Source organism: Mycobacterium sp. D16R24 (assembly GCF_002013385.1).
Classification (GTDB): Bacteria; Actinomycetota; Actinomycetes; order Mycobacteriales; family Mycobacteriaceae; genus Mycobacterium.
In genome coordinates, this window is the sequence record NZ_MAEV01000032.1 from 1 (window position 1) to 47,602 (window position 47,602).

General features: G+C 63.4%; 46 protein-coding genes and 4 pseudogenes. 35 read left to right on the forward strand and 15 right to left on the reverse strand.

Annotated features, from left to right (window positions below):
• On the reverse strand, positions 1-942 hold a 942-nt coding region (locus B4383_RS23265), incomplete at its 3' end, for an acyltransferase family protein (protein ID WP_176138500.1).
• Positions 943-1,141: 199 nt separating this feature from the next.
• Entirely contained in the window at positions 1,142-3,181 is a 2,040-nt protein-coding gene (locus B4383_RS23270) for an NAD(+) synthase (RefSeq protein ID WP_078293864.1), read from the reverse strand.
• A gap of 209 nt (positions 3,182-3,390) precedes the next feature.
• Here B4383_RS23270 and B4383_RS23275 point away from each other — a divergent pair, with 209 nt between their 5' ends.
• Positions 3,391-4,191, forward strand: coding sequence for a slipin family protein (locus tag B4383_RS23275; RefSeq protein ID WP_217697288.1), 801 nt, complete (start codon positions 3,391-3,393; stop codon positions 4,189-4,191).
• 220 nt (positions 4,192-4,411) lie between these two features.
• Positions 4,412-4,972 (forward strand): annotated as a pseudogene (locus tag B4383_RS23280) (nitronate monooxygenase); the annotation flags it as partial.
• Between the two features lie 1,572 nt (positions 4,973-6,544).
• Here B4383_RS23280 and B4383_RS23285 read toward each other — a convergent pair.
• Positions 6,545-7,342, reverse strand: a complete 798-nt coding sequence (locus B4383_RS23285; protein ID WP_078293862.1) for an AraC family transcriptional regulator — start codon at positions 7,340-7,342, stop codon at positions 6,545-6,547.
• Between the two features lie 488 nt (positions 7,343-7,830).
• Here B4383_RS23285 and B4383_RS26490 point away from each other — a divergent pair.
• The 4 genes and pseudogenes from B4383_RS26490 to B4383_RS23300 form a co-directional block, all read left to right on the forward strand.
• Positions 7,831-7,953: pseudogene (locus B4383_RS26490) on the forward strand (alpha/beta hydrolase); the annotation flags it as partial.
• A gap of 91 nt (positions 7,954-8,044) precedes the next feature.
• The gene (locus B4383_RS23290; protein ID WP_078293860.1) at positions 8,045-8,857 is read left to right on the forward strand and encodes an SDR family oxidoreductase; all 813 of its coding nucleotides are present in this window, start codon (positions 8,045-8,047) and stop codon (positions 8,855-8,857) included.
• Between the two features lie 62 nt (positions 8,858-8,919).
• Positions 8,920-10,305 carry a DUF2252 domain-containing protein gene (locus tag B4383_RS23295; protein ID WP_078293858.1) on the forward strand — a complete coding sequence of 462 codons (1,386 nt, stop codon included), beginning with the start codon at positions 8,920-8,922 and terminating at the stop codon, positions 10,303-10,305.
• 315 nt (positions 10,306-10,620) lie between these two features.
• Positions 10,621-11,568: a TIGR03620 family F420-dependent LLM class oxidoreductase gene (locus B4383_RS23300; protein WP_078293856.1), complete on the forward strand. Its 948-nt coding sequence runs from the start codon at positions 10,621-10,623 to the stop codon at positions 11,566-11,568.
• Between the two features lie 231 nt (positions 11,569-11,799).
• Here the strand turns inward: B4383_RS23300 and B4383_RS23305 are convergent, their stop codons facing one another.
• Positions 11,800-12,120 carry a hypothetical protein gene (locus B4383_RS23305; protein WP_078293854.1) on the reverse strand — a complete coding sequence of 107 codons (321 nt, stop codon included), beginning with the start codon at positions 12,118-12,120 and terminating at the stop codon, positions 11,800-11,802.
• Between the two features lie 539 nt (positions 12,121-12,659).
• Here B4383_RS23305 and B4383_RS23310 point away from each other — a divergent pair.
• On the forward strand, positions 12,660-12,935 hold the full coding sequence (locus B4383_RS23310; RefSeq protein ID WP_078293851.1) for a MerR family transcriptional regulator: 276 nt from the start codon (positions 12,660-12,662) through the stop codon (positions 12,933-12,935).
• A 430-nt stretch (positions 12,936-13,365) separates the two neighbouring features.
• Here the strand turns inward: B4383_RS23310 and B4383_RS23315 are convergent, their stop codons facing one another.
• Positions 13,366-14,433: an NAD(P)-dependent alcohol dehydrogenase gene (locus B4383_RS23315; RefSeq protein ID WP_078293849.1), complete on the reverse strand. Its 1,068-nt coding sequence runs from the start codon at positions 14,431-14,433 to the stop codon at positions 13,366-13,368.
• A gap of 838 nt (positions 14,434-15,271) precedes the next feature.
• Here B4383_RS23315 and B4383_RS23325 point away from each other — a divergent pair.
• From B4383_RS23325 to B4383_RS23335, 3 genes and pseudogenes are all read left to right on the forward strand, one after another.
• Positions 15,272-15,637: pseudogene (locus B4383_RS23325) on the forward strand (nitronate monooxygenase); the annotation flags it as partial.
• Positions 15,638-16,040: 403 nt separating this feature from the next.
• Entirely contained in the window at positions 16,041-16,643 is a 603-nt protein-coding gene (locus B4383_RS23330; protein WP_078293846.1) for a DUF4352 domain-containing protein, read from the forward strand.
• Between the two features lie 78 nt (positions 16,644-16,721).
• Complete coding sequence (locus B4383_RS23335) at positions 16,722-16,946, forward strand: hypothetical protein (protein WP_234802546.1); 225 nt, start codon at positions 16,722-16,724, stop codon at positions 16,944-16,946.
• Here B4383_RS23335 and B4383_RS23340 read toward each other — a convergent pair.
• The 3 genes from B4383_RS23340 to B4383_RS23350 are packed head-to-tail and all read right to left on the reverse strand — an operon-like array spanning position 16,943 to position 18,995.
• The gene (locus B4383_RS23340; RefSeq protein WP_078293844.1) at positions 16,943-17,230 is read right to left on the reverse strand and encodes a hypothetical protein; all 288 of its coding nucleotides are present in this window, start codon (positions 17,228-17,230) and stop codon (positions 16,943-16,945) included. The genes B4383_RS23335 and B4383_RS23340 overlap by 4 nt on opposite strands.
• Positions 17,227-17,577: a heme-binding protein gene (locus B4383_RS23345; RefSeq protein ID WP_078293842.1), complete on the reverse strand. Its 351-nt coding sequence runs from the start codon at positions 17,575-17,577 to the stop codon at positions 17,227-17,229. The genes B4383_RS23340 and B4383_RS23345 overlap by 4 nt, the downstream gene beginning before the upstream one ends.
• 17 nt (positions 17,578-17,594) lie before the next feature.
• Positions 17,595-18,995: a DUF1254 domain-containing protein gene (locus B4383_RS23350; RefSeq protein ID WP_353615637.1), complete on the reverse strand. Its 1,401-nt coding sequence runs from the start codon at positions 18,993-18,995 to the stop codon at positions 17,595-17,597.
• Between the two features lie 131 nt (positions 18,996-19,126).
• Between B4383_RS23350 and B4383_RS23355 the strand changes: the two genes are divergently transcribed.
• A complete protein-coding gene (locus tag B4383_RS23355; RefSeq protein ID WP_139361003.1) occupies positions 19,127-20,134 on the forward strand; it encodes an AraC family transcriptional regulator in 1,008 nt (335 codons plus the stop codon).
• On the opposite strand, the gene B4383_RS23360 is transcribed toward B4383_RS23355, so the two are convergent.
• Positions 20,131-20,598: a MaoC family dehydratase N-terminal domain-containing protein gene (locus B4383_RS23360; protein WP_078293838.1), complete on the reverse strand. Its 468-nt coding sequence runs from the start codon at positions 20,596-20,598 to the stop codon at positions 20,131-20,133. The two genes, B4383_RS23355 and B4383_RS23360, sit on opposite strands and share 4 nt — an antisense overlap.
• Positions 20,599-20,683: 85 nt before the next feature.
• Positions 20,684-21,472: an HAD-IB family hydrolase gene (locus B4383_RS23365; RefSeq protein ID WP_353615635.1), complete on the reverse strand. Its 789-nt coding sequence runs from the start codon at positions 21,470-21,472 to the stop codon at positions 20,684-20,686.
• On the opposite strand from B4383_RS23365, the gene B4383_RS27490 reads away from it, so the two are divergent.
• The 12 genes from B4383_RS27490 (at position 21,411) to B4383_RS23420 (ending at position 31,907) form a co-directional block, all read left to right on the forward strand.
• Positions 21,411-21,821 (forward strand): MYXO-CTERM sorting domain-containing protein, encoded by a 411-nt coding sequence (locus B4383_RS27490; RefSeq protein WP_353615636.1) that lies wholly within the window; start codon positions 21,411-21,413, stop codon positions 21,819-21,821. The genes B4383_RS23365 and B4383_RS27490 overlap by 62 nt on opposite strands.
• A complete protein-coding gene (locus tag B4383_RS23370) occupies positions 21,703-21,957 on the forward strand; it encodes a glutaredoxin family protein (RefSeq protein ID WP_078293833.1) in 255 nt (84 codons plus the stop codon). Before B4383_RS27490 ends, B4383_RS23370 begins: the two co-directional genes overlap by 119 nt.
• A 111-nt stretch (positions 21,958-22,068) precedes the next feature.
• Complete coding sequence (locus B4383_RS23375) at positions 22,069-23,412, forward strand: glutamyl-tRNA reductase (protein ID WP_078293831.1); 1,344 nt, start codon at positions 22,069-22,071, stop codon at positions 23,410-23,412.
• Positions 23,413-23,502: 90 nt separating this feature from the next.
• Positions 23,503-24,426, forward strand: coding sequence for a hydroxymethylbilane synthase (gene hemC / locus B4383_RS23380; RefSeq protein ID WP_078293829.1), 924 nt, complete (start codon positions 23,503-23,505; stop codon positions 24,424-24,426).
• A 31-nt stretch (positions 24,427-24,457) separates the two neighbouring features.
• Complete coding sequence (locus B4383_RS23385; RefSeq protein WP_078293826.1) at positions 24,458-26,107, forward strand: bifunctional uroporphyrinogen-III C-methyltransferase/uroporphyrinogen-III synthase; 1,650 nt, start codon at positions 24,458-24,460, stop codon at positions 26,105-26,107.
• 27 nt (positions 26,108-26,134) lie between these two features.
• Positions 26,135-27,115, forward strand: a complete 981-nt coding sequence (gene hemB, locus B4383_RS23390; protein WP_078293824.1) for a porphobilinogen synthase — start codon at positions 26,135-26,137, stop codon at positions 27,113-27,115.
• A gap of 34 nt (positions 27,116-27,149) precedes the next feature.
• On the forward strand, positions 27,150-27,626 hold the full coding sequence (locus B4383_RS23395; protein ID WP_078293822.1) for a hypothetical protein: 477 nt from the start codon (positions 27,150-27,152) through the stop codon (positions 27,624-27,626).
• 50 nt (positions 27,627-27,676) lie between these two features.
• Complete coding sequence (locus tag B4383_RS23400; RefSeq protein WP_078293881.1) at positions 27,677-28,114, forward strand: hypothetical protein; 438 nt, start codon at positions 27,677-27,679, stop codon at positions 28,112-28,114.
• Positions 28,107-28,625 carry a hypothetical protein gene (locus tag B4383_RS23405; protein WP_078293820.1) on the forward strand — a complete coding sequence of 173 codons (519 nt, stop codon included), beginning with the start codon at positions 28,107-28,109 and terminating at the stop codon, positions 28,623-28,625. The genes B4383_RS23400 and B4383_RS23405 overlap by 8 nt, the downstream gene beginning before the upstream one ends.
• Positions 28,619-28,888, forward strand: coding sequence for a hypothetical protein (locus tag B4383_RS23410; protein ID WP_176126760.1), 270 nt, complete (start codon positions 28,619-28,621; stop codon positions 28,886-28,888). The genes B4383_RS23405 and B4383_RS23410 overlap by 7 nt, the downstream gene beginning before the upstream one ends.
• Before the next feature lie 41 nt (positions 28,889-28,929).
• Positions 28,930-29,688 (forward strand): class I SAM-dependent methyltransferase, encoded by a 759-nt coding sequence (locus tag B4383_RS23415; protein ID WP_078293818.1) that lies wholly within the window; start codon positions 28,930-28,932, stop codon positions 29,686-29,688.
• Positions 29,689-29,735: 47 nt separating this feature from the next.
• Positions 29,736-31,907, forward strand: a complete 2,172-nt coding sequence (locus tag B4383_RS23420; protein ID WP_078293815.1) for a heavy metal translocating P-type ATPase — start codon at positions 29,736-29,738, stop codon at positions 31,905-31,907.
• Between the two features lie 20 nt (positions 31,908-31,927).
• On the opposite strand, the gene B4383_RS23425 is transcribed toward B4383_RS23420, so the two are convergent.
• Positions 31,928-32,707 carry a sulfite exporter TauE/SafE family protein gene (locus B4383_RS23425; protein ID WP_139361006.1) on the reverse strand — a complete coding sequence of 260 codons (780 nt, stop codon included), beginning with the start codon at positions 32,705-32,707 and terminating at the stop codon, positions 31,928-31,930.
• Positions 32,708-32,805: 98 nt separating this feature from the next.
• Here B4383_RS23425 and B4383_RS23430 point away from each other — a divergent pair, with 98 nt between their 5' ends.
• Positions 32,806-34,890: a M13 family metallopeptidase gene (locus tag B4383_RS23430; protein ID WP_078293876.1), complete on the forward strand. Its 2,085-nt coding sequence runs from the start codon at positions 32,806-32,808 to the stop codon at positions 34,888-34,890.
• Between the two features lie 170 nt (positions 34,891-35,060).
• On the opposite strand, the gene B4383_RS23435 is transcribed toward B4383_RS23430, so the two are convergent.
• Positions 35,061-35,432: a nitroreductase family deazaflavin-dependent oxidoreductase gene (locus B4383_RS23435; RefSeq protein WP_078293813.1), complete on the reverse strand. Its 372-nt coding sequence runs from the start codon at positions 35,430-35,432 to the stop codon at positions 35,061-35,063.
• 21 nt (positions 35,433-35,453) lie between these two features.
• On the opposite strand from B4383_RS23435, the gene B4383_RS23440 reads away from it, so the two are divergent.
• From B4383_RS23440 to B4383_RS23475, 8 genes are all read left to right on the forward strand, one after another.
• Positions 35,454-35,843: a nitroreductase/quinone reductase family protein gene (locus B4383_RS23440; RefSeq protein ID WP_078293811.1), complete on the forward strand. Its 390-nt coding sequence runs from the start codon at positions 35,454-35,456 to the stop codon at positions 35,841-35,843.
• 52 nt (positions 35,844-35,895) lie between these two features.
• A complete protein-coding gene (gene hemL / locus B4383_RS23445) occupies positions 35,896-37,200 on the forward strand; it encodes a glutamate-1-semialdehyde 2,1-aminomutase (RefSeq protein WP_078293873.1) in 1,305 nt (434 codons plus the stop codon).
• 9 nt (positions 37,201-37,209) lie between these two features.
• Entirely contained in the window at positions 37,210-37,812 is a 603-nt protein-coding gene (locus B4383_RS23450) for a histidine phosphatase family protein (protein WP_078293809.1), read from the forward strand.
• Positions 37,813-37,815: 3 nt separating this feature from the next.
• Positions 37,816-38,427 carry a TlpA disulfide reductase family protein gene (locus B4383_RS23455; protein WP_078293807.1) on the forward strand — a complete coding sequence of 204 codons (612 nt, stop codon included), beginning with the start codon at positions 37,816-37,818 and terminating at the stop codon, positions 38,425-38,427.
• Positions 38,424-39,215 (forward strand): cytochrome c biogenesis CcdA family protein, encoded by a 792-nt coding sequence (locus tag B4383_RS23460; protein ID WP_078293804.1) that lies wholly within the window; start codon positions 38,424-38,426, stop codon positions 39,213-39,215. Before B4383_RS23455 ends, B4383_RS23460 begins: the two co-directional genes overlap by 4 nt.
• Positions 39,215-40,813: a cytochrome c biogenesis protein ResB gene (locus tag B4383_RS23465; protein WP_139361009.1), complete on the forward strand. Its 1,599-nt coding sequence runs from the start codon at positions 39,215-39,217 to the stop codon at positions 40,811-40,813. The genes B4383_RS23460 and B4383_RS23465 overlap by 1 nt, the downstream gene beginning before the upstream one ends.
• Positions 40,810-41,784, forward strand: coding sequence for a c-type cytochrome biogenesis protein CcsB (ccsB, locus tag B4383_RS23470; RefSeq protein WP_078293802.1), 975 nt, complete (start codon positions 40,810-40,812; stop codon positions 41,782-41,784). Before B4383_RS23465 ends, ccsB begins: the two co-directional genes overlap by 4 nt.
• A 251-nt stretch (positions 41,785-42,035) precedes the next feature.
• Entirely contained in the window at positions 42,036-43,451 is a 1,416-nt protein-coding gene (locus B4383_RS23475) for a MinD/ParA family protein (protein ID WP_078293869.1), read from the forward strand.
• Positions 43,452-43,484: 33 nt separating this feature from the next.
• Here B4383_RS23475 and B4383_RS26495 read toward each other — a convergent pair whose 3' ends face one another.
• Positions 43,485-43,646, reverse strand: a complete 162-nt coding sequence (locus tag B4383_RS26495) for a hypothetical protein (RefSeq protein WP_099051365.1) — start codon at positions 43,644-43,646, stop codon at positions 43,485-43,487.
• Positions 43,647-43,722: 76 nt separating this feature from the next.
• Between B4383_RS26495 and B4383_RS23480 the strand changes: the two genes are divergently transcribed.
• From B4383_RS23480 to B4383_RS23490, 3 genes are all read left to right on the forward strand, one after another.
• Positions 43,723-44,031: a DUF4229 domain-containing protein gene (locus B4383_RS23480; RefSeq protein ID WP_078293799.1), complete on the forward strand. Its 309-nt coding sequence runs from the start codon at positions 43,723-43,725 to the stop codon at positions 44,029-44,031.
• A gap of 132 nt (positions 44,032-44,163) precedes the next feature.
• Positions 44,164-44,385 (forward strand): sigma factor-like helix-turn-helix DNA-binding protein, encoded by a 222-nt coding sequence (locus B4383_RS23485; protein ID WP_078293867.1) that lies wholly within the window; start codon positions 44,164-44,166, stop codon positions 44,383-44,385.
• A 6-nt stretch (positions 44,386-44,391) separates the two neighbouring features.
• Positions 44,392-44,973, forward strand: a complete 582-nt coding sequence (locus B4383_RS23490; RefSeq protein WP_078293797.1) for a Clp protease N-terminal domain-containing protein — start codon at positions 44,392-44,394, stop codon at positions 44,971-44,973.
• 793 nt (positions 44,974-45,766) lie between these two features.
• Here the strand turns inward: B4383_RS23490 and B4383_RS23500 are convergent.
• Both B4383_RS23500 and B4383_RS23505 read right to left on the reverse strand, forming a co-directional pair.
• The gene (locus B4383_RS23500) at positions 45,767-46,639 is read right to left on the reverse strand and encodes a 1,4-dihydroxy-2-naphthoate polyprenyltransferase (protein ID WP_078293793.1); all 873 of its coding nucleotides are present in this window, start codon (positions 46,637-46,639) and stop codon (positions 45,767-45,769) included.
• A 36-nt stretch (positions 46,640-46,675) separates the two neighbouring features.
• Positions 46,676-47,169, reverse strand: a pseudogene (locus tag B4383_RS23505) (superoxide dismutase).
• Positions 47,170-47,602 lie beyond the last annotated feature (433 nt).

A 47,602-nucleotide genomic window follows, 5' to 3' on the forward strand; every position in this document is an offset into this window, starting at 1 on the left:
GAGCGGTTGTCGGCGCCAGCGTTGCAACCAGCGTGTCACAGCCGGTGCCGCGGCAAGCAGTAGCCCCGATTGGGTGGCCGCGAATGCTAGTAACGCGATTGTCGGCGGTGAACTGTTGTGCACCGTCTGGCCGGGTACTCCCAGCATGCTCACCGGATACGGGCCCAGCCACACCAGAGCTGCCAGCGTGGCCGCGGCGCCAGCCGACAAGAGGATCGGGCGCCGCCCTTGCAAGGCTCCACCGAACCAGGCGATACCGATCTGGTAAATCGCAGCCCATACGAATAGGTAGTTCGCTACACCGATCACCGGCGCTCCTGCATCGAGTGTGGCGATGTCGATGGCGGCGACGCAGAGCGTCAGCGCGACTAGCACGGCCACCCCCCGTCGTCGATGAGCCGCCACCAGCCACGGTGTCAGTGACACCGTGACCAGATACACCGGCAGAAACCATAGATGCATGGCGATTGCCCATGCACCCAGTTCCACAGTCGATCCGCCTATCCCGATTCCGGACAGCACGCCTACGACTGCGAGCGCGGCCGCGACATAGACAGTGGTTGGCCCCAGAGTCGTGGTTACGCGATGTCGAATCCAATCCAGGGTGCGATCACCGTGGGCGGCACGCCAATGGGTCCACGATGCCGCATTCGCGTAGCCTGCCACCACGAAGAACACGGGGACTACCTGGAATATCAAAGTCAGCCACTGCGTCCAGGGCATTTCGACGAGCACATTCAGATAGATGAAATGCCCGTCCTGATAGCTCACGGCGGACGCTACCCAATGGCCAAGCACCACAATGAGGACGGCTGATACCCGGTAGAGATCGAGCGAGAACTCGCGGGCGGGCCGAGCCTCTGCACCGTTGTCGGACGTGCGTTTGATCGACCGGTCGGGGTGAACGGAATCGTCGAGACCTTCTCGGCCCATATCGATCATGTCGCCAGCGTCCCCCGCGAGCACTGGGTTCAGTAGTGACTTACGGCCCCTATGCACAGGTCGTCCGCCGGGCAAGCTCAGCGAAATGGGCCGCGGTCATGTCGCCAATGTCGGCATGCACGCCTTACCGGCGTCCCTTCATCCTGAACTCAGCTCGCCTGAGGTTGGATCACCCACCGCAGAAAGAGAATAGCTAGCGTTAGTCTGCTGGCACGTGGCGTCTGATCTCGTCGAGCCAGATACGAGCCGACATGTCTGATGGTGCCCTCCAGTCGCCGCGCGGCGAGAGTGCACCGCCGGACGATGCCTTGGGACCGTTAGGCATCGCCGAGCGCTTGAATTGGGAGAAGGCGTAGAAACGTTCGACGAATATCTCAAGCCAATGACGAATCACCTTGAGTGAGTAGGACGGTCGCTGGCTAGGCGGATAGCCGGGTGGCCAACGTCCTTCGTCCACTTCGCGCCACGCATGCCAGGCCAAGAATGCGATCCTCGACGGCCTGAATCCGCGCAATGCGTAATAGAGTGAAAAATCTTGCAGCGCATATGGACCCACAATAGACTCGCTGCTTTGAACCAGTCCATCCTCGCCTGCGGGCACTAACTCAGGGGTGATCTCGGTGTCCACCACCGACTGCAGTAGGGCATTGACATCGGTGGTGAATTGCCCGGAGGAGATGACCCAGCGGATGAGGTGCTGGATCAAGGTCTTCGGAACACCGCAGTTGACGTTGTAGTGGGACATCTGGTCTCCCACACCATAGGTGGACCAACCGAGCGCGATCTCCGAAAGATCACCGGTGCCTAGCACTATGCCGCCACGCTGGTTCGCCAACCGGAATAGATGGTCGGTGCGCAAGCCGGCCTGCACATTCTCGAATGTGACGTCGTAGACCCTTTCGCCTCGTGCGTAGGGATGGTGCAGCTGGGTCAACATCAGCTCTGCGGCGTCGCGGATGTCGATCTCCTCAAGCGTGACATCGAGCGCTTGGCTTAGCGCGATGGCGTTGCCTCTGGTCCGGTCACCGGTGCCGAACCCTGGCATTGTGAAAGCCAATATGTCGCTGTGTGGTCGGCCCAAGCGATCCATTGCCCTGGCGGCGACGATTAATGCATGCGTGGAGTCGATCCCGCCCGACAGTCCTATCACCACCTTCGGATGATTCAGTGCGCGCAATCGCTGTTCCAGGCCGGCGACTTGTATAGAGTAGGCTTCGTAGCAATCCTGTTGCAGCCGTGTGGGATCGGCGGGTACAAAAGGAAATCGTTCGATGACGCGGCGCAGGCCGACGTCTCCGGCGGGCGGGTCGAGAGTGAATTCGACGCGCCGAGCCCACTGCTCGCCTATGCCTAGATGACGACGGTTGTCATCGAAGGTTCCCAGGGCAGACCGCTCGGAGCGCAGCAACTCGAGGTCGATATCGGCCACAGACGCCCGCGTTCCTTGCGGAAATCGCTCCGATTCGGCGAGTAGAAACCCATTTTCGTAGATCAATGTTTGACCGTCCCAAGCGAGATCGGTGCTGGATTCGCCTGCGCCCGCGGCTGCGAACACGTACGCCGCAAGGCAGCGTGCCGACGCCGAACGCACGAGCAGCCGTCGGGCCTCGGCACGGCCAACGGTCACCGGGCTGCCCGAGAGATTGACCAGCACCGTAGCTCCAGCGAGGGCCGCCCTCGCGCTCGGCGGAACGGGAACCCACATGTCCTCGCAGATCTCGACGTGCACCAGGAAGCCTGGGAGATCCGTGGCGGTGAAAAGAAGATCCGGCCCGAACGGAACTGTGGCGCCGGCGACCGTGATAGTTCCACGCACATCATCGCCGGCGGCCACTTGGCGTCGTTCGTAGAACTCCCGGTAGTTGGGCAGATACGACTTGGGCACCACTCCCAGGACGGTGCCTCGGTGAATCACCACCGCGCAGTTGTAGATGCGGTGTCGATAACGCAGCGGTGCTCCCACGACCAGAGTTGGAAGTAGGTGGGACGTCTCCACCACTATCTGCTGCAGGGCCTCTTCAACTGCCTCGAGCAGCGTGTCCTGTCGGACGATGTCATCGATCGAGTAACCCGACAAGGTTAGTTCCGGGAATACTGCCAAAGCCACTGCCTCGGCGTGACATTCGCGTGCTAGCCGCAACACCGAGGTGGCGTTGGCCGCCGGATCGCCGATTGCGGTGTGCACCGTGCACGCTGCCACGCGCGCGAACCCTTGCCGGTAGATCGAATAGAAGTCCACTACGCCATTGTCGCCGCTGCGTGGTCATCATGGGGAGCGAGGCGAAATGGGGCACTGAGGAGAACGGCTCGGCGATCGACGTCTATCGCCTCACAGGTGACCTAGGTCCCGGTCGATTCGTATCAATTCCCCTCGTTTGGCGGGCCGGTCGGCGGCAGGATCGGATCTATAGAAGGTGTTAATCGCCGCGAAGAAAGGTCGAGAAGACCGTGTCCACAAAAATTGTTGTCGTGATTGTCATCATCACCGTTATTGTGTTGGGGCTCTTGGCTTTGGGTGCGGTGCGCATCGTCCAGCAGTACGAGCGGGGCGTACATTTCCGGCTGGGGCGGGTGATCGGTGTTCGCGACCCCGGCTTGCGGCTGATTATTCCGGTGATCGATAGGCTCTGGCGCGTGTCACTGCGCATCGTGACGATGCCGATTCAATCGCAGGGAATCATCACGCGAGACAACGTCAGCATCGACATCGCTGCGGTTGCCTATTTCCGAGTGATTGACGCCCGCAAGGCTGTGGTTGCTATCGAAAACGTCCATGCCGCAATCAATCAGATCGCTCAGACGACCATGCGCAACGTGGTGGGCCAACACGCGCTGGACGAAGTGCTTGCGGAGACCTCGGCCATCAACGGCAGCATCCGGAAAATTCTGGATGTCACTACCATGGACTGGGGAGTGGAGGTCACGTTGGTGGAACTCAAAGACATACAGCTCCCCGAAGGAATGAAACGGGCGATGGCCCGCGAAGCGGAGGCCGAACGCGAAAAGCGCGCCAAAATCATTGCTGCCGAGGGAGAGGCGCGCGCCGCAACGGCACTAGGGGAGGCTTCCGACACCATGATGCAACATCCGTTGGCCCTGCAGTTGAGGAATCTCCAGACTCTTGTTGAACTGGGTGTCGAGAAAAACACCACGATCGTCTTCCCGGCTCCACTCATGAGCGCAATCACCGAACTGGGACACTTCCTAACGAGCGAATCGGCCGCGACCACGGCGCTTTCGAACCGTTAGCTACCGGAGCTAGCGACAAACTGACTTAAGGGCTTCCCCTAGTTTGATCACCTTTGCTCGAGGGAATGCTGGGGTCGAAGGTTTCTTGGTGGCCTGGGCTGTTCGGAATACGGTCGGCAGCTGTGGCTGCGGGGGCTTGATGGGGCTATTGGCTGGGAATGAAGAGCGGGTTGTCTTGGGGCGGATAATCGCTCCAGGGTGATCGCCGTAGGTTCGACCGGTGGTCACAAACCGGGTTACCGAGATGCTGGGCGTGGAGCGGCCGATTGTGCAGGCCCCAATGGGGTGGATAGCACGATCTCAGCTGGCCAGCGCGGTGTGCAATGCCGGCGGGCTCGGCATCATCGAAACCAGCTCCGGCGAGCTCGATGCCATCAAGGGCGAGATCCGCGTCATGCGTGAACTCACCGATAAACCCTTCGGGGTGAACATCGCGCAGGCATTTGTGCGGGACCCGTCCATCGCGCAGTTCGTGGTGGATCAGGGCGTGACATTCGTGACCACCAGTGCGGGCGACCCCAACAAGTACACCCGGATCCTGAAGGGTAACGGGCTCATCGTCTTTCATGTCGTCCCCACACTCGCGGCGGCCCTCAAGGCCGTCGACGCGGGAGTGGACGGATTGGTAGTGGAAGGCGTCGAGGGCGGTGGTTTCAAGGACCCCAAGGGCGCATCCACCATGGTGCTCCTGCCGCTGGTGCGCTCGCACGTGGACGTACCCATTATCGCCGCCGGAGGCATCTGCGACGGCGCGTCGATGGCCGCCGCGTTCGCGCTCGGTGGCGCTGGTCTCTAGCAGTTCAACTGTTGTTGTTGGTGTTGTTGATCGTACCGAGCGCCTGAGTGGCTGTTCGCCGGTTATGGTCTGGCCGTGTCCGAGTCTCCTGTTTGGCAGGTGTTTCGTTGTGATCAGTATTGCGCGACAGTCGATTTAGTATCTGACCCCGCGTTGACGGGCATACCGTCGGTGGCCGAGTTGGCGCGAGAGAGCGGTACTCGTGCTGGTCAGCGATTCCTGTTGCGCTCCGATGGGGTGTATCCGTCTGCGGTCAATGAGTTCCTTGGGTCGGTGAGGATGCGTGCCGCGGCCGTTGAGACCCGGGCGAAAGTATGCGACGGAATTGTCGTTGTGGCTGGGGTTTCTTGACGCGGTTGACTGTTGTTGGAGCGATGCGACTGCTGAGCATGTAGATGCGTACAAATTTTGGCGTATGACTGACGAGGCGAATCCGCGCAGGGTGGCCGGCGGGACGGTGCGATCTGGCTTGATCGCGATTAATGCCTTCTATGAGTGGGCTGAGCCGCGGTTCTCGGTTGTGAACCCAGTGGTGCGGGTGTCAGTTCCGGTGGGCTCGGGCCGTGTTGTCGATGCGTATCAGGCGGGTCCGCGGTTGGTGCGCGATCGTGATGTGAAGTGGCTGGACCCGGGCGGATATCGACGCTGGAGAGACACTGGGCTGCGGGGTCTTGATGTTGACGGACGAGAATTGGCCGCGTGGCGGGGACGCTGTCCGCAGCGAGATTGCGCGTTTGCTGACGGGTTTGTACGGCACGGGGTTGCGGCTAACGGAATGGGCGAGCGTGCTGCAATTGGAGCTGCCGTTCGATGATCCTGATCGTGGTTTCGTGACTAGTCGGCTTTCTGCATCCTGCGCGAAAGGCGGTGTGGGACGGAAGTATTGGATGCAGCGTCGGGTATTGACTGATGCGTTGGCTTACGTGCAGGGTGAGCGCGCGGTGCGCGGTGCGCAGGGCGCAGCGGGCACGGCGCTACGCGCGGGTCCGCGACATTCGTATCGTAGAACGGCTGACAGGTGCTCGGCGGGTTGAGTTGCGCGATATTGATGGGCAGCGATCGTCGGCCTCTCTGGATGCGCTCGATCCGACCGCACGTCGCAGATTGTTCTGGCAAACGCCAGCAGGTCTGGAGCCGCTGATGAGCGACCTGCTCCTCTGCCCGCCAGTATGAAACAGATAGACAAATATGTCTTAAAAATGAGGCATCTATAGGGTATATGTTTAAGTGCGCCAGGGGTGACACATCGATGTGGAGGTCTGTTCAGTGACTGGTTACGCCCTTAGTGAGCAAGAAGCCGAAGGGGGGTACCCGAACGGGCTCGCGCGATGGAGCCCATATGGGAAGCTTCCGGCGGGCGCCCGCTATTGCCGAGCCAGGAGCCTTTCTATCTGCCTCCCAAAGGTTTTCAGTCTCTTGATGCGGGGAGAGTGTAGTCCGGTGCAGGCCGTTCCTTGGACGCACAGCTTCCAGATACGCGGCATTAGCTGCTGCGCGTTGGGCCGTAGGTTCACTGACCGCGGCCTCGGCAGGGTTTAGGGAAATAGGAAACCTGGGCTAGCTGATTTGCCGGTATTGGTTTGGTGTGACTCCGACGCGTTTTTTGAATGTCGTGGCGAGATGGCTTGGGCTTGAAAAGCCTGTGGTTGTGCTGATTTCGGTGATGGGAAGCGATGTGGTGCACAGCAGTGTTTTCGCTCGGATGATCCGCTGATCGAGAAGGTATTGATGGGGTGTGGTGTGGAACGCGTCGTTGAACGCTTTGACGAACGTGCGGACCGGCAAGCGGGCCAGGTCGGCCATTTCTTGCAGGGAGATTTTGGAATCTAGGCTGTCGGCGAGAAACTCGATGATCGCAGCCTTAGTCGTCTGGTCCAGTTCGGCTGCGGAGCCAACTGGTAGTTGCGGCGCAGAGGTCCCGTAGCGATCACCCAGGTGAAGTAGCACTGTCTCGGTGAGTGCTTCTCGTAGCAGACGTGCGGGAGCATCGTCGCGGTCGCGCACACTGCCGATTCTCGCTACAAGCTGGTGGAGCAGCGGGTCTGGGCCGATCGTTGGTAGCAGATTGCGTGAACCAAATGCTTTGTGGGGCAAAGTGAGCTGGCAGTATTGGGCGGTGGTGCGCCCGATAGCGTTTCCGGAACCATGTTGCTCGGCCGGCAGTACCCATGCACTGCCGATTCTGGGTGTTTGTATGCGCAGTGAGCCCGCCTTTTCGAGTTCGTACTCCTTGGCTTCGAGGTTTCCCGCCAAGTGAACCAAAACGAGGTGATGTGGCTGGCGGAAAGTGCAATCGAAGGATCCGTTGATGTCTTGGCTGATGAACGAAAAGTCGACTTCCGCGGGGGATGTCATGACGACCCCGGGTGTGCGCCGCAGCGAAATGCTTGCCCTGCGCACACCTTGCCGAGGCCCAGGCGCCATCCCACAGGACCTATCGTCCCACAAGCCTGTTAGCCGTCAATTTCAGCTATCGAAATGCGTCACTAGCTGCGGACTATGGGGTGGCCGCAAAATCATTCTCACGCCTGGTTTGTTGAGAGGTTAGCTCCCATACACAGCCTGCGCCTCAGCGGCGTTGCATCCGGTTACTTCAGGTGACCCCGCTACCCGATTTCATAAGGATGCCCGATTTTGAAAGCTCAGCTGCATGACTTGCTCATACCGTGGGCGTCGTCGTTCGATGTGTGGCCAGTGCTGGCCTCAGCAGGGGGGCGAGCAATCCAGTTCTACATATCCGGCCGCAACCGGGCAGGAACTGGGTATGTAGCCAGAGCACTCGCCGAATCGCCGCACCCACACGGTGTGCGGCGATGTTCAACCAGAACCAGGAGTAATGACGTATGTCCGCACATGGCAATTACACAACGGAGAGGGTCAGCTTCCCCTCCCACGGCGTGGACGTCGTCGGCGACGTGTACCGCCCGCATGGCGAGGGGCTACTTCCTGCTGTGGTGGTGCTGGGCTGGCGCGCCCGAAGCTAACGAACCCCTTCAACTACCACAGCGATATCGGGCGCGTTGACCCGCCTGAACCTCATATGCGAAGGATGCACCAATGAACACCGTCATGATCACAGGCGCCTCAAGCGGTCTGGGACACGCAACCGCGCTGCTATTTCAGGCTCGCGGATGGAATGTCATCGCGACAATGCGGTCTCCAGCTGACCGCCCTGAACTGGACTCCCTGGATAACGTTCTGTTGGCTCGCCTCGATGTGGAAGACCAGGACAGTATCGATTCGGCAGTTGAAGCGGGAATCAGACGATTCGGGCGCATCGACGCACTGATCAACAATGCCGGCTACGGCGCGTACGGCCCGCTGGAATTGATAACGAGGGACACAGCCCAGCGTCAGTTCAGCGTCAATGTGCTCGGATTACTCGCCACCACACGGGCGCTGCTGCCGCATTTTCGCCGGAACCACGACGGGGTGGTCGTGAACATCTCCTCAGTCGGAGGACGACTGGCCATGCCTTTGGGCACGCTTTACCACGGCAGCAAGTTCGCTGTGGAGGGCATCTCGGAGGCCTTACAGTATGAGTTGTCTGCCATCGGTGCGCGGGTGAAGATTGTCGAGCCCGGCGGTATCAAGACCGACTTCGGGCGCCGTTCATTTGATTTCACCGACGATGCGCGCATTGTCGAGTATCAGGCATTGTCGGCGAGCGTTACCGGCGTCGTCGAGGGACTCGAAGCTGGCACTGACCCGACCGCGATAGCGCAGATCGTGTACGAGGCGACGACCGACACCAGCGGTCGTCTCCGCTTCATCGCCGGGTCGGACGCTGAGCAAATGCTCGGAGACCGAGCTTCAATGGACGACCAGACCTTCTACACAAACTTCAAACAACGTTTCGGCCTCAGCTAGCGCGGCGCGCCCTCCTAGGTGAAATCGCTTACCGCCGTTCGGATCAACTTAGGAGCTGTCACGTGACTGCATCTGACCGCAGCGGCGTTCGGACGCGATCCTCGGACACCGTGAGCGCTGACGCCGCAGAGGGGCGTCGCGCTCGAAAGCGCGCTCCGCGCCGAGCGGCCGCGTACTGGGATCCGTCTGTTCGGGAGGTCCCGGCCCTTCAGAGGCTGCGCGCGCAGGAGGCCGTGCGCGACCCCCAGCTGCTGCCGCTGCGTTACGCGCGGATGGCATCTTCCCCCTGGGCGTACCTGCGCGGCGCGGCCGCCGTCATGGCCGCAGACCTTGCCGCCGCACCACACTCGGGCTTGCAAGTCCAAATGTGCGGCGACGCACACATTCTCAACTTCGGACTGTGGGCATCGCCCGAGCGCCAATTGCTTTTCGACGCACGCGACTTCGACGAGACACTTCCCGGCCCGTTCGAATGGGATGTCAAGCGGTTGGCGACCAGCATCTACGTCCTCGCTTCCGCGGAGGGAGTGGCAGATCAGGGCGCATCCGAAGCCGTCCGCGCCGCTATCGCGTCCTACCGGACCTCAATGGCTCAGTACGCGAACATGGGCGAACTCGAGGTGTGGTACGACCACATCAGATCGGATGTCCCGCTTGCCGGTCTGTCCTCGACGTTCGCCAAAGACGCCGCACAGACAATCGCGAAGGGGTCGCAGAAGCGCACCCACGAAGGTGTTGCGCGGCAGCTGTTGGTCACCGAGAACGGACGCCGCCGAATCTCCTTGGAGCCCCTCAAACGCATCGCCGAGGATCTCCCCGAACACGAGCGGGCCCGCAGTTACCACCAGCTCTTCGAGACCTACCTCGCTTCGGTCCCCCCGCACCTGCGCCGACTAGTCCACCGATTCGAACGCATCGATACGGTGCAGCAGATCGTCGGGGTCGGGAGCGTGGGCATGCGGGTATGGCTGCATCTCATGGAAGGCGACAGCGGCCGCCAGCCGGTGTTCTTCCAGGCCAAACAGGCCACCGCTTCAGTATACGAAGATTTTCTCGGTCCCAGCGAGTTCGACAACGCCGGTCAACGGGTCGTCGCCGGCCAGCGCCTCATGCAGTCCGCCAGCGATATCTTCTTGGGCCACATGCGCATCGGTAACGAGGACTACTACGCCCGCCAATTCCGCGATATGAAGATCATTCCCAGTGGCCAACAGATTTCCGGTTACCTCCCCCAGTTCGCGGCCGTGTGCGGGCGTGCGCTCGCAAAGGCGCACGCCCGCAGCGGCGACCCCGCAGCGATCGCCGCCTACATCGGTAACGGCGACGCATTCGCCACAGGGATCGACGGCTTCGCAGTTGCCTACGCCAAGCAAACCCACGACGACCACGCCGATCTACAACAGGCAATCAGCTCTGGCGCGGTTCCCGCCGCCGAGCACCCCTGGTAGCAACCCACAGGACGCACCGCGGCCCTAGTCGGACATCCCGGCGTGCGCCGTTAGGCTCGCGTCGCTTCCCCAGGTATCGCAGCTCACGCCGCAGTCGGCCTTGACAATCGGCTAACTGGGCGGAATAGACGTAATACACCGCAACCCCAGGCTGCGAAACAATGGACTCTTTGATGGTGCGGCTGCCAGATCTAGGAATCCACTTTTTAGCCAATTTGTTTCGGCCAAGTTTAGGTCACTTTCTGAATCTTCGCACCGTGCGCGGCGACAGGTTGTGGTAAAGAACCTGGGGCAGAGTCAATTCCGTTTCAACCGATGCCTACAGTCGTCGCCGGTGTTGCTGGAGAGCTGGGTTCGGGAATACGCGCGGTCGCATCCGGCTTGCGTCATAATGTGACGATCTCTTCAGCTAGTTCATCTGCCGCTGCCCAGCTTGGTAGGTATGGGGTTTTTGTGTATCACCCGGAGACGGAACCTGGGGTAGTGGAGGAGATAGAGCTCCTGGGTTTCGACACGATCTGGGTTCCTGATATTTCCCGGGATCGGCTGCAGGACATCGAGGCAGTGCTTGCGGCCACTTCGTCTATTCAGGTTGGGTCCGGGATCGCGAACATCTGGACGACACCAGTTGAGGTGGCGGCAGAGTTTTTCCACCGTGCCGAAGATCTGTATCCGGGCCGGTTCTTTTTAGGTATTGGTTTAGGGCATCGGGAGCGCGACGGTCAGGCGTTCGGCACGCCTTACGAGGCGACAGTGTGGTATTTGGACGGGCTGGCGAGGGCAAGGGTGCCACGTGAACGGATTGTGCTTGCGGCCCTGCGGAAGCGGGTACTGGGACTGTCCCGCGACCGAACCGCAGGGGGGTACCCGATCAATATGCCTCTGGCACATACTCGTTTCGCGCGTGCAACTCTCGGTGAGGGCCCTTTCCTGACTGTTGGGCTCAATGTGGTTTTCGAAGAAGACCAGGAGAAGGCGCGGGGCATCGCGCGCGAATCAGTCCGTTACTACACAAATCTGGTCAACTACGTGAACGCGTGGCGCGAGTTCGGGTTCCCAGATGCGCAGGTGGGCGAGGAGCCCAGCAACGAGCTTGTTGATGCAATCACCTCATATGGGTCAATCGCCGCGATCACCACCGGCGTTCAGGCACAACTCGATACGGGCGCGAACCAGGTTGTTCTACGGGTTCTGCCGGACGACGGCGGCCGCGGCTCCCTATCCGTACTCACAGCTCTTGCCCATCAACTGGGCCTTACTTAGGGTCACGGACTGCTACCTGATCCAAGTAACTGCTCGGGTTGATTCCGACTCCCTGGCCCCCGCTTTGATCTCTTTAAAGAAGGGGATTGTCGGGGGCCGCTGCGATGGGGTGAGAATGGTGGGCTCAGTTGAGCTCAGATTTTCTTGGTACTGAGGGTCCGGAGTAAAGACCGAGTTCGGGTCGCATTCGGCACCGCGAATTGTTTGCTTTGAGTAGGTCTGACAGCATCGTTACCTGATGACCCTACCCGGTGCAACCGCTTTAATTATGTTGAGCGGATGAAGGTTTGGTGATGGATGTGGCGGTGTCCCCGTTGTGAGGGCATCGATATCGGGAAAGCCAAAGTGGTTGCGTGCTTGCATGTCCCGGGTCGGGGGCGTGGACGGGTGCCGATGTTCCGAGCGTTCACCGGCGAGATTGTCGGTTAGCGGATTGGCGGACCGAGAACCGGCAGGGTAGTAGAGCGTCGCTTCGATGCTGACAGAGTCGGTTTCGGTGTCGATGTGGCGCAGGATCGCATCTACACCGGCAGCGGGGTCACGTAAGGCCATACCCGGGAGCGTAGAACATTCCTTCAACCTGCGCTGACCAAAATCTGTAGCGGCTGGGGTAGACATTCGCCATCAACGTGGTTAGAGTATCTTTTGTACAAAGAGCAGAGGGTGATGGCACGGGAGATGACGAACTGCCCGTGATGTCAGGACCAGAGGCGGTCAGATACGCCAGGGCCGTGAGCAGTACAGCGGTTTTGGGGTCGTCCAGCAGTACCGCAAGTCAAGCAGTATCGGTTAGGTGCAGTACCCCCAGAAAAGAGGAAGGAGCAGTTACCGTCGGATCGCCCGTGATTGTTCACTATCGGGCCGATGCCGCAGTTCCACAGCAGTATCGAGAGATGGTAGTTATCTCCTCAGGGCCGGTGGCCCCGGCGTGATGGTGTACCCGGGGCTACCGGCTCTCTTAATGGCAAGTCAGTGATGGGCCTGCGGGCCTTCTCGCTGGTCCGAAAGGTTTTGTAATACAAGCAAAGAACGGTTCTGCCGACAGCAACCCGAACGATAAATTCGAAGACGAGGACTACCCCGCTTACAGCATGGGTAGCGCAACGCAGATTCTGGGAACTACCCCAGCCTTCCTGCGCAGCCTCGATGAAGCCAAACTACTGACCCCGCAACGCTCCGAGGGTGGTCACCGCCGCTACTCGCGTTATCAACTGCGGATCGCGGCAAGAGTCCGTGAACTGGTTGAGCGCGGTACCGCACTGGATGCGGCATGCCGCATCATTATCCTTGAAGACCAACTCGCCGAAGCCCACACCATCAACGCCCAACTCCACCGCAGCCTCAACGACCGGCACACGAGTACCTAAAGTGCCGAGCGTGCTGACACTCGCCTGGAACACCCAACTGTAGAGAATCCGACGGCCTGTTAGCGCTGAACTGCTGTTGTCGCCCAAAGACGGGTTGTTAACACCTACGCCGCCCAGCAGAGCTGTCACCGCCGCGCTCCATTACGGCGTCGACGTCGAAGTGCTCGGGCGTTTCCAGGGTGGCAATAGGGTGAAAGTTGGCGCCGCGGCGATCGCACATCTGGTCGCAGGCAAGGTCACCTCAGCACCCTGAATACAGGAGCGGGTGCATCGCGCGTTGTATCACCGGCTGGGCGATCACCGTCAGTAGATGCGTATGCCTGCCGCATCGATGACGAAACCGCTTCCACCTCTACGGCATCGAGTACCGAATCCTGCGTCAGGGAGCACTGTCCGCCGCCTGGGCACCTTCCTTCGGGATCGGTTCGCTCTAGTCGTAGACGATCACGGCGCGACCGATCACGTCGCCGCGACCGATCGCGTCAAGGGTGTCATTGACGTCATCGAAGCGCACCGGTGTCACGGTGTGCTTGACATGGCCAGCCTCGGCCAGGGCCAAGACTTCGGTGAGGTCGTTGTAATTGCCCCAGCAGGACCCGAAGTACGTGAACTCCCGCATGACCATATCGACCAGGCGGACCTTGGCCTGCTGGCCCATGAGGCCGACTGATGCTACGGCACCCTCGGTGGCCAGCAGGGAGAACGCCAGTTGGATAGCTTCCTCGGCGCCTGAGCACTCAATCACCGCGTCGAGCTCGCTGCGCCCCGTGAGGTTTTCGAGTTCGGCGCGGATGGCGTCGGTGTCCTTATCGCGGACGTTGATGACGTGATCGGCGCCGTTGGCGATGGCAACCTTTAGCTTCTCGTCGCTGCGGCCAAATGCCACCACGTCGGCACCCCCGCCGAGCAGTTTTGCGTACTGGGTGGCGTAGCTGCCCAGGCCGCCGATGCCGCTGACCGCGAGTGTACGGCCAGCCGTGAGGTGACCGGAGTTGCGCAGCTTCTTGATGCCGCGGTATGGGGTGAGGCCGGCATCGGTCAGCGGCGCCAGGTTCCCTGGCGACAGTTCGCCGCCGCCGGGCATTTTGATCAGGTATCGGTAGTGGACGGGCATGTACTCCTGGTAGCCGCCATGCTCGGCGAACCCCGACCAGACGACGTGGCCGCACATTTGCTCGTTGCCTTCGTGGCACTGGCGACAGGAGCCGTCACCCCAGCTGCCGAACACCACGACCTGGTCGCCCTCCGACAGACCCGCGGACTTCGGCACCTGTGAACCAACGCCGTCGACCCACCCGGAAACTTCGTGTCCCAGAGTGACCGGGAACTCCAGCTCCATCCCGGCGAAGTGGCCGTCGATGAGTTGGAAGTCGGTCCGGCACATACCGGCCCCACCGACTTTCACGAGCACCTCCTCGGGACCGATCTGGGGTACGTCGATCTCCTCCAGGCGCAGTGGTTGCTTGTACCCGTACATCCGGGCCGCGCGCATCTTCATGTCATGTCCTCCTGGCGATTCGGCGTGATTAGACGATAGCAGCAACTATCGATGATAGTACGATTCTAGACAATAGCAACTATTATCGAAGCTTAAGTGGGCGCTCATATACGCCGATGGCCATTGCAGTTATGTCTTTAGATGCGTGCGTCCACTGGTCAGTAGCTACATCCACCTGTCGGACAGGGCGGCAATTTGGCTACGCAATGTCGTTGGACAGCGCGTTGCCAAGTTGACTGCGCGACCGGATTTCCAGCTTGGCAGCCAGAAATCGAACGAACGACGCTCACGGTATGAGCAAGTAATACGGCCAAGCTTTCAAAATCCGCCATCCTTGTGAAAACCGGTCGCGGTATAGCGCGAAGTACACCTGCTGCCACCACCCGACCCACAGGATCAGGGCCGCCATAGCTTGCAGCCAGTGACGTCATCACGGCGACCTTTCTCGCCGAGCATCGCTCAGCGTGTCAGGCCGGAAACACCGTTAGATCCACAGTCCCCGAGTACGCGGTTGCTGGCGACTGTCCGCGGATCGTCCGCGCACCACTTCTCACCGACGACATCCTCATCTTGGTCGGCGCGGCGCGCGATCAGGTGCAAGGCTGTTCTGATGCGGTGTACGCACGTCGGGACTGCGCGCTGCTGCTGATCGGATTCGCCGCGGCGCTGCGCTTGCGCCGACAGGGACGGTCAAGAATTAGTTTTGGGGGTCGAAGAACCATCGCCACTGGCTGTGTGAGCGGTTCGCCAGGATGTTGATCCACACCCGCATGGCGGCGAGGCAACGGATTCTAAGGCGGGCGTGGGCAAGCAACAGTCATTGACCGGCTAGAGAACCGAGGGGGTGCAGATGGGCACCCGGATGATGTCGGCCGCGGAATCGCCCATCCATGGAAATTGGAAGGCTGCCCTCGTCGCTGCCCGCGAAACCGACACCGTGCTGCTTAACCGGCTGACCAAGCCGGGCCTGCGTGCGTTACGCAGCGCGCGCACCGAAGAGATGGAACGGCGAGATCTGGTGTCACTGCTGGAAACCGGGAACCCGGCGGACCTCTACTTCGGAGGCAACATGGACACCTTCGTGCCGCTCGGCGGTCAGGTCGCCGGGCGCATCGGTGCGGTCGAGTCGGTGAAAGACATCCTCGACACCACCATGGACGAGTTCACCGCCGTGATCGGCAAGCTCGCCGCCCTGTACGGCTGACCGCGATGTCTGCGTAGAACCGCCGCGGATGGCCGGAAGGCCTGTCTGCGTTGTGGATGGGCGGGTACGGCCAGGCACCCGGGCCGCATCGATCTCATCGTGGCCGGGTGCTGTCCCGAGTGCCTAGGGATGTCCAGAGGCAAACAGGTCGCCCGCCGGGGGTCCGTGCCGATCAGCTGTTGTCATCGTCGCTGGTCTCGGCGGTAGGGGTCGGCTGGACTTCCGAATCAGCAAAGGCGGACGGGCATGACATCAAGGGTTATCGGTAGTTCCTCGCAAACAGCTGGTGGCCACCTGTAACGAATGCGCTGTCGTGCCGATAGGACCTATTGATGTTAGCCTCTTAGTCATTGAGGGGGGCTCTCATCTGTTGCACCGCTAACCTGAATTGAGGATCGTTATTGTGACTCGGCCTTCGCTGGAAGGTGAGAACCGCGCCGCTGCCTTGTACCTGGGTAGCGGCAATTTTCCGGTGGCGCCGATGCTGTTCGGAGGCGTTATCGCGACCTTCATTGTGGTTGCCACATTGGTGGGGATCGAAGACGGCAGGGACTTTAACGCCTCTGGATCGTCACTGGTTCATCAAGTTGCTTCCGTGACACCCGATGGTGGCGGCCCAGGCCGCGAGGCGCGAGCCGGTCAGTTAGCCCTGGCCGTGACAGACGTCACGGCATCCGCGGCGGCCGGCGATCCCGGACTGGCCCAGAACGACACGGGTGGCCGTGTTCTGGTCGGTGTGCGCGTGATCAATGATGGCGACGTCCCTCAAAGGTTCGAGCCTGCGATTCAGCAACTCGTTGCGGGTGATCAAACCTTCGGCGCGGACCAGACGGCCTCGCAGCCCGTACTCGGCGCAGACCTCGGTCCCGGCGACAGCGTTGTTGCGTCCCTAGCGTTCGATATCCCCGCCGGGGCTGAGCCTTCGGCGATCATCCTGCGCGACTCAGTGACGGCCCCCGGCACTCAGGTGAGTTTGGCTGAGGCGGGGGATAGCGGCGTGGCGTAGTGATCAACCCAGTTTCTGGTCGGGATAGGCGACTCCCGGGTGCGGGTCAGTGCCCGGGGCAAGAGTGAGAGGCGCTGTGTGACCACGGATCTGAACCCGGAAGCAATCTGGAGGGCACTGCCCGCCGAGCTCAAGTCGGCATTGCGCCAACGGGCCACCGAACCCCTGAATGATGAGCTGCTGATCAAGTGCCATCGCGCAGCCGAAGAGCACGACCTACCGATCTTCTGGCGGCCCGACCCGGCCGCAGGTTTCGGCAGGCACCGACTACACCCGGCCCTCGTCGAGTACATCACCCGCTAGGGGTTGCAGCCTCCGGCGCTCACCCAGCGGCCGTTGTAGTGCACGCATGCACTGACATTCGATCCCGGAGGTGGCGGAGGGGGATCTTCCGGCATCGGGGCGTAGTACGCGGGAGGAGGCACATACGGCGCCACCGCGTCCGCGATGTTGGCGCAGCCGCCCACCGAAACCCGCCGTCCGGCACTTGCGCACACGTCGGCGTTGGCGACACCTGACGGTGGCGCAATCGTCAGCAGGCCCGCCAGTGCCACGGTCGCGGCGGCCGCGGCGACCATGCGCCTCATGGCTGTACCTGCGGTGCGGCGGGCAGCTGGCAGCGGTCTCGCAGTTCGACGAGCGGCTGCCGGATTCCCCGTAGATCTGCTGCCGTGTCCGGGTTGGCGTCCATGTAGCTCTTCACCGCGCTCTGCACCTCGGGGTGTGGACGCCCCTGTAGACCCGTGAAGAACTCGTTGACGTCCGGATGGGTGAACAGGTAGCTCGATGTTGATGCGGCGACGCCCGCCGAGACTCCAGCCAGGTCACCCGCCGTGCAGTTGGGCGGGCGCTCAGGCTCAGCGTTCGCGGCCGCGGCGGTGACGAGCGCCGCCGCACCGAGAGCGGTAAACAGGCTTGTGGTGATGAGTTTCATGGTCGACTCCTTGCTTATTACGGGACGCGCTGAACAGCGGGCGGTTTCCAGGTGCCGTCGATGATGGATGGCGGTGTTTCCCTGGGCCAGTACATGCGAAGCACCAGATTGAACCTGTCGGCAGGGGCGGGCAGCCAGTTGGACGCCTTTCCGGGGCCCGGATTCTCGTGTTGCAGATAGAGATCCACCGAGCCGTCGGGATTGAGGGTGAGATTATTGCGCTCGCTGAGCGTGTAGCGATTGAGTGGGTTGGCCACGAAGTAGAACTCCTCGTCGTACATGGTCAGCGACCAGAATCCTTCCGCGGGTGGCAACTGATCCTTGGGGAAACGCAGCACGTAATGGTTGGCACCGCTGTAAGGCTGGCCAGTGCCGTCGGCCCCAGATGTCGGATAGACGGCATCCTGCGGGCGGTTGGCTCCCAGCCCGAACGCCGTAACGGCGGCGCGCTGAAGGTAATCCGTGCCGTAGAGACCCAACTTCGTCGTGAATTGCCAGCCGTTGATGTCCTGACTGGCCGCATTGAAGTGGGCCAGGATCTTCTCGACCGCTTCCTTGGGCACGGACTGCAGCGCGCTGGCGGTATCGGCGCCGAGCTTGTCGATATCGAAGGGCTTCCCGGCCTCTATACCGATCTTGGCCATCTTCTCCACCATCGCCTTATCGGCCTCGGCGGGCGGATTGTCCTTCATCAGGGTGGCGAGTAGATCGAAGTACGCCTTGGTGCTGAGGTTGTTGACCTGATCGCGGACAGGCGTTTTCATATCGATGCTCGGGTCGACCCTGCTCGCGGGCGGCGTATACGGCTTGCCGTATGAGCTGAGCGGGATCAGCGAGGTCTCGTCCTGCAATGTATGAACGGCGGCATAGTCTTCCGGGGTACCTGTGCAGTAGGTGCGGCCGATCAGCCAGACGATGGACGTCGGAGACTTGTACTCCTTTACCCCTTGGGGCAGTGTGCCTTTCCAGCCGGGGCCGGTGATGACGTAGGTCTGCGGCCCGGTGCCAGTCGTGCGCTTGCCGGGAACCTCGAACACATCGGTCCATCCGTCGAGCATCGGGAACAGGTAGTAGCGACCGTTGGCCTCGGGCAGGGTCAGGACATACGGTTCCTTGCTGACATCGGCAAAAGCGGTGGTGTACAGGGTATCTGCGTTCGGGGTGGTGACATCGCGGAAGGCTGCGTCGGGATAATCGCGCAGCCGCGCGAGCTGTCCCATGGGTGCGCGCATGGCCTCGGGCTTCGCCACGTTGGTCATCACTCGCCGCGTCATCTCCACCGTGACGAGCGGATACCCGTAGGTATAGGCATCGATAGCGATCGCCTTTGCCTCGTCGGCGGAAAGCTTTTGGGAATCAGCCGCTTTCGTGCAGCCAGCAGTTGTAGCCGCTAATAGGGCCACGCCCGTCACAACCAACCACCTGATCCACTGCCTCACGGGCCCATCCTCTCGGGGTATTCGATGATCTTGATGGCGAACGTTGATCGTGCAGCATGCCCTACCTGCTTGTCTTGACAATGAGAGACAAATATTTGACAGTTGGGGACATGTCGGTGATCCGGGGCTCGGCACTGACCAACTACCGTCAATTGGTGGCGGAGCTCGGTGGTGACGGCAGCAAACTACTTGCCGCAGCCGGGGTTTCGCCCGCCGATGCCGGCTCGTACGAGCGGTTCGTCTCGCTGCCCAATAGTCTGTGTGCGCTCGAGGACACCGCGGTGGCCCTCAACGCAGCCGACTTCGGGCGGCGACTGGCCCGGCGGCAGGGCATCGAAATCCTTGGGCCGGTCGGTTTGGCCGCACGCACGGCGGCAACCGTCGCCGACGCCTTCACCATCCTGGAGAAATTCATGGGTGCGTATTGTCCGGTCATCAGCGCCCGGATCATCGACCATCCCGTTGACCCGATGCTGTGCCGCTTCGAGTTTGAGTTCCTGCTCACGCCGGCACCCCCACAGGCGCAGGCGGTCGAACTGTCCTTGGGGGTCACGCTCCGGGTGTTGCATCATTTTCTGGGCGGCAGCTATCGGCCCGTCTCCGTTCATCTGCCGCATCAGGCCCTTACGGCCGCATCCACATATCAGCGCTACTTCGGTTGCCGCCCGTACTTCCATGAGCCTGTTGGGGGGTTTGTCCTGCGCACCACGGACATGCGGAAGTCACTGCCCAAAGATCATCTGACGCATCAGACCGCCGTTGACTATTTGACGGGAACTCTCGTGAACCGCACGCCAGATTCCAGCCGGTTGGTCCGGATCCTCATCCGTCAGCTGCTTCCCACGGGGGAGATCGGCCTGGGGGACATCGCATTACACCTCGGCGTGCACCCCAAAGCGCTGCAACGGCGCCTCGGCGCCGAGGGTGCGACCTTCGCCGAGCTCGTCGACCAAACTCGTCGGGAAGCTGCCGAGCGATTGCTTTCCGACACCGAGCTGAACCTGGACCATGTCAGCAGGCAACTCGGCTACGCCGAACAGAGTGTGTTCACCCGAAGTTGCAAGCGCTGGTTCGGTACCACCCCGAGTGCTTACCGAACGAGCCGCAGAGGCCGCTAGCCCTTGCGATGTGAGGCGATGTTGGCGGCCATGGAGTTCGCGTCGGTCTCGTGTCCCTCGGCCTCGCCGATCATGGTGACGATGCTCGTGGCCACGGGTTGCCCGTCGGCATCGGTGACCTCGGCGCGCACCTCGGCGGTAACCATGCCGTGCGACTCCAGCACGTGGTCCAGGTAGCTGTCGAAGTAGAGCCGGTCGCCCGCCTTGACGGGGCGGTGGAACTTCAGCTTCTGGTCGCGGTGCAGTACTCGTGCCACGTTGATGGGCAGATCCATCTCCGTGAAGATCTTGTGCTGCACGCGCCGGCCCGCGACGGCGAGGAACGTGATGGGCGCGACGACACCGGAGTTCTCCTCGCAGCCGTCCTTGATGGCCGCCGCGAATTCACGCATCTTCTCGCGACCGACCTCGAAGTAATCGGGGTAGCGGTAGTGCGTTCCGATGATGTCTTGGCGGATGGCCATGCATTAACCCATTTCGCTGCAGGTCAGGTACGAATCTAGACAGTTCGAGCGGCGCTGAGCCTATCAGCAGCGGTAATGGTGATTGTCACTTCTCGCGTCGGGCCAGTGCGGCCGCCAACGCTCCGCCCGCGGCGCCGAGCAGCACCGCAGACGGCACGCCGATGCGGGCGGCCTTGCGCGCCGTGCGGAAGTCGCGGACCTCCCAGCCTCGGCGTCGTGCCACGTCGCGCAGCTCTGCGTCGGGATTGATGGCTACGGCGGTGCCCACCAGTGACAGCATCGGCACATCGTTGACGCTGTCGCTGTAGGCGGTGCAGCGCTTGAGATTCAGCCCGTTTCGGATGGCAAGGTTGCGCACGGCGCGCGCCTTGCCCGGTCCGTGCAGAATGTCGCCTACCAGGCGTCCGGTGAACACCCCATCCACCGATTCCGCGACGGTGCCCAGCGCTCCGGTGAGGCCCAGCCGTCGGGCGATGGTCTCCGCCAGTTCCTTGGGTGTGGCCGTGACCAGCCACACCTGCTGGCCGGCGTCGAGGTGCATCTGGGTCAGCGCCTGGGTGCCGGGCCAGATCTTGTCGGCGATCGTCTCGTCGTAGATGTCCTCGCTGAGGTTGACGAGTTCATCGACGCTGCGCCCCTCGATGAACGAGAGCGCCTTCTGTCGGCCCGCGGCGACGTCATCGGAGTTCTCGCGGCCGGTCAGCCGGAACTTCGCCTGCGCCCAGACGAACTGAAGCATGTCCGAGTACTGGAAGTAGTCGCGCTGCGCCAGGCCCCGGCCGAAATGAACCAACGAGGAGCCATGCACCAGCGTGTTGTCGACATCGAAAAATGCGGCGGCGGTCAGATCAGCGGGCGGAGGGCCCGGGGGCACCTCGGGCGCAGCAGCGTCCGCCTCGGCGAAGGATGCGGCGCGCGCGACGTCTTCGGCGAACGCCTCGGCGTGCAACTGCTCCTCCGCGGAGCCTTCGGCAGGGGGCTCGCCGTTGATCTGGGGGCTGGTCATAGCCGGCTTAGCCGCCCTTCCTGTCCGCCGTTTCCAAATGCCGTTTAACCCTACTGAGGGTGGCGGGAGCTCGGGGGACCCGGTGGCAGAATTGGTATATGACGTCTCTAACGCTGCTGACGCGCCCGGGGTGCTCTGCCTGCGAACGAGCGCAGCGCGAACTGGCGGCCCTGGCCGACGAGTTCGGGATCCCGCTCACCGTCACCGATGTGGATGAGGCTGCGATCACAGATTCGTCGTTGCGCGCGGAGTTTGGTGACCGGCTTCCGGTGGTGCTGTTAGACGGTCAGGAGCACAGCTATTGGGAAGTGGATGAGCCTCGGCTCCGGGCGGACCTGAAACGTGACCGATAACAGGCTGTTTGGATTTTGCCCAGTGGCCATTTTCGGGCTACCGTGCATGAAGTTCGAGCCTCACCAAAAGCAAGGGAGCTGGACAGTGAGATGTCAGCGGAGTGACCTGCGGTGAGCGTCCTGCTGTTCGGAGCCTCGCACCGTAGCGCGCCTGTGCCGGTGCTGGAGAAGCTGGCGATTGGCGAGGCCGATCAGCCCAAGATCATCGAACACATTCTGCAATCCCCCCTGGTCAGCGAGGTCATGGTGCTCTCGACCTGCAACCGGGTCGAGGTATATGCCGTGGTCGAAGCGTTCCACGGCGGCCTGACCGTCATCGGTGAGGCCATTGCCCGGCATGCCGGTATGGGCATGAACGAGCTCACCAAATACGCCTACGTCCGATACAGCGAGGCCGCCGTCGAGCACCTGTTCGCGGTGGCCAGCGGCCTGGATTCCATGGTGGTTGGCGAGCAGCAGGTATTGGGCCAGGTGCGCAACGCCTATGCCACCGCGGAAACGCATCAAGCGGTGGGCCGAGTGCTGCACGAGCTGTCCCAGAGCGCCCTGCGCGTGGGTAAACGAGTGCATTCGGAGACCGGTATCGACGCGGCCGGGGCCTCGGTGGTGTCGGTGGCCCTCGATCTGGCCGACGGCAAGCTCAACGGTCTGCCCGGACGCACCGCTGCCGTTGTCGGTGCCGGCTCGATGGGTTCCTTGGCGACCGCGCAATTGATCCGCGCGGGTATCGACAACCTCTGGGTGGTCAACCGCAGCGCGGAGCGTGCGCAACGGCTCGCGGCGACGGCGCGCGAGTCGGGTGTCAACGCGCAGGCGCTCACCCTCGACAATCTGGACCAGGCGCTGGCTCAGTCCGATGTGGTGGTGTCCTGTACCGGGGCGGTCCGGCCGGTGATCTCGCTGGCCGACGTGCACCGCGCTCTGGGTGGTGGCCGACAACTCGTCTTCTGTGACCTGGGCATGCCGCGCGACGTGGACCCCACGGTGGCCGGTCTGCCCGGCGTCATCGTGGTGGACATGGAGCGTATCCAGCGTGAGCCCACCGCGCGTGCGGCAGCCAACGACGCGGGCGCGGCCCGCCAGATCGTCAACGACGAGGTCGCCCGGTACCTGACCGGCGAGCGGATGGCGGAGGTCACCCCGACGGTTACCGCCCTGCGCCAACGGGCCGCCGAGGTGGTAGAGGCCGAGCTGCTGCGCCTGGACGGCCGTCTACCGAGCCTGGTGGGGGCCGAGCGGGACGAGGTCGCCAAGACTGTTCGCCGAGTCGTCGACAAGCTGCTGCACGCCCCCACGGTGCGGGTGAAGCAGCTGGCGTCCGCACCCGGCGGTGACAGCTACGCCGAGGCGTTGCGTGAGTTGTTCGAGCTCGATCCGCACACCGTCGAAGCGGTGGCGACGGCAGGCGAATTACCGCTTGCCGCAACGGAATTGCACGAAGAGAGCCGTGGTTGATGGTCCTCACCCGAGTGGCTCACCGATTCCTCATGGTCTTCGCGTAAGCGGCTCATCGATCCTGACCGTCTTCGCCCGAGAGGCTCAACCATGATCCGAATTGGTACCCGCGGCAGTCTGTTGGCGACGACGCAAGCCGGGGGAATCAGGGATGCCCTGCGCGCCAAAGGGCACGAGGCAGAGCTAGTAATCGTGACCACGGCTGGGGACCAGTCGTCTGCCCCGGTCGAGCAAATCGGTGTGGGGGTCTTCACGGCCGCTCTGCGCGAGGCCATCGCCGATAACGTTGTCGATGTTGCCGTGCACTCCTACAAGGATTTGCCAACGGCAGCCGATCCGAGATTCGTCATAGCCGCCATTCCGCCTCGTGAAGACTATCGGGACGCCCTCGTGGCTCGGGACGGATTGGTGCTGGGGGAGTTGCCCACGGGCTCGGTGATTGGTACCTCGTCCCCGCGACGGGCCGCGCAGCTTAGAGCACTGGGTCTCGGTTTGGAAATTCGCCCCCTAAGAGGCAACCTGGATACCAGGTTGAGCAGGGTCTCCAATGGTGATCTTGATGCTGTGGTAGTCGCCCGGGCGGGTTTGGCCCGTATCGGACGTTTGGACCGCATCACCGAGACACTGGAACCGGTGCAGGTATTGCCCGCGCCGGCTCAGGGAGCGCTGGCGGTGGAGTGCCGCAGTGAGGTCACTGATTTGGTGGCGGTGCTGGCGGAACTCGATCACGCCGACACGCGCGCCGCGGTGACTGCCGAAAGGGCCCTGCTTGCCGAGCTGGAGGCGGGCTGTACCGCACCAGTTGGCGCGATCGCCGAGGTGGTCGAGTCGATTGATGAGGATGGCCGTGTCTTCGACGAACTGTCGTTGCGCGGATGTGCGGCGGCGCTGGACGGATCTGACGTGATTCGGGCCTCCGGGATTGGCACCCCCGATCGGGCCGCAGAGCTTGGGCTCGCGGTCGCGAGGGAACTGCTCGATCTCGGTGCGCGAGCACTGATGACAGCTGAATAGGCGGCGCAAACCGCCGATATGGGAGGCAGTAGTGACCCGAGGGCGCAAGAAGCCAGGGCGCATCCTGTTCGTTGGTTCCGGGCCGGGAGACCCTGGCCTGTTGACCGTCCGGGCGCGCGCGGTGCTCACCAGCGCCACGGTCGCGTTCACCGACCCCGATGTGCCGCAAGCGGTACTCGATCTCGTCGGGTCCGCGGTCGAACTTCCTGAACCGGCGCCCGTCAAACCCGCGACCGGTGGTGAGGCGGCGCCCGCGTCTGTTGACGCTGAGGCCGCTGCCGAACCGCCACTCACCATCGACATTCGCCCGGCACTGGGCGATCCTGCCGATGTCGCCAAGACTCTGGTCGCCGAGGCCAAGAACGGCGTGGACGTGGTGCGGCTGGTCGCCGGCGATCCGCTCTCGATCGATTCGGTGCTCGCCGAGGTCATCGCGGTCACGCGCACCCAGGTGGCCTTTGAGATTCTGCCCGGTCTGTCGTCGAGCACTGCGGTGCCCGCGTACGCCGGCCTGCCGCCGGGATCCGCACACACCGTCGCCGATGTGCGCGGCGATGTGGACTGGGCGGCGCTGGCCGCCGCTCCCGGCCCGCTGATCCTGCACGCCACCCCGACGCATGTACCGGACGCTGCTAAGGCGCTCATCGAGCACGGTTTGTCCGATCAGACTCTGGTCGCGGTGACCGCGCAGGGCACCACCTGCGCGCAGCGGACCGTGGAGACCACGCTGGCCTCGCTGATCGACGGTGTCCCGGTAGACGCCAATGATCCGCACGGGCCGATGACCGGCGCCCTGGTGTTGACGATCGGCCGTGTGGTTACTGGTCGCTCCAAGCTGAACTGGTGGGAGAGCCGCGCGCTGTACGGCTGGACCGTGTTGGTGCCGCGCACCAAGGATCAGGCCGGCGAGATGAGCGAGAAGCTTGTCGGATACGGAGCCCTGCCGGTCGAGGTGCCCACCATCGCCGTCGAGCCGCCGCGTAGCCCCGCCCAGATGGAAAGGGCCGTGAAGGGTTTGGTCGACGGCCGCTACCAGTGGGTGGTCTTCACCTCCACCAACGCGGTCCGCGCGGTGTGGGAGAAGTTCGCTGAATTCGGCCTGGACGCTCGCGCCTTCTCGGGTGTGAAGATCGCATGCGTGGGTCAGGCCACCGCGGAGAAGGTGCGTGCCTTCGGTATCAACCCGGAGCTGGTGCCTGCGGGTGAGCAGTCCTCGCTTGGTCTGCTCGATGAGTTCCCGCCCTATGACGACGTTTTCGATCCGGTGAATCGGGTGCTGCTGCCCCGCGCCGACATCGCCACCGAGACCCTCGCCGAGGGCCTGCGGGAGCGTGGCTGGGAAATCGACGACGTGACCGCTTACCGGACCGTGCGGGCGGCGCCGCCGGCGGCGCAGACGCGCGAGATGATCAAGACCGGCGGATTTGACGCCGTGTGCTTCACCTCGAGCTCGACGGTCCGCAACCTGGTGGGTATCGCCGGGAAGCCCCACGCACGCACCATCGTGGCCTGCATCGGACCGAAAACCGCTGAGACCGCAATCGAATTTGGACTGCGCGTGGACGTGCAGCCGGAGACTGCCGCTGTCGGTCCACTGGTGGAGGCCCTTGCCGAGCACGCCGCCCGGTTGCGCACCGAGGGCGCATTGCCGCCGCCACGTAAGAAGAGCCGACGGCGTTAAGCGGAGATTTAGCGGAAGGCCATTGCCGTGCCATTTCCATACCAGCGTCCGCGTCGGCTGAGAGCCACCCCGGCGATCCGCCGACTGGTGGCCGAAACCACGTTGGCGCCGCGGCAGTTGGTGTTGCCGATGTTCGTGGCCGACGGTGTGGCCGAATCGCGCCCCATTGCGTCGATGCCGGGCGTGGTGCAACACAGCGTTGAATCCCTGCGTGGGGCCGCCGAGGACGCGGTGAAGGCCGGTGTCGGCGGGCTCATGCTATTCGGTGTTCCCGAGGAGAAGGACAAGGACGCCTCCGGGAGTGCCGGTCTGGCCCAGGAAGGCATTCTGAACCGTGCGCTGTCGATCCTGTCGGCGGACCTGGGTGACTCCACGGTGCTGATGGCCGACACCTGCCTCGACGAATTCACCGATCACGGCCACTGCGGGGTGTTGGACGCCTCAGGCCGGGTGGATAACGATGCGACGCTGACGCAGTACGTGGACATGGCGGTGGCGCAGGCGAATTCGGGTGCTCGTGTGGTGGGACCCAGCGGCATGATGGACGGCCAGGTGGCGGCCATTCGCGAGGGCCTGGATGCTGCCGGGCACACCGACGTGATCATCCTGGCGTATGCCGCCAAGTACGCCTCGGCGTTCTATGGGCCGTTCCGCGAGGCGGTGGGATCATCGCTGCGCGGAGATCGGCGCACCTACCAGCAGGACGTGGCGAACGGCCGGGAAGCGTTACGCGAGGCCGAGCTTGACGTCGAGGAGGGCGCCGACATCCTGATGGTGAAACCGGCGATGGCCTACCTCGATGTGCTCCGGCAGGTCGCCGATGTCTCTCCGGTGCCGGTCGCGGCATATCAGGTGTCGGGTGAGTATTCGATGATCTGTGCTGCGGCGCAGAACAATTGGATCGATTTGCAGGCCATGGTGCTGGAGACGCTGACCTCCATTCGCCGCGCGGGAGCCGATATCGTGCTGACCTATTGGGCCGCGGACGTCGCGGGCTGGCTGGAGTAGGCGGTTTGTCCCCTTCCACTACCGTGGTCGCGTGATGTATCCCGATCCGCACAATCAGAGTGGATTGGCTGGACAACCCTCGGCAGGTCCGGCCAAGCCGCGACCCGACGATATCGACACCGGTTGTTGGCTGTGGCTGGCCGCTCTCCCGCTGATGATCGTGAGCTACCTGGCCGCGAACGTCGGTCAATGGCAGCAGGACCCGGAGGTGCGCAAGGCCGCCCCGCTGTGGACGGTGTACGCCTTCAACGGGTTCATCGTCGTCGTGGTGGGGGCCCTTGTCGTCACCGGGATCTTCCTGATGCGTGCGGGATACCGACTGGCTCGCACCTTCCTAACCGGTGGTGCGGTGGGTTCGGTGGTGTTCACCGCGACGCGGTTGGTCGACCTGGAGGGTGTGCCGGCGATTGTGCAGGCGCTCTCGGGGATCACCGCATCCGTCTTGATCTGCGGCGGGCTATTCCTGTTGCACCGCGAGAACTCCACCGCATACCTGACGAGGCAGCGCTAGTACCTCGATACGCTGCTGGAATGATGCCCGAAATCACGATAGGGGCCCGCATGACACCCGAACAACCGCGCCCGCGCATCGTCGATGTGGCGTTCTGGTTCTGGGTGGTCTCATCGGCCGCCCTGTTCCTCAACGGTCTGGCCGGGGTGACCCAGCGCTTCGACGCGGTGCGGGCCGCCGCGAGAACCGAGCTGACCGACGCGGAGATAGGACATCTCGTCACCTACTTTCGGGCCTGGGGCGTGTTGTGCATCGTGCTGGCGGCCGGTATCGCATTTCTCGCCGGGCGGACACGGCAGGGGGATAAGCGCTACCGCCGGGCCTTGATCGCCCTCTCGTTGGTCTCGGTGCTCGGGGCGATCGCGATGGCCAGCACCGGTTCAGTGGGTCCGCTGCTGCTCATCGCCGCGCTGTCGTTGATCGTGGCCAATGTGCTGATCATCAGGCCGACCGCGCAGAACTGGTTCGACGGGGGTGAGCATGGCTGACGTCTCGGATACCGAACCGCGTCTGTTCTATGAGCCCGGTGGCCGGTGGCGGTGGCTCCTGCTTGGTCCGCTCGCCGGGCTGATCATGTTCGGCCTGCAGATATGGGGCCAGGGGGGCTTCAGTCCCGTTATGCCGTTGATCACAGCAGCCATCGTCGCCTTCTTCATCGCGCTGCAGATCTACGCCGCGCGGGTGCACGCCACCGTGGAGCTGACGCCCACCGAGCTCCGCCAGGGCGGCGAGACGCTGGAGATCAACCAGATCAAGTGGCTGTATTCCGACGCCGACCGTCACATCTGGGAGGAGTCCCGTCCGCTCGGAGAGCTGACCGGGGTGCCTAAGGGACGTAAATCCGTCGGTCTGCGCCTGACCGGGGGGCGTCGCGCGCAGGCGTGGGCCAGGAGACACGAGGAGCTGCGGACGGCGCTCACCACGTTGGTGCCCGCGCCGCCGGCAGGCATGGATCTGGGTGACGACCCGGAGATCGATACCGAGAGTGAGCAGTGGTGAAGTTTGGTACGCGAGTAGCGGTGGATCTGGCCATCGCAGTGGTGGCGATCGCGCTCGCCGGCTGGGCGGCAGTGGCCGCGCGTATACCCACGGAGGTCGCGCCCATTGCCAAGGGCGAGCCAACGTTGCACTTCACCGCGTTGGATGGCGCATGTGTGGCCCGGGCGCTCGCGCTCACCGCTCTGGCGGGGATATTCCTGGTCATGGCGGTATCGCGCGGTATTCGTGACCATCGCGATGCCGAGCAGTCAATTCACAGCTAATATTTATGTCAAGATAGCTGACATAAATATACCCTGGGCTTATGACGAACACCGCTGATATCGACGTGATGCCGCGCGCTGGATTCGGTGCCTGCGTGCTTGACCGCACATTGCAGACAGGCCGACTCGAGTATTTGGACCGCGACGATGTTCCCGCGAAGAAACGGGCCGTCGTCGCGTCCCTCGACCTCATGGGTGAGAAGAAGGGCCTGCACAGGTGGAATGCGGAGCAGGCGGCCGGGTTTCTTGCCGGCATTGACAACCCTCGGGTGCTGGAGCTCGGTGCCGCCCACGGCGGTCTGTCTCGTGAACTGCTGAAGCTACGTCCTGATGCTTCGATCACGGTGACGGATATCGAGCCCACCTCTGTCGCGGGTATCGCCGCGTCCGATCTGGGTTCGGATTCCCGGGTCACTGTCCGGGCCATGGATGCCACGGCTATCGACGCGGGCGACGGATCATTCGATCTGGTGGTGTTCGCGCTGTCGTTCCATCATCTCGCGCCGTCACGTGCCGCAAAGGTGTTCTCCGAGGGCACCCGGGTGGGGCACACGCTCTTGATCATCGACCTGCTGCGCTTGCCGGCTCCGCTCTTGGCCCCGGCATTCCTCGTCGCGGCGGCTGCGGGGTGGGTGCTTCCGGTCGCTCATGATGGTGCGATCAGCCAGTTGCGCGCCTACGGCCCGAAGGCGTTGCGTACCCTGGCTGCGCATGCGGACCCGTCGATCGTTGTCGAGCTTCGGGCCAGGGTTCAGCTGCCCATGCCGCTGCAGATCGTGGCGGCTCGCCGGCGCCAGTAGCGCAGATCACCCTATCGATTGGTACCCCCTAGGGGTACCATTTAGACATGGAGTTTGTTGACACGGGCATGGAGACCACTGATCTGCGCCTTCAGGGAATGACATGTGCCTCGTGCGCGTCCCGCGTAGAAAAAGGGCTCAACAAACTCGAGGGTGTGACGGCGCGCGTAAACCTGGCGCTGGAAAGCGCCCGCGTCGAGCATGACGGTTCGGTCTCCGATGATGACTTGGTCAAGGCCGTCGAGTCGGTCGGCTACAAGGCTCAGGTGATCGGTGGCTCTCAGGCCGGTGCTCAGCAGGTCGGCCGCGAGCATCTCGATCCGCAGGATCACATGAACCACGATGTGCCCGACGGTCAGCTCAAAGCGCGGCTCGTCGGCTCGCTCATCCTGGCCATCCCGGTGGTGGCTATCTCGATGGTTATGCCCTGGCATTTCACTGGCTGGGAGATTGTGGTCGCGGCACTGACCACCCCGATTCTGGTGTGGGGCGGTTACCCGTTCCACCGCGCCGCGGTCGTCAACGCGCGCCATGGCGCCTCGACGATGGACACCCTGGTGTCACTGGGCACCATCGCCGCGTACGTGTGGTCGCTGTGGGTGCTGTTCGCCGGTGCCGGGCACACCCACGGCGGTGTCCATGTCTACTTCGAGGTCGTCGCGGCGGTCACCGTGTTCCTGCTCGCGGGCAGGTTCGCGGAGTCGCGCGCCAAGCGCTCGGCGGGCTCGGCGCTACGGGCGCTGCTGTCCCTGGGCGCCAAGGACGTCGCGGTGTTACGCGGCGGGGATGAGGCACGCATCCCGGTTGAACAATTGGCGGTGGGCGACCAATTCGTCGTACGGCCGGGGGAGCGCGTCGCCACCGACGGCGTGGTGATCGATGGTCACTCGGCGTTGGATACCTCCACCATGACCGGCGAGTCTGTGCCCATCGAGGTGGGCGTGGGAGACGCTGTGGTGGGCGGTTACGTCAACACGCACGGACGGATCGTCGTACGCGCCAACAAGGTGGGTGCCGATACGCAGCTGGCCCGGATGGCGCGGCTGGTCTCGGATGCACAGACCGGCAAGGCGCAGGTGCAGCGGCTCGCCGACCGGGTGTCGTCGGTGTTCGTGCCCGTCGTGCTCGGTATCGCGGCCCTGACGTTCGTGGGCTGGGTGGCGCAGGGGTACCCGCTCTCGTCGGCGTTCACCGCGGCCGTCGCCGTGCTGATCATCGCGTGCCCGTGCGCACTGGGATTGGCCACGCCCACAGCGATTCTCGTGGGCACCGGGCGAGGTGCGCAGCTGGGCGTGCTGATCAAGGGCCCCGAGGTGCTGGAGAACGTCAAGAACATCGACACCGTCGTGCTCGACAAGACGGGCACCGTGACCACCGGGGTGATGAGCGTCGTAGCCGTGCGGCGCAGTATCGGGTCCGGTGTTGCAGACGGCGACGAGATCCTGCGCATCGCCGCATCGGTGGAATCGGCCTCCGAGCATCCGGTCGCCAAAGCCATCGTGGAATCGGCGCGGACGCGTGGGCTGACGCTGTCGCCGGTAACAGGCTTCCGTAACGAGCCCGGTATCGGTGTTACCGGTGTTGTTGACGGCCACGAGGTTTCGATCGAAGCCATCGCGGGTCAGAACACCACCGCGGCGGTCACCTGGGGTGGCTTGCGCCGCGGCGAGATCGAGGTGGCGGACACGGTGAAGCAGTCGAGCCGACAGGCCATCGACGAGCTCAAGGCCATGGGCATCACTCCGGTGCTGCTGACGGGCGACAACGCCGAGGTGGCCGCACGTGTCGCCGGGGAAGTCGGCATCGCCGCGAGCGATGTCATCGCGGGAGTCAAACCCACCGAGAAGGCGGATGTCGTCAAGCGTCTGCAGGCCGAAGGTAAGAAGGTGGCCATGGTGGGCGACGGCGTCAACGACTCCGCCGCGCTGGCCACGGCCGATATCGGGATGGCCATGGGCACCGGTACCGACGCCGCGATCGAGGCGAGCGACCTGACCCTGGTGCGCGGTGACCTGACCACCGTGCCAACGGCACTGCGGTTGTCGCGCAAGACACTCGGCACCATCAAGGCCAACCTCTTCTGGGCTTTCGCTTACAACACCGCTGCCATTCCGCTGGCGGCTCTGGGCCTGCTCAACCCGATGATCGCGGGCGCGGCGATGGCGATGTCATCGGTCTTCGTGGTACTGAACAGTCTGCGGCTGCGAACCTTCCGCTAGATTCCTTCTGGCGCCGACACTCAGAAGAGCAGGCGCCACAGGCCGATCAGGCCCACCGCCACGATGACAACACGCAATGCGCCGGGTGAGAGCCTGCGCCCCCAGCGCGCGCCGGCCAGCCCGCCCACGAATGAGCCCGCCGCGATGATCCCGGCTGCTGTCCAGCTCACCCGGTCGAAGGCGACGATCGTGTACGCAAGAGCGGCAACGATATTGGTGATCATGGCCAGCACGTTCTTGGCCGCGTTCATCCGCTGCATGGACTCGGGGAGCAGTGCGCCCATCACCGCGATCTGCATGATCCCTTGGGCGGCAGTGAAATACCCGCCATAAATCCCGACGAGGAAGTTGCCTCCGGTGAGCGCCGCCATCCGGCCCGGAGGGACATGACCGGCATCCAGGCCCTGCGCTTCGGAACGCCGACGCGCCCAGGCCTGGATCTTCGGCCCGACGACCACGAGAACCAGCGCGAGGATTAGCAGCACCGGCACGATGGTGACGAACGTCTTCTCAGGCAGATGCAGCAGCAGGAACGACCCGATGAGCGCGCCGACCAGCACCGCGGGTATCTGCCACTTGAGCCGCGGCCACTGTCCGGACAGCTCGCGGCGATATCCCCATACGCCCGTCATGCTGCCGACGGTCAGTCCGACGGCGTTCGACATTGTCGCCACCACGGGCGGGTAGCCGAAGGCGACGAGGGTGGGGAAGGTGATGAGGGTACCGGACCCGGCAACCACGTTGATCGCGCCGGCTCCGAACGCCGCGAGCGCGACGAAGATCATCTCCTGCACCGGCACCCATGCCAGCCTACGACCGTTAGCCAGCCGAACCAATTCCTCCTCTCAGTGAAACCCGCCACAGCGTGAGGCTCGACGTAACGGTTCAGATGGGCAAAATGGTGGGCATGCGTCTGAGTCGATCCGCCGGTATGGCGGCGCTAGTGCTGGCCATGTCCATTTCCGGGTGTACCCGGGACCAGCCCACCGCCCCGGTGGCGTCGAACGTGCCCATTCCAACGTTCGATAACGCGCAGCTGAGCCTGCGTTTCGCCGCGTGCACCGATCTCAATGGGTTTGTGAACGCCAAATGGATCGAGCAGGCCACCATCCCTGCGGACAAGTCCAGCTATGGCAGCTTCGACATGCTGGCCGACCAGTCCCGTGACGTCCAGCACGAGATCGTCGACGGTGCGGTCTCCGGACTCGGAACCGCCGATCATGAGTCGGTCAACTATCAGGTCGGTCTCCTCTACCGCGCCGCCATCGACGATGCGAAGCTCGACGCGGCCGGGTATGACCCCATTCGTCCAACGCTCGCCGCGATCGATCAGATCAACTCGCCCGAGGAGCTCACGGCCTTTCTGGCTGCCGATGCCGCCACGGGGCAGCACCTGGTGTTCGGTTTCGAGGCCGGCGCCGACTACGCCAACGCCACCGAGCAGATCGGCTACGCCAGGGCCGATGCGCTGGGCATGCCTGCCAAGGACTACTACACCGATCCCAAGTACGCGTCGGTCTTCAACGCGTATCGCACCTACATCGCGTCGACATTCGGATTAATTGGAGCGAACCAGGAGGTTGCCGAGGCCCGCACCGAACAGGTCGCCGCGCTCGAATCAGCGCTGGCCGCCTCGACGTTGAGTCCTGTGCAGCAACGTGATCCGGCTAACCAGTACAAGCTCGTGACCGTCGCGCAGGCAGATGCGGTGACACCGCATTTCGAATGGGGTGCCTACTTGAAGGCGCACGGGGCCCCGGCCGCCAGGTCGTTCTCGCTTGCCGAGACCGAGTTCTTCACGACATTCGATCGGCAGCTCGCTAGCGCCGACCTGGACACCTGGAAGTCGTATCTGACCTTCCATGCGGTGCACAGGTCTGCCGGTGCGTTGTCGAAGGCGTTCCGCGACAATGCCTTCAAATACGATTCGGCGCTTACCGGAACCACGGCGCAGAAACAGCGCTGGGAGCAGGGCCTTAAGATCGTCAACACGCTGGTGGGCCCGGCGCTGGGACAGTTGTACGTCGACCGCATGTTCAGCGATCGCGCCAAGCGCTCGGCAACCGAGGTGGTGGGCAATGTCAAGGAGGCCCTCCGTAAACGCATCGAGGCCGTCGACTGGATGAGCCCACAGACCAAACTCGCCGCAAAGGGCAAGTGGGACAAGCTGATCCTCAAGGTGGGCTTCCCTGACAAGAATCGGGATTTCTCCAAGCTGAAGCTGACCGGCGACAACTTCTACGCCGACAGGGCCGCCGCGTTGAAGTTCAATCACGACTTCGACATGGCCAAGATCGGGCACCCCACCGACCGGTCGCTGTGGGGGATGACGCCGCAGACGGTCAACGCTCAGTACGACCCCACCGAGAACAGCATTACCATTCCCGCCGCGATCCTGCAGGCGCCGTTCTATGACCCCAAGGGTGATCCGGCGTTTAACTACGGCGGTATCGGTGCGGTGATCGGTCACGAATTCACCCATGCGTTCGACGACGAGGGCAGCCAGTTCGACGGTGAGGGCAACCGGGTCAATTGGTGGACGCCGAACGATCGCGAGGAGTTCGAGAAGCGCGCCAACCGGCTGGTGGAGCAGTTCAATGCCTACACGCCGATTCCGGGCCACCCCGAGCTACATGTCGACGGCAAGCTCACGTTGGGCGAGAACATCGCGGATCTCGGCGGTGTCAACACCGCCTATGACGCGCTGGTCGCGGAGTTGGCCAAGAAGAAGGATGGCGACAAGATCAGCGGCATCGTCGGATTCAACGACACGCAGCGGTTTTTCCTGAACTACGCGCGGATCTGGCGAGACAAGCAGCGTCCCGAGGCCGCGATTACCCAGCTGGCCAGCGATCCGCATTCGCCGCCGTCGTTGCGCGTCAACGGCGTGGTGCCCAATGTTGCGCCGTTTGCCGCCGAATTTGGTTGTCTGGCAGGCGATCCCATGGTGAACTCGCCGGACAAGTTTGTGAAGATCTGGTAGGTAAAGGCCTGCCCGCGCCCCGCCCGCTGCTGTTGATCACGCCCGTTATCACCGTCTGCAATCTGACCTCGCGTGTGGCACGTACGGTGAGCACACGCCTGCGCACCAGGTTCGAAGACCGTCAGCACGGTCCGCTGTGAGGTGTCGCAACGGGCGCCGGTGCCGGCCGCTCAGGCGTAGGTCAGCAGCACGGCCTGATCGAACGGGAGCTTCCCGAACGTGCGGCCCTTGACCAGCGCCGCCGCCTCGTCCCGGCTGACCACGCGCGGATTGACAACATCGTGGGTCTTCCCCCTGCGCACGATCCTCCCGCCACCGGCCGCCTGCAGGTTTTTCAGCCAGTCCCGGTCCGGGCCGTAGGTCAACAGGATGGCCAGGCCGTCGGGTGTCTTAAACGCGGTGACGGGCGTCCGGAACTCCTTGCCCGACTTGCGGCCCTTGTGCTCGATGATGGCGAAGCTCGGGGCCCAGCCCGCCCACAGCCGCTGGACGGGGTTGGTGACGTACTTGTTGAAGCGCGCGACCGATTGCGGTATCTGCATACCACCATCAAACTGTGATCCATGGCATACCTCAAGCCCCCATGGTTTGTGCGCAAGGTGTTCAATCGGGTGGCCATGGCCGCCAATATTGGCGAGACGCTCACCATCACCAAGCGGGTCAGCGGCGAGCCGCAGCAGATCCCGGTGGCCACCGTGGATGTCGACGGCATCAAGTACCTGGTGTCCACTCGCGGTGAGAGCCAATGGGTCAAGAACATCAGGGCGAACCCGCAGGTGACGCTGATGTTCAAGGGCGCCAGCGCGGCGTACACGGCCAGTGAGGTACCCGTAGCCGACCGTGCGCCCATCATCGCGGCCTACAAGCCCAAGGCCGGCAAGGTGGTCGACGGCTACTTCGCCCAGCTTCCCGACGACGCCGATCACCCCACCTTTGCGCTGACACCCGACTGATCCACTACACCCTGTAGTGGACGATTTGGCGCCAGCTGAGACACTGGATGCCGTGCCTGACGAGACGCCCAATTCCGCACGTCTGTTCGCCGACGCCTCGGCCGTCATCCCAGGTGGAGTCAACTCGCCGGTGCGTGCCTTCGCCGCGGTCGGCGGCGTCCCGCGGTTCATCAAGTCTGGCGCCGGATGCTGGCTCACCGATGTGGACGACAACCGATACGTGGACCTGGTCTGCTCCTGGGGGCCGCTGATCCTCGGCCACGCGCACCCCACCGTGGTGGAGGCCGTGCAGCGGACCGCCAAGGACGGGCTGTCTTACGGCGCGCCCGTCGAGGGTGAGATCGAGCTCGCGCGCGAGCTCGTCGATCGCGTACGGCCGGTAGAAAAGGTGCGTCTGGTCAACTCCGGCACCGAGGCCACCATGAGTGCGGTGCGACTGGCTCGCGGATTCACCAGTCGACCCAAGATCGTGAAGTTCGCCGGTTGTTACCACGGGCATGTGGACGCGCTGCTGGCCGACGCCGGATCGGGCGTGGCCACATTCGGCCTGCCGTCCTCACCCGGTGTCACCGGCGCCTCCGCCGCAGACACCATCGTGTTGCCGTACAACGACATCGGCGCAGTGGCCCGAACGTTCGCCGAGCAAGGCGATCAGATTGCCGCTGTCATCACCGAGGCGGCCGCCGGCAACATGGGCACCGTCGCACCCGCCCCGGATTTCAACGCCGGGCTGCGGCGCATCACCGAAAACCATGGCGCGCTGCTCATCATGGACGAAGTCATGACGGGTTTCCGGGTCAGCCGTTCGGGCTGGTTCGGGATCGATCAGGTGGCCGGTGATCTGGTTACCTTCGGCAAGGTGATGAGCGGTGGCATGCCCGCCGCGGCATTCGGCGGTCGTGCCGACATCATGGAGCGCCTCGCGCCACTTGGCCCGGTGTACCAGGCGGGAACGCTGTCCGGTAACCCGATCGCGGTTGCGGCGGGGCTGGCTTCGCTGCGCGCCGCAGATGCGAAAACCTATGAAACGCTTGATCGTAACGCCGACGCGATCATCGCTCTTATCGTCGCATCCCTGGACGCGGAGGGGGTGGCGCATCAGATCGGCCGGGCCGGCAACATGTTCAGCCTCTTCTTCGGTGCCGAGCCGGTACAGGACTTCCAGGGCGCCAAGGCGACCGAAACATGGCGTTACCCCGCGTTCTTCCACGCACTGTTGAGCCGCGGCGTGTATGCGCCGCCGAGTGCGTTCGAGACCTGGTTTGTTTCCACCGCCCTCGACGACGAGGCGTTCGACCGTATTGCCGACGCTTTGCCCGCCGCTGCTCATGCCGCGGCCTCTGCCGAGGAGAGGTAAGGAATTTCAATGACCCGGACCATCGTTCATTTGATGCGCCATGGCGAAGTGCACAACCCCGAGGGCATTCTGTACGGCCGGCTGCCGGATTTCCGGTTGTCGGATAAGGGGCAGACACAGGCGGCGAAGGTGGCAGAGTTGCTGCGGGGCAATGAGATTACCGCGGTAGTGGCCTCACCGCTGTTGCGCGCCCAGCAGACGGCCACCCCCATCGCCGATGCTCATGGCCTCACCATAATCTCCGACGATGACCTCATCGAGGCCGGCAACTCCTTCGAGGGCATGAAGGTGTCGGTGGGTGACGGGGCGTTGCGCGACCCCCGTAACTGGTGGAAGCTGCGCGACCCGTTCACCCCGTCCTGGGGAGAGTCTTACCGCGACATCGCATCCCGGATGACGTCGGCGATCGACCGGGCGCGCGGTCGTGCCGAGGGCTCCGAGGTGGTGTGCGTGAGTCATCAGCTGCCGGTGTGGACGGCGCGCCAGTACCTGCTCGGCAAGCGACTGTGGCACGACCCACGCAAACGCCAGTGCAACGTCGCCTCGCTCACCTCGCTGGTATTCGACGGGGACGAGTTTGTCGACGTCGTGTACTCGGAACCGGCAGGGTAGCTAGTGCGACGTGTGGTCGCGGCGATGGCCGCGCTGGTTCTGCTCATCACCGGGTGCTCGACTGGTGATGACGCGGTGGCGCGCGGCGGGCAGTTCCAGTTCGTCTCACCCGGTGGCAAGACCGACATCTTCTACGATCCGCCCGAGGCCCGTCAGACGCCCGGTCCGATCGAGGGGCCAAACCTGCTGGACCCCACAAAAACACTGTCGCTCAACGATTTCACCGAGAAGGTCGTCGTCATCAACGTGTGGGGACAATGGTGCGGGCCCTGCCGCTCGGAGTTCTCGGCACTGGAAGATGTCTACAAGACCACCCACGCTCAAGGCGTCGAATTTCTCGGCATCAACGTCCGGGACAACGAGATCACCAAGGCGCAGGACTTTGTGACCGACCGCAAGGTGCCGTACCCATCCATCTATGACCCGTCGATGCGCACGCTCATCGCGTTCGGCAGGAAATTCCCGACGGGGGCCATTCCCGCGACCTTGGTGCTGGACCGGCAACATCGGGTGGCGGCGGTGTTCCTGCGCGAGCTGCTGACCCAAGATTTGCAGCCAGTGGTTGAGCGCGTCGCGCAAGAATCGGCGAAAGAGCCAGCGGGAGTCAAGAAGTGATCCTCGCCGATGCAGGCTCCGCGTTCCAGGACGCCGCGACCAGCGGGCCGCTGCTGCTGGCCCTGGGTGCCTGTGCGCTGGCCGGGCTGGTGTCGTTCGCCTCGCCGTGTGTGATCCCGCTCGTGCCCGGCTATCTGTCCTATCTCGCTGCCGTCGTGGGGGCCGACGGCCGCGACGATGTCGGCGCCGGTGCCCGCGCGGCGCGGCTGCGGGTCACCGGATCGGCATTGCTGTTCGTCGCCGGGTTCACCGCGGTGTTCCTGCTGGGTACCGTGGCCGTGATGGGCATGACGACCACGCTGATCACCAATCAGGTGCTGCTGCAACGCATCGGCGGAGTGATCACGATCGCGATGGGGCTGGTGTTCATCGGGCTAATGCCGGCTCTGCAGCGGGATTTCCGGTTTACGCCGCGCCGCATTTCCACGGTGGCCGGAGCGCCACTGCTCGGCGCGGTGTTCGCGCTCGGGTGGACGCCTTGTCTGGGGCCGACCCTCACCGGTGTGGTCGCGGTGGCATCGGCCACCGAGGGCGCCGATGTGGCTCGCGGGATCACGCTGGTGATTGCCTACTGCCTTGGGCTGGGAATCCCGTTCCTGCTGCTGGCCTTCGGTTCGGCACGCGCGGTGCGGGGTATGGAATGGTTGCGACGGCACGGCCGGACCATCCAGATCATCGGTGGTATCGCGCTGCTGGCGGTGGGGGTCGCGCTGGTCACCGGCGTGTGGGCCGATTTTGTTGCCTGGGTTCGCGATTCATTCGTTTCGGACGCGAGGTTACCCATCTAGTGATGATCGCCAAGCGTCTCCTTGCTTACTCGCGCAACACCTGGCGCGGCCTGACGTCGATGGGCACCGCACTGGCGCTGCTGGTGCTGCTCGCGCTCGGCGCGATACCGGGTGCGATGCTGCCGCAGCGCGCACTCAACCAGGCCAAGGTCGACGAGTACTTGGCCGAACATTCCACCATCGGTCCCTGGCTGGACCGGGTGCAGGCTTTCGACGTGTTCTCCAGCTTCTGGTTCACTGCGATCTACGTTCTGCTCTTCGTCTCACTGGTGGGGTGCATCATTCCCCGGACCGTCGAGCATGCCAAGGCCCTTCGTGCGCAGCCGGTTCCGGTGCCCCGGAATCTGGCGCGGTTGCCCAAACACCAGGCAAGAGTGGTGCGGGGCGACCATTCCGACATCGCGTCGACCATCGAGAGTCAGCTGAAGGGCTGGCGCAGAACCACCCGCCAAAGGGCCGAGATCACTGAGATTTCCGCGGAGAAAGGCTATCTGCGAGAGTTCGGAAACCTGGTCTTCCACCTTTCGCTTGTTGGTCTGTTGGTCGCATTCGCTGTGGGCAAGCTCTTCGGGTACGAGGGCAATGTGATCGTCATCGCCAACAATGGCCCGGGATTCTGCTCGTCGTCGCCCGCCGCCTTCGACTCGTTCCGGGCCGGCAACACCGTCGATGGCACCAACCTGGACCCGATCTGCGTCAAGGTCAAGGATTTCAAGGCCACCTATCTTGCCTCGGGACAGGCGCATTCGTTCGAATCGAACATTGAGTACCAGGCGGGCGACGATCTCCAGAACAACGTCTGGAGACCGGAGCGGCTGGCCATGAACCATCCGCTGCGTGTCAACGGCAACCGCGTGTATCTGCTCGGCTATGGATATGCCCCCACCTTCACGGTGACCTTCCCGGACGGGCGTCAGCGTAGCGAGACCATTCAGTGGCGACCGGACGACCCGACCACCCTGCTGTCTTCGGGGGCCGTGCGTATCGATCCTCCGGCCGGCAGCTATCCGGATCCCAATGTGCGTCGTAAGAATCAGATCGCCATTCAGGGTCTGTTCGCGCCCACCGAACAACTGCACGGCACCCTGCTCTCGTCGAGCTTCCCGGAGATGCGCAAGCCCGCGGTGGCCATCAACATCTATCGCGGAGATACGGGGCTGGACTCGGGTCGCGCCCAGTCGATCTTCGAGCTCGACCCCCGCATGATCGAGCAGAAACGGCTCAATCAGGTGGCACGCGCCAACCTGCTACCTGGACAGTCGGTCAAGCTCAATGACGGCACCATCGTCAGGTTCGACAGCGCCGTCAACTTCGTCAATCTGCAGGTGTCACGCGACCCCGCCCAACTGTGGGTGCTCGTCTTCGCGCTGACCATGATGGCGGGCCTGGTGGTATCGCTCATCATCAAGCGCCGTCGAGTCTGGGCGCGGCTGACCCCGGGGGCGGCCGCAGGTACGGTAAACGTCGAGTTGGGAGGGCTGGCACGCACCGACAGCTCCGGCTGGGGCGATGAGTTCGAGCGGTTATGCGACCGATGCCTTGAGGATCTGCCCGTCGCAAGGGCCGGGAACGGCCACAAAGATGAGGATGCCGAATGAATTCGACCAATATCGATGTGAATCTGGCCAGGTTCTCCGACTACGCCTTCACCTCGGCGATTGTGGTGATGGTCGGTGCGTTGGTGCTGTTGGCCATCGAGCTGGCCTACCGGCAGAGCAACAAGACCGCCCAGCGAGAGCTCGTCAGCTCCGGTGGTGAGGTGGTGTCCGCCGACGAGAATCAGCCGGGGCTGGTGGTGCCGCAGGGCAAGCGCCCCCTCGGCGAGCGGGTCGGTGGCGCCGGGTTGGCGCTTGTGTACCTGGGCATCGGACTGCTGTTGGCGTGCATCGTGCTGCGCGGTGTGGCCACCACCCGGGTGCCCTGGGGCAACATGTACGAGTTCATCAATCTGACGTGTGCCTGTGGTCTGGTCACTGCGGCCGTGGTGCTGCGCCCGCGTGCCAACAGCGCGGAGGGCCGCCGGGCGCTCTGGGTCTTCGTGCTGATTCCCGTGCTGATCCTGCTGACGGTGTCCGGCCGGTACCTCTACACCTATGCGGCCCCGGTGATGCCGGCCCTGCAGTCCTACTGGTTGCCCATTCACGTGTCGGTGGTGAGTCTCGGGTCGGGCGTGTTCCTGGTGGCCGGAGTGGCCAGCATCCTGTTCCTGGTCAAGATGTACTTCCCGGACAACACCCTGGTGCAGCGCCTGCCCGATGCCCAGTCTTTGGACCGGTTGGCGTACCGGACCACCATTTTCGGTTTCCCCATCTTCGGGTTCGGCGTGATCTTCGGTGCCATCTGGGCCGAGGAGGCATGGGGGCGGTTCTGGGCATGGGATCCCAAGGAGACCGTTTCCTTCGTTGCCTGGGTTATCTATGCCGCCTACCTGCACGCACGATCCACTGCGGGGTGGCGGGACAAGAAGGCGGCGTGGATCAACGTGGCGGGATTCGTGGCCATGGTGTTCAACCTGTTCTTCGTCAATCTGGTGACGGTCGGTCTTCACTCGTACGCTGGGGTGAGCTAGGCGGGAGGTCTGGGGGAACTGTTCCGCCAGATCGGTTCATCACACCTGCGATAGGGTGCGATGCTGAGTCCTTCTGAACAGTCGTTCCGGGCTCTCCGTGTCCGAACTGCACATCCAACCAATGCATTGGGGGATCGATGTCTGACTATCCCGCGCACCGCGCGCCGGATGGACCGTCGCCGTACGCCGACGAGGCGCAGGGTGGACCGACGGCCCCGCCGTGGGCAGCACAGGAGCCAGCGCAGCCGGTGATGTACGGCCAGAGCGCGCCGCAGCAGCCCCATGAAATGACCCAACAGTTCCAAGCGATCCCGTTCCAGGATCCGTTCGCGCCACAGCAGGACATCGCGGGCCTGGGTGGGCACGATCCCTCGGTGCCGTCGCTCAATACGCTCGGCGGCTCGTTCGCGCCGCTCGATTTCACGCCGTCCGGTGGGCAGGAGAGCACCGATCCCACCGCGATCGGTGCGGCCGGGTCATCCGGCGGCCAGGGCGGTCCCGGAGGCTTTAGGGCCGACAACCGATTCAGTGACTCGGCCGAGCGGCCCGCACAGTTGACGCCCTTCACGGCGGATCGCTGGGGCAGCGACACGCCCGCGTCGGGCATTCCCCAACAGGCCCAACAGGCCCAGCCGCCCGTCGGCGCCTCCCGGTACTACACCCCGGTCGGCGGTCAGCAAACCGGTATCGGATCCCAGATTCGGCCCGAGCTGCCGCCCTCCTCGCGTGATTTGTCCACGTCGGCGTTGTTGCGCCCGCACAAGCCGGCACCGTCGGCGGGTTGGCGCAAGACCGTCTACCGTGCGTCGTTCGGGACGATCAACCTCGGCGAGGGCACGAAGAAGACAGAGGAAAACGACCTCGTCGCCCAGGTGAATCAGCCGTTGCAGGGTTGCTACAAGATCGCTCTGCTGAGCCTCAAGGGAGGCGTCGGCAAGACCACTGTCACCGCAACCCTCGGCGCGACGTTCGCATCCATCCGCGGTGACCGGGTCATCGCCGTTGACGCCAACCCGGACCGCGGCACACTGAGCCAGAAGGTCCCGCTGGAGACGCCGGCAACGGTGCGTCACCTGCTGCGGGACGCCAACTCGATTCAGCGTTATAGCGATGTCCGTAGCTACACCTCACAGGGGCCGAGCCGTCTGGAGGTGCTCGCGTCGGAAAGCGATCCCGCGGTGTCCGAGGCGTTCAGCGCCGAGGACTACTCGCGCACGCTGGAGATTCTCGAGCGCTTCTACAGCGTGGTGCTCACGGACTGCGGTACCGGACTCATGCACTCGGCGATGTCCTCGGTGCTGGAGCAGGCCGACACCCTCGTGGTGATCAGCTCCGGCTCGGTGGACGGCGCGCGCAGTGCCTCCGCCACCCTGGACTGGCTCGATGCGCACGGACATCGCGAGCTGGTGCGCCGCTCGGTCGCGGTCATCAACGCGGTGCGTCCGCGTTCGGGCAAGGTTGACATGCAAAAGGTCGTCGATCACTTTTCGCGCCGGTGCCGTGCGGTGCGTTTGGTGCCGTTCGATCCGCACCTGGAGGAGGGCGCCGAGATCAGCCTGGACCGGCTCCGGCCCGCGACGCGGCGCTCGCTCATCGAGCTGGCCGCCGTCGTCGCGCAGGGGTTCACCGGCACACAGCGCCAGCAGCAGCAGACGTTCCAGGGCTAGCCGTTGGTTGCGCGGCCGCAGGCCGCGCAACCCTCAGTGTTCGGACGGATCGTCTCTACTGATGCGCCACAGGAATTCGGGGTCGTCGTCGGGGCCGGTCACGCGGGTCTGTGGACGGGTCGGGACCGACTGACTGATACGCCATCCGGCGTAGACCAGCGCGCCGAGCACGACCGCGATGAGCACGTAGTACACAAGAGCCTCCTGAACAACTAACTGCAAATATACGCGCGGCCAAGGCTGGTGTTCGGCGCAGCGATAGGGTGGTGACGTGGCTGAACGGTCGCCGGGGAGCCGGCTCGCTATCGACATCGCGTTGTACACGCTGGCGCGGTTGGGTCTCGCGGTCGTCCTGACGCTCGTCATCTTCTGGGTGGCCCGGCTCATCGGGTACGAGGACTTCCCCTTGGCGATCGCGATTCTGTTCGCCTTGATCATCGCGCTGCCGTTGGGCATGGCGGTGTTCGCACCGCTGCGTCACCGGGTGACCGCCAGCATTGCCGTCGTCGACGAGCGGCGCCGGGCGGAGCGTGCGGATCTGCAGGCGCGGCTGCGCGGCGAAAAGCCACAAGACTCCTAACCCACTTCCCGCCGCCACGCCATCTGGTGGCGGGCTCGTATCGCATCTTTTCGCCATAAGCGGGCGTGTCGACGCGCCCTCGACTGTCAACTTTGCTTGACAGTTTGTGATTGTCAATCTATGTTGACATTCATGAGCGATCTCCCGACGGCCGATCTGGACGACGCCGTCAGCAGTACCGATCCGGCAGTGGGGTTGCGGGCCGTGCAGGCGCTGCGGCGTCTGTGTGACCGGCTGGAAGCGATTCATGTCGCCAACGCCCGTGGACAGGGCTGGAGCTGGCAGGCCATTGCCGAGGCGCTCGAAGTCAGCCGTCAGGCAGTGCATCAGAAATACAACCGCGCGAGGAAGTGAGCAGCCATGTTTGAGAAGTTCCAGAAGTCGGCCAAGGTCGCCGTGGTGCTGTCTCAGGAAGAAGCCCGCGAGATGGACGAATCGCGTATCGGGGCTGAGCACGTTCTGGTGGGTGTCCTGGACAGTGCGAGCGGACCACTTTCGGAGCTGCTGGGCGGGTACGGGCTGATTGCCGATACCGTGCGCGACCGGCTGCGCACCGGGGCCCACGAGCCGCCACTCGATGATGAGGACGCGCAGGCACTCAAGGCCATCGGTATCGATCTGTCCCAGGTGCGCGACAGTGTGTCGAAAGTCTTTGGGCCGCAGACCTTTGACAAAGCGTTCGAAAAATCGGGGCGTCGTCAGGGCCGCGTGCGCGGTTGGCGTCCGTTTGGGATGATCCCGTTCAATTCCTCGGCCAAGAAGTGCCTGGAGCTGGCGCTGCGGGAAGCCATTGCGCATAAAGACAACTGGATCGCGTGCGAGCACATGGTGCTGGGTATTCTGCGCGGCGGCGATCCCGTGGCGCTGGCCGTGATCACCGAGCGTGTGCCCGCCGAGGAACTGCGCCAGGCTGTGGTCGGTTTGCTCGATCGGGCCGCCTAGCGGCTTTCGCCGTCGGCCGGCGTAGAGCCGGGGGATGCTCGGCTGGCGCATTATCATTAGGGCGCCTCATGGTCAATAGGTCGTCGGCCGCAGCCTGCGCCGGAATCTGCCAGTGACGACGAACCTACCGCGCTGCCGCCGCTTTGCTGCATCTTTTGCCCAGGTCGTGGACGGTTGTAACCACATCGTGGCCCGCATACCCCTTCCGGGGTAAGGGTTTATTGATTCCTTAACTTCAGATTGAGTGAAAGTGAACAATAGGTGTACTGTGGGTGACATACAAGCGGCGCCTAACGTTTTTGTTGTCAGTGGTTTCCCGGGGGCCGCACCTTAATACGCGGACTTAACGGAGTCACTATGTATGCACTCACGACGGCAAGAAACGTTCTTTGTTGTACGGCGTTGTTAGCTCTTCCCCTGTTTGGATTGGGGATGAAGGGCGTTGATGTTCTGCGCGAGCCGGCGGTCGGGGAGTCGGTATTGGCGGGCCCGATCGAGCCTCCGATACCCGGACCGGGTGTGGGAGATGGTTCGCGTCAGTCGTTCACCAATCAGCAGCCCGGCAGGGATGGCAACAGCGGCTGGGGAACGCTTCCCCAGGGCCAGGGGCATGCGTGTCAGAACAGCTGGATATTTTGCGATGCCACCGGTAACCCGAATCGCACAGATCTGCCTCCGGGCTTCAACCAGGGGGGCGGATGGGTGAGTGCGCCGGACCACACCGGTGTTACGTGCCAAAACACAGGTGTTGTCTGTAAGAACTTCTCCTAAGGCCGTCGCGGCCCCAAGGGATTTAGCTCAGCCAGGCGAGGGCTGAGGCGGTGAGAATCGCCCAGCCGAGCATGGCGAGTCCGGTATCGCGCAGCGTCGGGATCAATGCTGGCCCTTGCGCTTTGGTGACAACCGGTCGGGCAGCCTTAACCATTAACGGCAACATTACAAGCCCGAGCAGGCGCCATGGGTGCCCGAAACCCAGTCCGACGCTCACCAGGGCCGGAACCGTCAACAGTGCCGGGAACAGGATGCGGGTGCGCGCGTCGCCCAACCGCACGGCCAGCGTGATCTTGCCGGATTCTCGGTCGGTGGGGATATCGCGCAGATTGTTGGCGACTAGTACCGCACTGGAGAAGCTGCCGATCGTCACCGCCAGCGCCAGGCCGATCGGGCTGACCGCCGATGTCTGCACATACTCGGTGCCCAGTACCGCCACCAGGCCGAAGAATATGAAGACGGCAATTTCGCCAAAACCGCTGTATCCGTACGGTTTCGACCCGCCGGTATAGAACCACGCACCGGCGACGCATACCGCGCCGACAGCCACCAGCCACCAGGCGGTGGTGATGGCCAGCGCCAATCCCGCTGCCGCGGCCAGGGTCAGGAACGCGATGGCGACGGCTTTGACCGCCGACGGTGATGCCAGACGGGAGCCAACCAGCCGCAGCGGTCCCACCCGGTCGTCATCGGTCCCGCGGATTCCGTCCGAATAGTCGTTGGCGAAATTGACGCCGATGATCATGCTCACCGATACGGCCAGCGCTAGAAGCGCTTTCCACCAGACGGGGCTGCCGGCTGTTGCTGCGGCGCCTGTGCCGGCGATGACCGGGGCGAGGGCGTTGGGCCAGGTGCGGGGGCGGGAACCTTCGATCCATTGCGCGATGCTGGCCATATGGCCGATCCTGCCATGGCCACGTCCGAATATTCGCTACGGGAAGATCAAGCCAGGTGTTTTCGACAGTGCCGCGGAAAAACGTGCCTGTACGTCGCGCCAATTCACCACGTTCCAGAAAGCCTTGACGTAGTCGGCCTTCAGGTTCTTGTACTGCAGGTAGCACGCATGGTCAACGACGTCCACGCCGAGGAGCGGGACGGTTCCGAACGGCACGTTGGACTGTTGGTCGAACATCTGGAAAGTCAGCAGCTTCTTGCCTAGGGTGTCGTACCCGAGCCATGTCCAGCCCAAGCCCACCAGATCGAGTGGTTCACGTGGCCGCCGAGATTGAACGCGAGGTTCTTTTCCAGGAGCAGGATCGTGGCGTTGTCACCCTTCACCCGAGCTTCGGCGAGCTGTTCCACGGCATCATTGGCGTCTTTGACGTATGCGGCATGGTGCTTGTCGTGGTGCAGTTGGTTGATTTCGGCGGAAATATGCGGCCCCAGGGCTGAGTAATCCCAGTCGAGATTCGGCAATTCATACACGCCGGTTGACTCCCTCGTGGGGGCCGTTCCTTCCCCGGGTCTATCGGCACATGACGCGAGTGCCAGGACTCCGGCCGACGCCGCGGTGGCTGTCAGGAACTGTCTTCGATGTAGTTGAGGACTAATCGAATTCATTTCTCCACCGTAGCCTTGGCCGCAGGCTCGTCAAGGCCGGAGAGCAGAAGGCGTTATCGGCGGGCGAGTGTGAATTTCCGTCAGCAATTGATGCGCCTGCCGCACAATCGCGCGGAGCGGTAGTGTGCGCTCCGCTATTCGGCTGCGGCAACGATGTCTGTATTGCTTCGTGGAATTAAGAAAATTGCAGGCAAAATTTGTTGGGAACTATTGTATGTATTTGTGCGACTAATTATTTGTTGTATTGCGGCTACACACCCCAACTGGCGGCAAGCCAAAGCGTTGAACGACAATATCG

Coding starts and splice junctions, on each gene's coding strand:
- B4383_RS23475 (WP_078293869.1), top strand. CDS start 42,036: ATGTACGGCCAGAGCGCGCCGCAGCAGCCCCATGAAATGACCCAACAG.
- B4383_RS23420 (WP_078293815.1), top strand. CDS start 29,736: ATGGAGTTTGTTGACACGGGCATGGAGACCACTGATCTGCGCCTTCAG.
- B4383_RS23500 (WP_078293793.1), bottom strand. CDS start 46,639: ATGGCCAGCATCGCGCAATGGATCGAAGGTTCCCGCCCCCGCACCTGG.
- B4383_RS23400 (WP_078293881.1), top strand. CDS start 27,677: ATGACACCCGAACAACCGCGCCCGCGCATCGTCGATGTGGCGTTCTGG.
- B4383_RS23305 (WP_078293854.1), bottom strand. CDS start 12,120: ATGGCCTTACGTGACCCCGCTGCCGGTGTAGATGCGATCCTGCGCCAC.
- B4383_RS23430 (WP_078293876.1), top strand. CDS start 32,806: ATGGTGGGCATGCGTCTGAGTCGATCCGCCGGTATGGCGGCGCTAGTG.
- B4383_RS23440 (WP_078293811.1), top strand. CDS start 35,454: ATGGCATACCTCAAGCCCCCATGGTTTGTGCGCAAGGTGTTCAATCGG.
- B4383_RS23290 (WP_078293860.1), top strand. CDS start 8,045: ATGAACACCGTCATGATCACAGGCGCCTCAAGCGGTCTGGGACACGCA.
- B4383_RS23315 (WP_078293849.1), bottom strand. CDS start 14,433: ATGAAGATGCGCGCGGCCCGGATGTACGGGTACAAGCAACCACTGCGC.
- B4383_RS23345 (WP_078293842.1), bottom strand. CDS start 17,577: ATGAAACTCATCACCACAAGCCTGTTTACCGCTCTCGGTGCGGCGGCG.
- B4383_RS23340 (WP_078293844.1), bottom strand. CDS start 17,230: ATGAGGCGCATGGTCGCCGCGGCCGCCGCGACCGTGGCACTGGCGGGC.
- B4383_RS23285 (WP_078293862.1), bottom strand. CDS start 7,342: ATGACATCCCCCGCGGAAGTCGACTTTTCGTTCATCAGCCAAGACATC.
- B4383_RS23370 (WP_078293833.1), top strand. CDS start 21,703: ATGACGTCTCTAACGCTGCTGACGCGCCCGGGGTGCTCTGCCTGCGAA.
- B4383_RS23415 (WP_078293818.1), top strand. CDS start 28,930: ATGACGAACACCGCTGATATCGACGTGATGCCGCGCGCTGGATTCGGT.
- hemC (WP_078293829.1), top strand. CDS start 23,503: ATGATCCGAATTGGTACCCGCGGCAGTCTGTTGGCGACGACGCAAGCC.
- ccsB (WP_078293802.1), top strand. CDS start 40,810: ATGAATTCGACCAATATCGATGTGAATCTGGCCAGGTTCTCCGACTAC.
- B4383_RS23395 (WP_078293822.1), top strand. CDS start 27,150: ATGTATCCCGATCCGCACAATCAGAGTGGATTGGCTGGACAACCCTCG.
- B4383_RS23360 (WP_078293838.1), bottom strand. CDS start 20,598: ATGGCCATCCGCCAAGACATCATCGGAACGCACTACCGCTACCCCGAT.
- B4383_RS23300 (WP_078293856.1), top strand. CDS start 10,621: ATGCCTACAGTCGTCGCCGGTGTTGCTGGAGAGCTGGGTTCGGGAATA.
- B4383_RS23490 (WP_078293797.1), top strand. CDS start 44,392: ATGTTTGAGAAGTTCCAGAAGTCGGCCAAGGTCGCCGTGGTGCTGTCT.
- B4383_RS23310 (WP_078293851.1), top strand. CDS start 12,660: ATGGGTAGCGCAACGCAGATTCTGGGAACTACCCCAGCCTTCCTGCGC.
- B4383_RS23435 (WP_078293813.1), bottom strand. CDS start 35,432: ATGCAGATACCGCAATCGGTCGCGCGCTTCAACAAGTACGTCACCAAC.
- B4383_RS23355 (WP_139361003.1), top strand. CDS start 19,127: ATGTCGGTGATCCGGGGCTCGGCACTGACCAACTACCGTCAATTGGTG.
- B4383_RS23485 (WP_078293867.1), top strand. CDS start 44,164: ATGAGCGATCTCCCGACGGCCGATCTGGACGACGCCGTCAGCAGTACC.
- B4383_RS23450 (WP_078293809.1), top strand. CDS start 37,210: ATGACCCGGACCATCGTTCATTTGATGCGCCATGGCGAAGTGCACAAC.
- B4383_RS23405 (WP_078293820.1), top strand. CDS start 28,107: ATGGCTGACGTCTCGGATACCGAACCGCGTCTGTTCTATGAGCCCGGT.